Origin of the sequence: Paenibacillus sp. Aloe-11 (assembly GCF_000245715.1) — a bacterium.
In the GTDB taxonomy this organism is placed as follows: Bacteria; Bacillota; Bacilli; order Paenibacillales; family Paenibacillaceae; genus Paenibacillus; species Paenibacillus kribbensis.
In genome coordinates this window covers 6812-48708 of sequence record NZ_JH601044.1, presented here as the reverse complement: position 1 = coordinate 48708, position 41897 = coordinate 6812, and the positions used below count along the sequence as shown (strand labels likewise).

General features: G+C 46.6%; 39 protein-coding genes and 1 pseudogene. 9 read left to right on the top strand and 31 right to left on the bottom strand.

The genetic code is table 11. The features are described from left to right. Together WG8_RS27785 and WG8_RS02845 are read right to left on the bottom strand one after the other, a co-directional pair. Positions 1 to 506 (bottom strand): annotated as a pseudogene (locus WG8_RS27785) (ATP-dependent helicase); the annotation flags it as partial. 143 nt (positions 507 to 649) lie between these two features. After that, positions 650 to 1594 (bottom strand): helix-turn-helix transcriptional regulator, encoded by a 945-nt coding sequence (locus WG8_RS02845; RefSeq protein ID WP_007428567.1) that lies wholly within the window; start codon positions 1592 to 1594, stop codon positions 650 to 652. Between the two features lie 108 nt (positions 1595 to 1702). Between WG8_RS02845 and WG8_RS02840 the strand changes: the two genes are divergently transcribed. Continuing rightward, positions 1703 to 2242: a dihydrofolate reductase family protein gene (locus WG8_RS02840; protein WP_007428566.1), complete on the top strand. Its 540-nt coding sequence runs from the start codon at positions 1703 to 1705 to the stop codon at positions 2240 to 2242. A gap of 939 nt (positions 2243 to 3181) precedes the next feature. Here WG8_RS02840 and csaA read toward each other — a convergent pair. Together csaA and WG8_RS02830 are read right to left on the bottom strand one after the other, a co-directional pair. Next, entirely contained in the window at positions 3182 to 3514 is a 333-nt protein-coding gene (gene csaA / locus WG8_RS02835; RefSeq protein ID WP_007428565.1) for a chaperone CsaA, read from the bottom strand. A gap of 12 nt (positions 3515 to 3526) precedes the next feature. Next, positions 3527 to 4444 carry a DMT family transporter gene (locus WG8_RS02830; protein WP_052310847.1) on the bottom strand — a complete coding sequence of 306 codons (918 nt, stop codon included), beginning with the start codon at positions 4442 to 4444 and terminating at the stop codon, positions 3527 to 3529. A gap of 156 nt (positions 4445 to 4600) precedes the next feature. Between WG8_RS02830 and WG8_RS02825 the strand changes: the two genes are divergently transcribed. Continuing rightward, the gene (locus WG8_RS02825) at positions 4601 to 5494 is read left to right on the top strand and encodes an AraC family transcriptional regulator (protein ID WP_043890717.1); all 894 of its coding nucleotides are present in this window, start codon (positions 4601 to 4603) and stop codon (positions 5492 to 5494) included. 76 nt (positions 5495 to 5570) lie between these two features. Here the strand turns inward: WG8_RS02825 and WG8_RS02820 are convergent, their stop codons facing one another. Genes WG8_RS02820 through WG8_RS02810 form a run of 3 tightly spaced genes read right to left on the bottom strand, consistent with a single transcriptional unit; the run spans position 5571 to position 8630 of the window. Further along, a complete protein-coding gene (locus WG8_RS02820; RefSeq protein ID WP_043890716.1) occupies positions 5571 to 6869 on the bottom strand; it encodes an ABC transporter substrate-binding protein in 1299 nt (432 codons plus the stop codon). Between the two features lie 42 nt (positions 6870 to 6911). Further along, the gene (locus tag WG8_RS02815; RefSeq protein ID WP_007428562.1) at positions 6912 to 7748 is read right to left on the bottom strand and encodes a carbohydrate ABC transporter permease; all 837 of its coding nucleotides are present in this window, start codon (positions 7746 to 7748) and stop codon (positions 6912 to 6914) included. Further along, entirely contained in the window at positions 7749 to 8630 is an 882-nt protein-coding gene (locus tag WG8_RS02810; protein WP_007428561.1) for a carbohydrate ABC transporter permease, read from the bottom strand. It lies immediately after the preceding gene. A 207-nt stretch (positions 8631 to 8837) separates the two neighbouring features. On the opposite strand from WG8_RS02810, the gene WG8_RS02805 reads away from it, so the two are divergent. Both WG8_RS02805 and WG8_RS02800 read left to right on the top strand, forming a co-directional pair. Further along, a complete protein-coding gene (locus WG8_RS02805) occupies positions 8838 to 10652 on the top strand; it encodes a sensor histidine kinase (RefSeq protein ID WP_007428560.1) in 1815 nt (604 codons plus the stop codon). 6 nt (positions 10653 to 10658) lie between these two features. Next, a complete protein-coding gene (locus tag WG8_RS02800; protein ID WP_007428559.1) occupies positions 10659 to 12284 on the top strand; it encodes a response regulator transcription factor in 1626 nt (541 codons plus the stop codon). Here the strand turns inward: WG8_RS02800 and WG8_RS02795 are convergent. From WG8_RS02795 to WG8_RS02785, 3 genes are all read right to left on the bottom strand, one after another. Further along, the gene (locus tag WG8_RS02795; RefSeq protein ID WP_007428558.1) at positions 12250 to 12837 is read right to left on the bottom strand and encodes a GNAT family N-acetyltransferase; all 588 of its coding nucleotides are present in this window, start codon (positions 12835 to 12837) and stop codon (positions 12250 to 12252) included. The genes WG8_RS02800 and WG8_RS02795 overlap by 35 nt on opposite strands. 114 nt (positions 12838 to 12951) lie before the next feature. Continuing rightward, the gene (locus WG8_RS02790) at positions 12952 to 14076 is read right to left on the bottom strand and encodes an NADH-dependent flavin oxidoreductase (RefSeq protein WP_007428557.1); all 1125 of its coding nucleotides are present in this window, start codon (positions 14074 to 14076) and stop codon (positions 12952 to 12954) included. Between the two features lie 188 nt (positions 14077 to 14264). After that, a complete protein-coding gene (locus tag WG8_RS02785) occupies positions 14265 to 15215 on the bottom strand; it encodes a bile acid:sodium symporter family protein (protein WP_007428556.1) in 951 nt (316 codons plus the stop codon). Between the two features lie 247 nt (positions 15216 to 15462). Here WG8_RS02785 and WG8_RS02780 point away from each other — a divergent pair, with 247 nt between their 5' ends. Next, a complete protein-coding gene (locus WG8_RS02780) occupies positions 15463 to 16218 on the top strand; it encodes a hypothetical protein (RefSeq protein WP_007428555.1) in 756 nt (251 codons plus the stop codon). 96 nt (positions 16219 to 16314) lie between these two features. Here the strand turns inward: WG8_RS02780 and WG8_RS02775 are convergent, their stop codons facing one another. The 7 genes from WG8_RS02775 to WG8_RS02750 form a co-directional block, all read right to left on the bottom strand. Beyond that, positions 16315 to 16695, bottom strand: coding sequence for a RidA family protein (locus WG8_RS02775; RefSeq protein ID WP_007428554.1), 381 nt, complete (start codon positions 16693 to 16695; stop codon positions 16315 to 16317). Between the two features lie 115 nt (positions 16696 to 16810). Next, the gene (locus WG8_RS02770) at positions 16811 to 17485 is read right to left on the bottom strand and encodes an NAD(P)H-binding protein (RefSeq protein WP_007428553.1); all 675 of its coding nucleotides are present in this window, start codon (positions 17483 to 17485) and stop codon (positions 16811 to 16813) included. A 43-nt stretch (positions 17486 to 17528) separates the two neighbouring features. Continuing rightward, positions 17529 to 18974, bottom strand: a complete 1446-nt coding sequence (locus WG8_RS02765) for an ATP-binding protein (RefSeq protein ID WP_007428552.1) — start codon at positions 18972 to 18974, stop codon at positions 17529 to 17531. A gap of 174 nt (positions 18975 to 19148) precedes the next feature. Then, positions 19149 to 20651: an HD-GYP domain-containing protein gene (locus tag WG8_RS02760; RefSeq protein ID WP_007428551.1), complete on the bottom strand. Its 1503-nt coding sequence runs from the start codon at positions 20649 to 20651 to the stop codon at positions 19149 to 19151. A 724-nt stretch (positions 20652 to 21375) separates the two neighbouring features. Then, on the bottom strand, positions 21376 to 21684 hold the full coding sequence (locus WG8_RS02755; protein ID WP_007428550.1) for a hypothetical protein: 309 nt from the start codon (positions 21682 to 21684) through the stop codon (positions 21376 to 21378). A 137-nt stretch (positions 21685 to 21821) separates the two neighbouring features. After that, a complete protein-coding gene (locus WG8_RS29285; RefSeq protein ID WP_007428549.1) occupies positions 21822 to 21944 on the bottom strand; it encodes a hypothetical protein in 123 nt (40 codons plus the stop codon). A gap of 172 nt (positions 21945 to 22116) precedes the next feature. After that, positions 22117 to 22446, bottom strand: a complete 330-nt coding sequence (locus WG8_RS02750) for a hypothetical protein (protein ID WP_043890715.1) — start codon at positions 22444 to 22446, stop codon at positions 22117 to 22119. Positions 22447 to 22589: 143 nt separating this feature from the next. Here WG8_RS02750 and WG8_RS02745 point away from each other — a divergent pair, with 143 nt between their 5' ends. Continuing rightward, complete coding sequence (locus WG8_RS02745; RefSeq protein ID WP_007428547.1) at positions 22590 to 22958, top strand: VOC family protein; 369 nt, start codon at positions 22590 to 22592, stop codon at positions 22956 to 22958. Here WG8_RS02745 and WG8_RS02740 read toward each other — a convergent pair. The 3 genes from WG8_RS02740 to WG8_RS02730 all read right to left on the bottom strand — a co-directional run bounded on the left by WG8_RS02740 (position 22943) and on the right by WG8_RS02730 (position 26838). Continuing rightward, positions 22943 to 24610, bottom strand: coding sequence for a CoA-disulfide reductase (locus tag WG8_RS02740; protein ID WP_007428546.1), 1668 nt, complete (start codon positions 24608 to 24610; stop codon positions 22943 to 22945). The two genes, WG8_RS02745 and WG8_RS02740, sit on opposite strands and share 16 nt — an antisense overlap. Before the next feature lie 160 nt (positions 24611 to 24770). Then, complete coding sequence (locus WG8_RS02735; protein ID WP_007428545.1) at positions 24771 to 26063, bottom strand: homocysteine synthase; 1293 nt, start codon at positions 26061 to 26063, stop codon at positions 24771 to 24773. Positions 26064 to 26217: 154 nt separating this feature from the next. Then, the gene (locus WG8_RS02730) at positions 26218 to 26838 is read right to left on the bottom strand and encodes a flavin reductase family protein (protein ID WP_007428544.1); all 621 of its coding nucleotides are present in this window, start codon (positions 26836 to 26838) and stop codon (positions 26218 to 26220) included. Positions 26839 to 26951: 113 nt separating this feature from the next. On the opposite strand from WG8_RS02730, the gene WG8_RS02725 reads away from it, so the two are divergent. Beyond that, complete coding sequence (locus WG8_RS02725; RefSeq protein WP_007428543.1) at positions 26952 to 27641, top strand: ArsR/SmtB family transcription factor; 690 nt, start codon at positions 26952 to 26954, stop codon at positions 27639 to 27641. Positions 27642 to 27667: 26 nt separating this feature from the next. Here the strand turns inward: WG8_RS02725 and WG8_RS02720 are convergent, their stop codons facing one another. From WG8_RS02720 to WG8_RS02670, 11 genes are all read right to left on the bottom strand, one after another. Next, positions 27668 to 28417 carry an SDR family NAD(P)-dependent oxidoreductase gene (locus WG8_RS02720; RefSeq protein WP_007428542.1) on the bottom strand — a complete coding sequence of 250 codons (750 nt, stop codon included), beginning with the start codon at positions 28415 to 28417 and terminating at the stop codon, positions 27668 to 27670. A 39-nt stretch (positions 28418 to 28456) separates the two neighbouring features. Then, a complete protein-coding gene (locus tag WG8_RS02715; protein ID WP_007428541.1) occupies positions 28457 to 28915 on the bottom strand; it encodes a YhcH/YjgK/YiaL family protein in 459 nt (152 codons plus the stop codon). 27 nt (positions 28916 to 28942) lie between these two features. Further along, entirely contained in the window at positions 28943 to 30130 is a 1188-nt protein-coding gene (locus WG8_RS02710) for a sialidase family protein (RefSeq protein ID WP_007428540.1), read from the bottom strand. 18 nt (positions 30131 to 30148) lie between these two features. Next, positions 30149 to 31567: a sodium:solute symporter family protein gene (locus WG8_RS02705; RefSeq protein ID WP_007428539.1), complete on the bottom strand. Its 1419-nt coding sequence runs from the start codon at positions 31565 to 31567 to the stop codon at positions 30149 to 30151. Positions 31568 to 31686: 119 nt separating this feature from the next. Beyond that, a complete protein-coding gene (gene pdxA, locus WG8_RS02700) occupies positions 31687 to 32682 on the bottom strand; it encodes a 4-hydroxythreonine-4-phosphate dehydrogenase PdxA (RefSeq protein ID WP_007428538.1) in 996 nt (331 codons plus the stop codon). A gap of 2 nt (positions 32683 to 32684) precedes the next feature. After that, on the bottom strand, positions 32685 to 33962 hold the full coding sequence (locus tag WG8_RS02695; protein WP_007428537.1) for a four-carbon acid sugar kinase family protein: 1278 nt from the start codon (positions 33960 to 33962) through the stop codon (positions 32685 to 32687). A gap of 197 nt (positions 33963 to 34159) precedes the next feature. Continuing rightward, on the bottom strand, positions 34160 to 35329 hold the full coding sequence (locus WG8_RS02690; RefSeq protein ID WP_007428536.1) for an iron-containing alcohol dehydrogenase: 1170 nt from the start codon (positions 35327 to 35329) through the stop codon (positions 34160 to 34162). Positions 35330 to 35339: 10 nt separating this feature from the next. Then, on the bottom strand, positions 35340 to 36227 hold the full coding sequence (dapA, locus tag WG8_RS02685) for a 4-hydroxy-tetrahydrodipicolinate synthase (RefSeq protein ID WP_007428535.1): 888 nt from the start codon (positions 36225 to 36227) through the stop codon (positions 35340 to 35342). A 237-nt stretch (positions 36228 to 36464) separates the two neighbouring features. Then, on the bottom strand, positions 36465 to 38204 hold the full coding sequence (locus WG8_RS02680) for a sigma-54-dependent transcriptional regulator (RefSeq protein ID WP_007428534.1): 1740 nt from the start codon (positions 38202 to 38204) through the stop codon (positions 36465 to 36467). Positions 38205 to 38321: 117 nt separating this feature from the next. Continuing rightward, positions 38322 to 38930 carry a dienelactone hydrolase family protein gene (locus WG8_RS02675; RefSeq protein WP_007428533.1) on the bottom strand — a complete coding sequence of 203 codons (609 nt, stop codon included), beginning with the start codon at positions 38928 to 38930 and terminating at the stop codon, positions 38322 to 38324. Between the two features lie 299 nt (positions 38931 to 39229). Next, positions 39230 to 39472 carry a hypothetical protein gene (locus tag WG8_RS02670; RefSeq protein WP_425270778.1) on the bottom strand — a complete coding sequence of 81 codons (243 nt, stop codon included), beginning with the start codon at positions 39470 to 39472 and terminating at the stop codon, positions 39230 to 39232. A 246-nt stretch (positions 39473 to 39718) separates the two neighbouring features. Here WG8_RS02670 and WG8_RS02665 point away from each other — a divergent pair, with 246 nt between their 5' ends. Together WG8_RS02665 and WG8_RS02660 are read left to right on the top strand one after the other, a co-directional pair. Beyond that, entirely contained in the window at positions 39719 to 40687 is a 969-nt protein-coding gene (locus tag WG8_RS02665) for an SPRY domain-containing protein (protein ID WP_007428531.1), read from the top strand. Positions 40688 to 41208: 521 nt separating this feature from the next. After that, positions 41209 to 41897: SPRY domain-containing protein (locus WG8_RS02660; protein WP_052310845.1), on the top strand; the 689-nt coding region annotated here is incomplete at its 3' end.

The following is a 41897-nucleotide window of genomic DNA, read 5'->3' as shown; positions in this document are numbered from 1 at the left end:
AAGCGGCGGATGTCCTCCTCCTGGCGCAGCCGAGGAATCCACACCCCGACCGCCGCCTCCGGGCCACGACGGCGTGGTCCAGAGGGACGCGCCTCTGTAAGCGAAGGCACGATTTCGCCCCGCTGCATCAGCTCCAACGCAAAATAGGCGGCCTTTTGCCAATATTGCATTTCCTCGCCCAGTGCAATGCCTGACGCGGCGCAGCCCTTCTCGTCCATGCGGGTCAGCAGAGCCATCGTCTCGCGCGGTTCCAGCGCCAAGCCCTCCAGCGTGCGCCCCAGCATGGAGCGTCTTTTGCCGCCTCTGCCTGCGGTCTCCACACGAGCAGTGTTCGGTATCCGTACCTCGGCAAGACGCAACGCAGCCTGCCGAAACGGCCGAAGGTCTCCCTTCAGCGTCAGCCTGCGGATTACACTGCTCCACGCATCTATACGCGGTTCTGAGGTCTCGCCAGAAAAGCAAAAAAACACATCTCCGAGCCATATTCCATAAAGCGGTTGATTCATATCTGTCTCCCGTCCAGCCTTTTGAATTATTACTCTTCATCATATACGAAAATCGACTCTTTTCAAAACTTTATCGCAAAAATAAATACGGGAGGCCATCCATTCATAACCTTAAATATTTATGTGATTAACGATTAATAGACTTATTTTTCATCATCCGTTTTTTCATCCTCCAGATAAGGATTCAGGCTGTCTTGCAGCAGTTGCTTGACCCGCAGCCGCAGCTCTTTCGGATATATGACCTCGGCCTCCGGTCCGTATTTTAACAGAAGTCTGGATACATATTTAAACTCTTCGGCTGGAATATGTCCTTGCCATTCCTGACCCCGCCACTCCTCACGAGAAACACTTTGGAAGAGGGGGTCTGATTCCGCCAGCCGAACACCTAATGGTGTGAATTTTATTCTTGACGGAATTCCCGTACGTGAATCCTCCGCAGCCAACCATTCCTTAAGAGTGGGAAGACCGGATAAGGTGCCTTCCAGTATGGTCATTGTTATCACTCTATCTGAGCGGTACAAAATAATCCGATCTCTGCTATGCGCAGGCATGTACCAATATCCATGATCAAAATAGAGCCCCACCGGATATACTTCAGTCCATTTGTCCCCGGAAGCGGAGCGGTAAAGCATGTTCACCCGGCGTTTATTCAGCGCAGCCTCCAAAATGAGCGAGGTATAGGGTGATTCTGCGTGAGTAGGCAGCATGCGAAAAGCGATATGATCCTTTAATTGATCAATGCTGTCCTGCACATCCTGGGGAAGCTCGGCATAATAGTGCTCGGACAGATGCTCCCGCACCGATCCGAATGGGATGTCCGGGATATTCTCCAGCAACTGCAGCATGAGAAAAAGACCAAATGCCTCATCGCGGGCAAGATGAAGGGGAGGAAGAAGTCGATTGGGAAGTGCCCGATAGCCGCCATGAGGTCCGGTTTCGGTATACAGGGGTAACCCGGTCTGCTGCAAATAGTCGAGATCTCTTTGAATCGTCCTGACGGAGACACCAAACCGCTCGGCCAGTTCACGTGCCGTGTATTTTTTCCGGGAATCCAGTATTCTCATAAGAGCAATTCTGCGTTCGTTCATAAAGTACTCCTTTGACCGATTAGAAGTTAAATTCAAACGATAGCTTAACTACGACAAAGTATGTCATAAATACATTGTAACATAGGTGATAGAAAGGAGTGATGAACCATGGATGCTATAAAATCCAACGAAGTCGTATTGTATATTGCCGTGAGTCTTGACGGGTATATTGCGCTGCCGGATGGCTCGGTGGACTGGCTGTTTGATGTCAAAGGGGATGGTGGCGACAATGGATATGCTGACTTTTACGACACTGTAGGCACGGTACTGATGGGCAGGCTGACGTATGAGGAGGTATTGAAGCTCTCCGATGATTTCCCCTACGCTGGCAAGCCTTGTTATATACTCACTCGGTCATTAAGGGAGCATCAGCAAGCACCGCATGTTACGTTTACGGACGAGGCTCTGACTGAGCTTGTTCCGCGTCTGCAAGAGCAAGCGGAAGGAGCAGTATGGCTGGTGGGTGGCGGCCAGTTAGTTCAAGCCTTCATCCAAGAGGGACTGCTGGAAAAGGCTATCATTGCGATTATTCCCAAAGTGCTAGGACAAGGAATACCGCTATTTCCGGAAGGCACACTGCCTAGTACGTTCAGGCTCGAAGAAATAGAGCGTCGCGGGGATCTGGTTATGCTGCATTATCAAATATAAGCCGAATTCAAAAATGAACATAAAAACGGATTAAATCCATGATAACTATCACCGTAATTTTTTTTGACTCATTTAAATGTTCCGTCTTCTGTCCACTCAAAATGTATTCATGTGACACCCTGGATTGGATAGAAAAATTTACAGATAATTCCCAAAAATGTGTACCGAAAGAATATGTATATGGTATTTTATATATCATAATTCTACTGCGGCCAGGGCCATGAGGATTGGTTACGACACGAATCTCATGACCGCGACCATCATTAAATATCATCGCACGATGACATTTCTCTGAACGGCACTGTGCCGTTCTACTTTTATTACATTTGACAGATGGATTTTTTACTTGTGGCGCTATACAGCACCTGATGTCACCGGTTCTTTTTGATCTAACGTATCAGTTAGCACCATCCACAATAATAGCAACAATTTATTAAACTACCTCCACTATTTACGCATCTTCTTATACAAGGATCATCTAAAGGGCTGTTAGGTCTAGGGTAAGTATATGGATTTCCATACATCATTCCAGGATAGGAAGATGACTGTGGACTGTAAGGCACTGCTTGACTCATGCCATAAGATCCTGTAAATGAATGCCCTTGTTTAGGAAACTGGTTACATGCCGGAATGCATTCATAGGAATACCCTCCCGCCGCTTCGCAATCCGCCATACATTGTTCATAGGTATAATATTGACGATTCAAAACAACCACTCCTTATTTTAATCTTATTTTTCTTGATATCGTATGTGGCTGTGTGCTTTCTAGGTAATTGTCCATGTTAATTGGGTAATTGCCTAGAGCGAGTCTTCAAACTACAACTTCATCCAAGAATATGGTAAACTTCTCCTATGTGAAGACGATACGAAATACGCGATGAGCAATGGGTCTGAGCAGTCTGTCAGTATAAAGCAACTCTGTTAGTTACTTTTTTAAGTCATCCAATCGGTGTTCCATCAGGCAGCTTAACATCCGGTTGTAAGAGAACCACGTCCCCTTTATCCGGCAATCCACCAAGAACTAATACCTCTGAATTAAATCCGGCTATACGTCGCGGAGGGAAATTGACCACCCCGATGACTTGTTTCCCTATTATTTCTTCAGCTACATATCGTTTAGTAATTTGTGCACTAGACGTTTTAATTCCGATCTCTTGTCCAAAATCAATCTCAAGTTTGATAGCTGGTATTTTTGCTTCTGCGAAAAACTCAGCCTTAACAATGGTTCCAACACGAATATCCAGTTTCAAAAAATCATCAATCGTTGCCATTTAGAATTCTCCTTAATTTTTAGCTACTGTATTTTTAGCAGTTGTATAGTTCATAGATTTTGTCCAAAAAAATCCTCCCATACCCAAGAGCGTCATAAACCCTCCAATGAATTGGAATATAGAGGTTGTTTCACCCAAAAATAAATAGGCAAGGATTATAGCGAGAACAGGTTCTCCAATAATACCTACAGAAACAGTGGTTGCGCCTAAAGACTTTAATAACTGATTAAAAATATATTGTCCAAAAATAGTTGGGATTACTGCAAGTAACAAGAAATATGTCCAATCAACAGAGTCATATTCTGTCACTGAATAATGGTTTAACAAACTATAGACCAACATGACGCTCCCGCCAATAAAGAAAACAATAACACTGTACAAATTGGTCCCTATTTTATGACTGACCTTTTGTCCTGCCAACATATATGCTGAAATGAAGATTGTTCCTAATAAAGATAATCCATCACCTATTAACGCTTCCCTTGAAATCCCTATGTCTCCCCAAGCTATGATGACTGAACCGAAAAGGGCAGCTATCAAACAAAGAATGGTTAATATATTTGATCGTTCATTGAACAGGAAGTATGAACCAATCATTACAAACAAAGGTTGTAATGCTAAAATGACCATCGAGCTTGCAACAGAGGTATACACTAATGATTCCATCCAACATAAGAAGTGTAACCCGAGAAACAGGCCAGCTAAAAAAATGATACCCCAATCTTTTTTACCTAATTGCAAGGATCGTACCTTTTTCCAGGGTACAAAAGGAAGCATGATGATTACTGCCATGTACAATCGGTACATGCCAGCCACTGAGGTGGGAGTATCCGAAGATTTGATCATGATGGAAGAGACAGAAACAGACAATATGCTGATAAAAAGTAAAATATACGGATGAAACGCTAACTTTGATTTCTTTATTTTCACCTTATTATGCCTCCAAGATGTTTTACCCCATTGTCTGTGCACAGGACAGTTTGATAAATGAAAGATCGGATATAATAATATCACCATCACTCCATTTTTTGTGCAATAATATCATTAAATTATATAGAAATATCATCATCGGAAAGGACTTCTATCATGTCTAAACCATTGCACGAGACTATTTTCTATCCCGATGTTTCATTTCCATACATCATGTACACCCATACTATTCATGAAAGTACTCCTAAAGGTAGAGGATTTAACGATTTACATTGGCATGAAGAACTACAGATCACTTTGGTTACGAAAGGAAAACTAGTTATACAAGTTAATGGGATTAATCATGAATTAGAAACAGGTCAGGCCATTTTAATTAATAAGGGGGTCCTGCATGTTACTACACACCTGACACATAACGGTCAATACGTGAGTTTTAATTTTCCTGAGAAGCTGTTGGCCTTTTATGCAGATAGTGCGATGGAAAAAAATTATGTGCTGCCTTTTACAAATTCTCTCTTATTGTCACTAGTAATCAAGGGGGATGTTGAATGGCAAAGTAAAGTACTGGAAATGCTTTGGGATATGAAAAAAAGATTTGATACGGAAAAAAACTGGGGATGGGAATATGAGGTTTCTATCAAAACTGTACAATTATGGTTCACCTTAATCTCCAACATTTCGCTGCCTTCTGAGGAAGCACCTAAATACTTAAAGCTGCAACAAGAAAGACTTCAATTAATGCTCAGCTTCATCCATCAGAACTATTCCAATAATATAACACTGCAAGAGATTGCTGATGCAGCGCATCTAAGTGTTTCGGAATGCACTCGCAGTTTTAAGAAAACCATTCATATGACACCTTACGACTACTTAATTAAGTACCGCATCAAGAAAGGCAGCGAATTATTAATTTCAGCAGATTATACAATAACCGAAATAGCCCACAGAGTTGGTTTCAATCATGTGAATCACTTCATTCAGTCTTTTAAGAAACATCATCATATAACCCCCAACAATTTCCGAAAATCAAGAAATAAAACCAATGATTAAAATAAATAAAGCCTGTCGAGTTAAACTTCGACAGGCAACGAAACATGGATTGCATGAGTCCCCGATTTCGTTCCAACTATTTGCTTTTCAAATTATCCCACGTGCTCTGGAAATCCTCCAGCAGCTTCGCGACATCCGATTTGCCTGCCACATAGGCTTGCATCTGACTTCCGAATTCCTGCTGCGCTCCTTCAGGATAGCGGTTAAAGAACCAGCCCAGCAGCTTGTTCTCCTGACTATATTTCACTACTTCGGCACCCAATTGGCCCATATCGGCCTCGGCCCCTTTGATGCTTTTGAACGCCGGAATGAATTTGAACTCCTTCGTGATATACTGTTTCCCCTGCTCGGATGTCACCATCCAGTTCAAGAATTCCTTGGCCTCTGCTTTAACAGCAGAATTTTTATTAACCACCCAGTTGTTGGCAACACCTACAAACAGCTTATCTCCAGCGGCGGCGTCCTCACCAATCGGCATAGGCAGAATGCCCAGATTCAGCTTCGGATTAATCCCGTCAATTTGGACCTGCGTCCAGTTCCCCTGTTGCATCATCGCTGCCTTGCCGGTGGCAAAATTCGTTACCTGCGTATTATAATCGGTCGTCAGCGGCTTTGCATTGCCATACTTGAGCGTCAGATCGAACAGCTTCATCCACTCGGCGAATACAGCATTGCCCGGAATTTTCGCGGTTCCATCATTCAATCCCTTAACGAAGGCTGCCGGGTCCGGCTGATTGGCAAATGCCACGTTCAGCAAGTGATTGCCCAGCACCCAAAACTCCTGATATCCATTCGAAAAAGGTGTAATCCCTGCGGCTTGCAGCTTTTGGGCCGCTCCCTCCAGCTCGGACAGCGTTTTAGGTGTTTCCGTAATCCCCGCCTTTTTGAACAAATCCTTGTTATAAATAAACCCGTACCCCTCCAGGTTCATCGGCTGACCGTACAGCTTGCCGTCTTTGGTCATCGGCTCTTTGGCGACATCGACCACATCACCGACCCAAGGCTGATCGGACAAATCCTCCAGATATTCCAGCCACGTATCCAGCTCACGGTAACCTCCGACGTTAAAAATATCCGGCTGTTCGCCAGCGGCGAACTTCGCCTTTAACGCAGCCCCATAGTCACTGCCCCCGCCTACCGTCTGAATGTCAAGCTTGATCCCTGGGTGAGTCGCTTCATATTCCGCCTTCATGCGATTTAGCGCTTCTGCAATCTCCACCTTGAATTGGAAAATATGAATCGTCTTTTCCTTCACTTCCTCCTTGCCTGCGTTTTGTTCGCTGCCACTGCTGTTACAACCTGCCAAAACGAGGGTAAAAGCGGCGAGAAGCAGAACCAACGCCCGAACTTTCCTTTTAAAAGAATGCCTTTTCATATTCATGTTCCTTTCAATATTAAATTTCAGTTCATCCCTCACTCAGCCTTTGACCGAACCAGCCATAATACCTTGAATAATATATTTTTGCATGGCCAGAAAGAATACGATGACTGGCAGAATGCCCAGAACCAGAGCAGGCAGTGCCAAATCCCACTGCTTCGTGTATTGTCCGAAAAAGGCATAGGTAGCAATCGGAATCGTGCGCAGCTCAGCCTTTTGCAGCACCAGGGACGGCAGGAGATAGTCATTCCAGATCCAGAGCGTATTTAAAATAATAACCGTCGCCATCATCGGCAGCATCAACGGATACACGATGCGGAAAAACACGCCGTAAGGCGTACAGCCGTCCACCGTAGCTGCCTCCTCCACCTCAACCGGCACGCCTTTGACAAACCCGTGAAAGAGAAAGATGGACATAGGCGCCCCGAAGCCCAGATAACAGATCACCAGCCCACCGATGCTGTTCATTAAATCCAGCGTACTTACGACCTTGACCAGAGGGATCATCACCGATTGAAAAGGAATGACCATCGCAGCCACGAACAGGCTGAATAATACCCGGTTATAACGCGTCGGATGCCGAACCATCCGGTAAGCAGCCATCGAGCTGATCAGCACGAGCAGCAGATTACTGACTACCGTTACCACAAGTGAATTCCATAAGGCTTCGGGAAAACGCGTAATGCTCCACGCCCTGGCATAGTTGCTCCATACAAAAGTTTGTGGCCAGGCCGCAGAATCGGTGAGCAGGTCACCAAAGCTTTTGACCGAATTCACGAACAAAAAGTAAAACGGAACGAGGAATAACAAGGCGACGAGGATCATGACCAGCTCAGTCGTCCATGTTCCGAACCGGTAGCGCTTGCTTGTTTCCATTTACGCCTCCACCTCCCGGCTTTTCGTCAGGCGCACCTGAAGGCTCGTAACAAGCGCAACTATAATAAAGAAAATGAGCGCTTTGGCCGTCCCCAATCCATAACGATTATTCACAAACGCTTCATTATAAATATTGAGTGCCACCGATTCCGTAGACCCGAAGGGCCCGCCCTTGGTCAATGACAAATTAAGATCGAACATTTTAAACGACCATGATATCGCGAGGAAAAGACATACTGTAACGGCAGGCATGATCAAGGGCAATATAATCGACCTTAATATTTGCATCCGGCTCGCTCCATCGATTTCGGCTGCTTCCAGCATATCCCGAGGCACATTGGTCAGGGAAGAAATATAAATGACCATCAAATACCCGGCAGTTTGCCAGATAAACACGATCACAATGCCCCAAAAGGCTGTAATCTCGTCTCCCAGCCAGGATAGATTAAAGAAAGACCAGTTCGTACTCTCTCCAATCGCTGCAAACCCCTTGACAAAAATAAACTGCCAGATAAAGCCGAGCAGCAGCCCCCCGATCACATTAGGCATGAAAAAAATAGTCCTTAGCACATTTTTCGTTTTTAGCGGCTTGGTTAGAAAATACGCCAGCAGAAAGCCCAAAACATTCGCAGCCACCACTCCAATCACCGTAAAACGGATCGTAAACCAGAACGCTGTCCTAAATTTGTCATCATCCCATAAAATGTGATAGAAATTATCTAACCCGACCCATTTCGCTTGATTGGCAACCCCATTCCACTCTGTAAAAGAATAGTACATTCCCAGGATGAAAGGGATTACAATAATGATAACGAAAAATAACGTCGACGGCCCTACAAAAATCCATTGCTGGAGCCATTGCGACGACTTGGCGCGGTTCAAACCGATCCCCCCCTTTTGTTATCTGTTGGTGTCTGGAACGCTCCTACGGCTTCCTCAGCAAGTAGCATGGACGTTTTGACCGTATGACTGGCGGTTCACATCTTCATTATGTCGAATAAGCGCTCTGGAGAACACGCAAGATCGTGAACCATTAGGGGGAAATTATTGACCTCTGGCTTGTCTTGAATCGTGAAAGGAGCCATCTGTATGAAATTTCATAGCATTCGTTCCCGTCTGATCTGGTTTCTGCTCATTGCAGTCACCCTGCCGCTACTGCTGTCGATGACCATGACCTTCCTTCTCACCAAGCAATCTCTGCGAGAGCAAGCCACACAAGAAAATGAACGGCTTATTTTTCAGGGAATCACGAATTTGGATAACTATTTGCAGGGATTGAATCGGGCATCGATCGGGGCCTATAATGACCCTCACTTTCTGCGCAATCTGGCCAAAATTCCCGATGATTACCGGGCTGTCGCCGAAATTTACACGACGCTGCAAACGATGCTGAATGCTTCGTCAGGCATCGATCAGGTGTATTTGCACTCTTTTCAGGCAGCGGAATCTACCCTGGTTACCAGTACGGTCCCTCTTCGGGAATCCCGGCTGGAAGCCTTCCCCGGCTCTGTTCATTACGGTTCCTCCGGATTATTCATACAGCCATCGCATAAAAAGCATTTGTACGGCTTTTCGGCGGTTTCCTATGCAGAACACGACACACAGCGGCAGGTATTTACACTCCATCGGGCGATTCGGAACATTCCTTCCTCAGAGACGCTTGGGGTACTGTCCATAGATGTTCGTCTGGAGCCGCTACGCAGCATTTGCCGTCAATTGTATAATGCAGATACAGAAGAGCTGTTCTTGGTCGATCGGCACGGAACGATCATATATAGCGGAAATGAAGCGGCAATTGGAACACACTGGAAGGAATCTGGCCTACTCAAGCGAATTTCTAATGAAGGCGGGCACGGAGTAATCGAGGATGATACGGCACTACACGTGTACGGCAAGCTGGATGCCAGCCTGTCAGGCTGGACGCTCGTTAAGAAAATCCCTAATCGAACGCTTTATTTACGGGCCACTCGCCTGACCCAGATCAATGTAGTTATTGCAAGCACAGCGTTGCTGCTAGTCATTGTCGCCACGCTATGGATTTCCATAAAAATTACGGAGCCCATCAAGCGACTGACTCGCTACATCAACCAGATCCAGTCGGGTCAGCTCGATGTAGACATTCAGGCCATGAGCAACGATGAGATCGGGGTGCTATCACGCAGCTTCAGACAGATGATGGATACCATCAACAACCTCATCTTGCGGGAATATAAGCTGGAGCTGGCAAACAAGACACATCAATTGAAAGCGCTTCAAGCACAGATTAATCCTCACTTTTTATATAATACGCTACAGTCTATCGGAACGCTGGCTCTGCAGCATGAGGTACCGCGAATCTATTCTCTGCTTTCCTCCCTCGCCAAAATGCTGCGCTATAACATGCGGGATCATACAGTCGTTGCACTCAAGGAGGAGGCCGAGCATGTAAGGCAATATCTTGATTTGCAAAAAGAACGCTTTGGAGAGCAATTAGAGGTGACTTACCATTGGGATGATGAGGTGCTGAATGACCGCGTGCCTAAAATGATTCTCCAGCCGTTAGTCGAAAACTACTTCAAACACGGTGCTGATCCCCGGCTGGGTCCCGGTAAAATTCACATGACAGGCTGCCGAATTCGCGAAGGAATTGTAAGAATTGCCGTAGAAAATAACGGAGCATCCATTCCGCAGGCCGAGTTGGAGCAGCTTCAGCATATGCTGAAACGTCCGCTGAAAGCCTACGAGGAGCCGAACACCAGCGAACAGGATTCCATCGGACTCCGCAATGTTCTATTGCGTATTCAGCTTCATTCGGAGGACGGTTCTAACACCCTGTCTGTAGACAATATTTTGCCCCATGGCGTTCGTTATACACTCGAAATTCGTACCGAAGCTCATACCGGAATTCATATTAAGGGAGAGTGATCTGTCATGAAAGTCCTGATTGTAGATGATGAAAAGCATGTGCGCCATGCCATTCGGATGCTCGTACATTGGGAGGCTTGCGGCGTGACCGAGGTGATCGAAGCCGAGTCGGGCGATCAGGCGATTGAGGTTATCACCGCCCTTTCCCCACCTGTTGTACTCACAGATATGCGGATGCCCGGCAAAGATGGAGTAGCTCTGATGGAGTGGATTCAGGTCCATTCCCCCGCGACCAGAGTCGTGGTGGTAAGCGGCCATGACGATTTTGATTTGGTTCGACAGGCTATCCGCCGGGGAGGCATGGACTACATTCTCAAGCCTGTAGACCCTGTAGAGATTAACGAGGCTCTATCCAAAGCCACCAAGGCCTGGCGAACAGCGGAGCAAGATCGGCGCAGGCAGACAATGCAGGCCATCGAAGTAAACCGGATGAGGCCGCACTATGCGGATAAGCTCTTGACTGAGCTGGTGTCCGGTACGACGAATACCGCTCTTTCCATCACGCCCTTGCGCGAGGAGCTAGGTCTTCCCGCGGTGATTCAAATGTGCAATGCAGCCGTGATGAGCATTGCTCAACTGGATGCCGATATGCTGGATAAATACAAAACGCGGCGTCCGCTGCTGAGCTTTTCCCTGATTAACATCTGCAATGAGTTTCTCATGGCCTCCCAAACCGGAATTGCATTCCGCCATCTGGAGCGTATGGACGAAATTATTTTGCTGTATTGGGGCGAGCCGTCCCGTTGGCCGCTGCTGCTGCAGGATATCCATGCAGGGATCAGAACAGCATTGCGCTGCTATATGCATATCGGGGTTGGCTCTTTCGGTGCCTTTCCCGTAGCGGCAGCTACAGCCTACCATGAGGCTAGGCAAGCATTGTGGAAGAGAGATGTGTTGCAGGCCACCGCTTGGCTGCACCATAACTCTCTTGCACGACAGTCCGTACGTCTTCCCCGACTGCCCGAGATAGAAGAGGAGCTGCGACTTAGCGCGCTTAGCTGCAATGCCAGTCGTGTAGCTGCAACGGTAGGCCGCTGGATAGCAGCTGTTGCCGAGTTGCCTTCGATTACGGTGGAGCAGCTTGCCGGCTGGAATCAGGAGCTGGATTGGATGCTGGCCCGTTGGCTGAATGACAGACCCGGAGATACCGAAGGCGAGGAACTGACCGATGGAGCTGGCTCCATTCCGGCCCTGCCCATCAACAATCGTGGACTGCTATCCCTGCCCTTATGGAGAAAGCAGATCGAAAACCGAATGCTGGCAGCCGGTCAGGCACTTACACCAAGCCATAGTCCCAATAACCCGACGATCCATAATATTGCCCGCTATCTGGTTGCCCACTACAACGAGGATATTTCTCTACAGGATATGGCTAGCCGTTTTTACCTCAGCCGGGAATATATCTCTCGCAAATTCAAGCAGGAATACGGCGTGAATCTGTCCGACTATCTGTGCCGGATCAGGATGGACAAGGCGAAGCTGCTGCTGCTGAATGACAAGCTGCGACTTCATCATATAGCTGGTATGGTCGGGTATCAGGATGAAAAATATTTTGGCAAGGTGTTCAAAAAACTGGAGGGGGTCACGCCTGGCGAATTCAGAAAACGCCATTCTGCAAATCCTCAGCCGTAATTGCATACAGCACATGATCTTCCCAGACACCATTAATCTTCAAATAGTGTAGTGCCAGCCCTTCCTGGCGGAATCCGGCCTTTTCCATCACGCGAATAGACGGCGTATTCCTCGGCATGACCCCGGCCTGAATACGATGCAATTCCAGCTCACTCAAGGCATAGCGTACAATGTCTTTCACAGCGGAGGTGGCATAGCCTTGTCCGTGATAGGCAGGGTCTACAAAGTAGCCCAGATTCGCGTTTTGAAAAGGGCCTCTAGCTATGCCCGACAGCTCCATTCTGCCGATCAGCTTATCATTTTCCGGCAAAAAAAGTCCAAACGTATATCCTTGTCCCGCTTGTGCAGCCTCAAGACCGACGGAAATCAGACGCGCCTGTTCTTCCAGCGTAAAGTATGCCTCAGCTCGTTCCGACTCAAACGGCTTGAAAAAATCAAAATTTGCACGTCTGATCTCTAATAATCGTTCTGCATCACTTACTTGTAAAAGCCGAATTTGCAGCCCGGGATGGGTGGACTTTATCGAAGTCGAGCCATTGGTTTCATGTAACATTTTCAGCCTCCTTCTTTCTCTGGTATTGATATGCTTTTGGTAATCACGGACACAAGACAGGAAAATACCCCGGGTGCATAGAAGCGACCCAGGGTATTTCGATCCATTCAAAATTTAATCCGTAACAGGCAACCAGCCGGGAACCGTCGTCAACGCCCCCCACAGGTAGTCCGGAATGACCAGCTCCTGTTGGGCTTGCTTGGACAATGTCGTACGAATGGTATCTTCTGTGCCGTTTTTCACTTTCTGAACCCATTGCGGCTCCATCAAAAGCGGACGTCCCAGCGAAACAAGCGGCACACCTGTCTCCAGTGCTGCAAGCGCCTCGTCCGGTGTATTCAACGACCCAACTCCTATAATCGGCACACGGTTTCCAACCTTCTCATGGATGAGAACGGTACGTGAACGTTCGTCGCTACGGTCACGGAACGAACCGCCGAAGAAATGGTTTACGGAAATGTGCAGGTAATCCAGTCCTTCGTCTGCCAAACGATCTACGAGTACCATCGTATCGTCCAGCGTAATGCCTGGCGTGTGTCCTTCTTCAGGAGACAACCGATAGCCGAAGATGAACGGTTGCTTGGTATGGGCAGCAATCACTTTTTTCACCTCATGGACAATCGCCAGCGGGAAGGCCATACGTTTTTCAAGACTGCCTCCCCATTCATCAGTACGGCGGTTGGAGTGAGGGGAGAAGAACTGCTGCACCAGATAACCGTTCGCGCCGTGAAGCTCTACACCGTCATAACCCGCTTCAATCGCGCGGCGAGTTGCTTCGCCATAGGCGCGGATGACGCGGTGGATATCGTCGGACGTCATTTCACGCGGCACAGGTGCGCCTTCTTTTTCCTCGGCTACTGCGCTGGCACTGATCGGTTGTCCGTCCGGAATTTGATCCGGTGGACAGAGACGGCCGCCATGGTAAATTTGCAGGATCGCTTTGGCACCCTCCTGATGAATCGTGTCAGCCAGACGACGCAGGCTCGGAATCATTTCGTCCTTGTCCGCACCAAACTCATTCACGAAGCCCTTGCCGTCTGGAGTTACATACACGCAAGCCGTAATAACTGCGCCCACGCCGCCAGAACGTTCACGATAGTACGCCAGCTCCTGGTCACTGACCTCGCCATTTTCATGGGAAGCAAAATTAGTCATAGGAGCCATCGTGATACGGTTTTTCAACGTAACGCCAGATGGCAGAGTAAAAGCATCAAATAGAGGGTTATATTTCGGGTTCATTCGTTCTCTCTCCTTCAGTTTAGGTCAAATCAGATATGAATTCGATATTACTTTACTTCCATGATAAAGCCTGTATACTACCGCTTACTTAAATACAGTGGTTATAATAACCACAGTATAATGATCCACCTCTATAAAGTCAAATCCAACCTTTCTGACCTTCCTTAAATGTCCGGAAAACCTGAACCTTAATTGCTCCCACCTGTGCTATTCTTCTCTTCCCGGCGGGAAAACCAGGTGGCGAGCAACGAACCGGAAATATTGTGCCACACACTGAAAATCGCGCTCGGTACAGCAGCAATCGGATTAAAATGAGCGGCTGCCAGCGCAGCGCCCAATCCGGAATTTTGCATCCCCGTTTCCAATGTAACGGCTTTACGTTTGGAAAGATTCATGCCGAACAGCTTGGCAAACCAATACCCGAGCAGGAACCCGATGCCATTATGCAAAATGACTACCGCAAAAATAATCGGACCAGTTTCCAAAATCTTGCCCTTGCTGCCTGCAACCACAATCGCCACGATCAGTACAATCGCCAGCGTCGATACAAGCGGCAGTGCCTTGACACTCGCATCCGCCTGTTTGCGGAATAGCGATTTGACGATAACGCCCAGCACAATCGGTACGATAACCACGATCAGAATATCCATAATCAGCGACTTGGCGTCAATATTCATCCAGCGCCCGGCAAGGAGGCTAATCATAGCCGGGGTCGCCAGCGGAGCAATCAGCGTCGACACTGAAGCAATCGACACGCCGAGCGCCACGTCACCCTTAGATAAAAGAGTCATTACGTTGGACGCGGTTCCGCTTGGGCAACAACCTACCAGAATAACTCCCACCGCAATATCCGGTGGCAGCTGTAGTACCAACGCCAATACATACGCGAGAAACGGCATAATCAGATAATGCCCGACCACACCAATAGCCACATCCACTGGACGCCGAAATACTTCACGGAAATCTGCCGAGGATAAGGTCAGTCCCATGCCGAACATGACGATGCCAAGAAATAGCTGTATGTATCCTTTCAACCCTATAAACGCCGCAGGAAAGAAAAATCCCAGACATGCAAATAAAAGTACCCAAATCGAAAAGGTTCCTCCTACAAATTTCCCTATTCTTTCCAAGCCATTCATTCTACTTATCTCCTCACTCCTATATAAGCTGAATTTCAGGAATTCTCAATCCAGCATATAGTGGTTCAAATTTTTATCATTGTACTACATATGACTGCATATACATACAACTTTTTATGAATTTATTTGGATTATGCGGCTTTCTCCTGTTCGGACATATTGGGTAGCAAAATGGGTATATTCATAATAAAAGTTTGTGACCAACTGGTCATTTTTGTTCATCACTCGACTGGGAGGAAATATCTCTATGTCACGAAGACATCCATATACATGGTGGAATATCCTTGCATTCATCGCTGTGATCGTCGTTAATATCTTGGCTTCTAAGCTTCCCATCGGCGGCAAGAACACAGCTGCTGTATCCAAAATGTATCCCACCTTGGCAACACCAGCAGGCTATGCCTTTTCCATCTGGTCGCTTATCTACCTGCTGCTCGCCTGCTTTGTCGTGTATCAAGCCACACCTGCAGGGCAAGCCAAGAGAAGTGTTCAATCCATCGGTATTTTCTTTATTCTAAGCTGTCTCTTCAACATCATCTGGATTTTCCTGTGGCAGTATATATATGTAGAGCTGTGCGTCATCGTCATGATTTTATACCTACTCTCCCTAAGCGTCGTATACGTACGTACCCGCACGCCACAACCAACTCGCGGGGAAATGTGGTTCGTCAAGCTGCCATTCAGCCTGAATCTCGGTTGGATATCCGTTGCTGCCATTATCAACATCGCGGTTGCCCTGAAAAAAAATGAATGGAGCAGTTGGGGACTCCATAAAACTACATGGGCAATCATCATCCTGCTTATCGGCACCGCGTTAGCCATGATGGTCAGCTCCCCTTATCGTGACAGCATTTATCCCCTCGTATTCGTCTGGGCCTACGTCGCCATCGCCATCGGGCATCCAGACCATGAGAAGATACGGCTGGCCGCATGGATCCTGGCGGCAATTATCCTGGTGTACGCGCTATGGCTATTCTTGGCCCGCAATCGTGATCGGGATTAAGGAATCAAGATCATTCACTAACAAGCGCAAACGGGTGCCCCTATTGCAGAGGCGCCCGTTTGGCGTGTCATTTTTATTCTAACGAGTCTATTGGACCTATTCGCCCTTCCATGCAATGACTTCAATCTCCACTAGCGCATCCTTAGGCAGGCGGGCTACCTCTACCGCACTGCGAGCCGGATACGGCTGCTCGAAGAAAGAGCTGTACACTTCATTGACGCTGACAAAATCGTTCATATCCTTCAGGAATACAGTCGCTTTCACAACCTGATTCATGCTGCTGCCTGCCGCTTCCAGAATGGCTTGTACGTTGCTCAGGGACAGGCGTGCCTGCTCCTGTACGTCTTTACCGAACTCACCTGTCGCCGGATTCAGTCCAAGCTGTCCTGAGGTGTAAATAAACCCACCCGCCTCTACCGCTTGACTGTAAGGACCAATAGCGCCGGGTGCTTTTTCAGTTGCAATTGTTTTCTTCATATCTGTTGGATTCTCCTTCCTGATACTGGTTTACCGTATTATAGCACGGGAAGCTTGATGCCACTATTCCGCACTCATGCCTGCACTTATGGATTACCGCATCCCGAACGTGGTCTTACACATGGTCATCCGCACCGATAACTCGAATGATATCATTCGGATAAATATGTACGCCGCTTGCCTGCGCGAGGGCAATTCGCACCATGGCTCGTGCGATGACCGAAGCCGGGATGGCACGGTATAGAGCGAGCTTGCCCGTCATCATGCCATCCAGCGCCTTCATGACAACAGCGGCAACGGCTTCGCCAAGACGTCGTTCTGGCCTCGCACCCAAAATGAGCGACGGACGGAACAAATGGAGCGCCGGCAATCCAATAGCGGCAAGCGCCTCTTCCGCCTCTCCTTTGGTACGATTATAAAACACACGTGAATCCGGGTCGGCACCCATTGCAGAAATAGCGAGCATTTGCATTGCACCAGCTTCTTTGCCCAAGCGAGCAGTCTGAACCGGGTAATCCAGATCCACCCTGCGAAACTGCTCCCTGGAGCCAGCCTTTTTCATCGTCGTCCCAAGACAGCAAAAAACATCATCAGCCCCTTCAAAGGCAAACGCCGCCTTCTGCGGCTGCTCCCAGTCGATAAGTGCCTGCTCAAGCTTGGGATGCCTGATTTCCAGCGGACGTCTGCCCATAACCATGACGCGGTTATACTCCTTTTGCACCAGCAGCTCCCGCACAACATATCCCCCGACAAGCCCCGTTGCCCCTACAACGACCGCTTTACGTTCCATGATAAACCTCCTTTCTCCACCCTAATGCTCCTGCCATGATGCATCAGGTTAATTTAAACTCCTGTTCGTCTGCCTCCTTGCTTTCGGACGGACACATAGGCAGGTATAGGGAAAAGGTGCTTCCCTTGCCTTCTTCACTCTCCAGACGAATAAAACCGCCCAGCAAGCGCGAAAAATCGCGGCTAATGGACAGCCCTAACCCGGTTCCTCCATATTTGCGATTAATGGAACCGTTCGCTTGCTGAAATGCTTCAAAAATAATATGCTGCTGAAGCTCTGAAATACCGATACCCGTATCTTTTACCGCAATGACAACCCAATCCCCCTCCTGTCCCTTTCGATCCAGATGCTGTGTGCTGATTTCCAGCAATACACGTCCTTCATGAGTGAACTTAAAGGCGTTGGACAATAGATTACGCAAAATTTGCTGTACACGTTTGGGATCGGACTGAATTTCATCCGGTATATTTTCATGTACCTTCAGGCTGAATTCAAGATTCTTTTCCTTGGCAGTGACTTCAAAATGCATCATCATTACCTGCGCAATCTCGTGTACATTGACCGGTTCATTTACAATTTCCATGCGCCCGGCCTCGACCTTGGACAGATCCAGAATGTCATTGATCAATTGGAGCAAATCATGCCCTGAGGCATAGATCAGTTCGCTATACTGGTATAGCTCGTCCTCATCCAGTTCCTTCCCCTGCTCGTTGATAATCTGCGCCAGATTAATAATGCTGTTCAGAGGTGTACGCAGCTCATGCGACATCGTTGCCATAAAATCCGATTTATATTGAGAGGCCATCATGAGCTGCTTCGCACGTTCCTCCAAAACAACCTTCGCCTTCTGCAACTCATTGCGCTGCTTCGATAGTAGCTGGTTTGCCTTTTTAATCTGATAATTACGCAATTGCTCCATCTGAAAATCACGCAAAATCAGAGCAAACAAGAAGCTGAGTACCACGCCGATAGGCAGTGTAAGAGGAACAACTTCCGCTACATAATAGCGCCAGGGAATGACGCCGAGGATGGCAATATTTATCGTATTGACGATATTAACCGCTAAAATGGTCACCGACGCCTTAATAATCAGACGCCAGGTGGACCGACGCATCCAATAGTTCAATCCAGCGCACAGCACGCCCAGAATACTCATATTCAGGAAGCCGGCCCACGCCGCCATATTCAAACCGAAGGTAAATCTCGTAAGTCCAATCGCTACCCCAATGATAATAAGCGTATAGGAACGCGAATACACCAACGCCGCAATAATCAACGGAACGAAGCGCAGATCAAAGATCACTGTCTCACTAAAATTAAAACCAAAGCAAGAGCTGATCCATCCGCCAAATACCATCAGCAGTAATGAGCTGATATATTTGAACCGCGAAGAGGTACGGCTTAAGCCATATTTATAAATCACGTTTGCCACATAAGCAACAGCTATCAGCATCCCCAAATTGATTACAAACATTATTGAAAATTGCATGGACTCACACTCCCATAGCACAAAGAATTGGATGCCACGCCTATGCTAACCGCCCTTGCCTTTCTTGTAATCATAACATGAAGCCTCATCTTTCGACATGCCCCAAAGACACTCCATGGGTGCACAAAAAAAAGCGAACCGTAGCGGCTCGCCCTCGTGAAGCTATCTCTGATTTTAGCTTATAATGCCTTTATTCCGGTGCCATTCCTGGACAAATAATTCGGCAAAATAAGGGTCCCACTGAGTCCCTTTGCCTTCCTCCAATATCATAACCGCCTTTTCTTCCTTCATACCTTTTCGGTATGGGCGATCCGATGTCATCGCATCAAATGCATCTGCTACGGCAATAATCCGTCCAAAAAGCGGGATATCTTCCCCGGAAAGCTGGTCAGGGTATCCCTTGCCGTCATAGCGCTCGTGGTGCGAACGCACGCCGGGCAAATAAGGCGCCATCGCATAAGCAGGCTCGACCCGGCGGAGAATGCTTTCTCCCATGACTGGGTGCATTTTAATCTGGTCAAATTCCTCGTCCGTCAGCTTGCCATCCTTGAGCAATACAGCATCAGGCACGCCGATTTTACCGATATCATGCAGTAAGGCTGTTTTACGCAACAAATCGAGATCCGTCTCGTTCAAGCCACCCTTTCGCCCAATGAGTACAGAATACTCCGCCACACGCAAAGAATGTCCCGCGGTATACGCATCCCGCGCATCCAGTGCTGCCGCCAAGGTAACAAAATAACTTTCCAAGAGCTGGCCATTTTTTTCTTCCCGCTCCTTGAGGCCCTCGATCATCATGTTAAAGCCTTCGACCAGCTCCGCAAATTCGTCGGAATACAAGTCGCTGGCATTACTGTTAAATCGGCCTTCCTTTACTTCGTTCATTTTCTCCAGCAGGTGATGAATCGGCTGCTCGATCTCACGTGTCAGCAGCCTGCCTCCCAAATAGGCAAAAGCCACGCCAAAAATTAAAATCGTTCCCGCCCATAGCCAATAGGAGCTGGAATGCGTCGCATTCGATCGCTCCAACCGAATCTGCGTAGCCAGACAAAATAAAAACAACGGAAAAGCACCGATTAACGTGGCGCTCAACTGAAATTTATGCCGCAGTGATAGCAGCACACGTCCCCGGAGTGACAGGTTCAGTCCATAATGCTGATGGGTTTGTTCTCGAAGCTCCTCCAGCAGCGGCCGGATCGCTCTCATCGTCAGGAAAAATTCAACCAGTGCGTGCATAGAAGCAACCAAACAAGCCCCGATACAAGCGATTACTACGTAATAAAAAGGAAAGGTAAGCTGTCCGGTATGTATCATCCATAGGGCTAAGCCTGCTGCCGGAATGGAAAACCCCAACAAATGCGGCCCAATAATACGTAAAACCGACAAATTAGGCAGATGGTGAATTCGTACATACACCGCTTCTGCATCCTTGAATGTTGTTGATTTACCGTAAAAAAAACGACGAACCGGTCTCAAATGCATCTGGAACGCCATGACTTCACAGCCAATCATAATGGCACTGGAAATTACAATAATTTTCACAAGTCCGAGTAATTCATACTGGGCTACATTTAGCTTGGAAAATACAAAAATCGCACCTACCAATAATACAGCGGTAAACGAACCTATAACATAGTTCAGGATAACATGCTGAATAAAGCGCTTATAGATCGGCAAATTGCTACCCCTCTTTTCATCCGTACGCTCATATAATATCTTGTTTATTCAATATCGGAGTCCAACCATCAAAAGTTAACCTTCTTCGCCAACAAAACAACCACATATCCGATGATACGCGGTTGTCGTGATTACCAATAAGACCCCTTGTGTTTTAGAATCATTCTTGCTATACTGTAAAAGTATGTATTAACCCCATAGGATTCCGCGCAACAGGCTACACTCCTAATCACCGCATGGAGCTTCTCCAAATTTTATGTATAACCCTAATGTAGAATTTTGAGCTTTTGCCAAAAGATTTTCACATTCACACTGGCGCGGTCATCGGAGCCGCAAGGACGAAAGAGAGGTAGGGCTTTTGTCGTTTGGAAAATGAACAGTGGAATCAGACTGCCCCTTATGAACATGCTGACCATATTATGCAAGGCAGCAGGGGTTGAATATATATTATGCCGTCAAACGATGAAGTTTGAACAGGCCATGCAGTATACGTAGACTGCACCCAATCCTCCGGATGATCCCCGGGGGATTTTTTATATTGATGAGCCTGTGTATGAACAAAAAAGTGGCCCTGCCGATACATCGGCAGGGCCTATAGCTTGATCAAAAAGGGGTTAATACGGTCATTATAGTCTCTCTTTCTTAAAATTAAATGATATGCACCTTAAAAACTCATTAATTTTCCAGTTTAAAATATCTGAGAATTTTGTTAACTCTTCACCTTCTAATAATTCGTCCAATATTCTGTATTGTCCGGCGGTGTCGTTGGTGTATTGGAACGCCCTGTCTCCATTGGAGTACGCCTATGGACCGAAGGCCGCTCCCATCCTTCCAGTAAAATTACATGTTGGGTGCCTGTGCTATTTTCCCATGTGATATACCGCTCTTGTTCCATATGTCGCAAGGCGGCTGTAATTTCAGTGTCTCGCTTGCCCGTTTTGACGGTTAATTCCGTCATCGTTGGCATATGGCGATGCTGGGCAAAATAGTTATACAAAATACGTAGCAGCTTTCGTTCCAAATCAGGCAGCATCATCTTTCCTCCCTTTCAGTTCCCGGCCAACCATTGACCGGGATGATTATCACAAAGAACATATGTTCCCATTATAGCATATAAAAATGCATCCTCCTACTGGAAGATGCATTTGGGCTTGTATGCCCATGCCAAATTCAATTTTTTTCCTTCTCCTCGCGGCTGACCGATCGCAGCCACCAGCCGACTCCACCAACACTTCCCAATGCCAAAACCGTCAGGGAAATAATGTAGAACAAATGAAATGCACGCTCACTCATGGCAATCGCCTCCTTATTTTATGTATACACTTTCCAGCTAGGACTGTAAACCTCTTTTTGGCCTTCCACTCTATTTTTACCAAATTCGCGACATTAAATATCTGCCTGCAAAACAAAAAGGCTTTCGGCATATCACCGAAAGCCTTTATTCATCTGAAGTTCTGAGACTGGATTACGCCTTATTCCTCTTGCTGTATCTAATAAAAGCAATCACAAGCGCTACGGCAAACAATATTCCGCTGACCACCCATGTTGTCAGAAATGCCATACCCAAACCGACATTCGCCCCCATCGTCGGGTGCTTCATTACATTTAACATCGAGCCCTGCATCATAAATATGGTACAAAATAAAACAACGGGCGCCAAAATAATCGTGCTTGCCGTCTTTCGGCTACCCGATACTGCGATCACACACAGTGCGGCGATCACTAGGATTATCCAATATATAGCCGCTTCCCAAATCATTGAAGTGCCCACCTGTTCAACCTCTTTTCTATCCATTCATAAATGTCTCTTCTATTGTAACAGACGTCACACAGTGAACCAAGCCATTTTTGATAAGAGAAGGGGTAATTCCCACGGACAACGTAAATAATGTATAGTAGTAGAAGTCCTCTATCAAAGACATGAAAGGAAATGATCCCATGAGAAGTGCAAGCCCTTATATCATTGTAAACGATGTACAGCAGACGGTTGATTATTATCAATCTGTTTTTGGTGGAGAAATCAAAGTGCTGAACAAGCATGAAGGCAAGCTTTTACACGCAGAGCTTCACTTGGGCAACAGTCTTATCCATTTTTCCGATTCCTACGGTAAGCCGCTGAAAGCACAGCATGTACAAATCATTCTCGACTGTGAGAGTGAGGAGGAGCTTAAGCACGCTTACCACGCATTGGCCGAAAAAGGGACGATCACCGTGGAACTGCAGGATACCTTCTTTGGTGCGCTGCACGGCCAAGTAACGGATCACCTGAATCAGATTGAATGGGTAATGAACTATTTCAAGAGATGAGCACGTTCAGCAGCCATGACCGAATACGTCTTGTAGCCGCCATCAACATTTCTCACCGAATAACCATGCTGAGTCAAAATTCTGGCTGCCAGATAGCCGCGCAAGCCGACCTGGCAAGATACCGCGATTTCCCGATCACGAGGAATTTTCGACATTCGATCTCTAAGCTCAGCCAAAGGAATATGAATAGAACCTGGAATGGCTCCAGCCTGTAGCTCCACCTTATCCCTGACATCTATAATGACACCGCCATTGCGGTGAAAATCGTCAACTTCATGCCACTGTAACGTTTGGACCAGCCCATCCATGATATTGGAAGCCACGTAACCAGCCATATTCACAGGATCTTTTGCCGAAGAATAAGGAGGCGCATAAGCAAGCTCAAGGTCAGCCAGATCACGGACATTCATATTGCCGCGAATAGCTGTCGCAATGACATCAATCCTTTTGTCTGCTCCATCGGCTCCAACCGTCTGGGCTCCGTATATCACGCCAGTCTCTGGATTAAAAAGCAGCTTGATCGCAATAGGCGATGCCCCGGGATAATAACCTGCATGCGAACCGGGATGAATATGAATCGCTTTATAGGGAACGTCCAGCCGTGACAATGTTTTTTCGTTATTTCCTGTAGAGGCTGCGGTCAATGCAAAGACCTTAATGACGGATGTTCCGAGCGCACCATCATAGGAAATCGCCTGACCATTAATGTGATCTGCCGCCAAACGCCCCTGGCGATTGGCACCCCAAGCCAGCGGCACCATGGTTGCAAACCCGTGATTGCGGTCTTTGACCTGGATGGCGTCCCCTACCGCATAAATGGCCGGGTCGCTGGTTTGCAGCTGGGCGTTAACCTGAATAGCCCCACGAAAACCAAGCTCCAATCCGCTTTGCTTGGCCAGCTCATTTTCAGGAACCACACCAATTGCCAGAATAACCATGTCTGTCTGAAGCATATCACCGGAGGTCAAACGGAGCCGTGTACCCTGGCCTTCAAAAGCCGCAACTCCTTCCTCCAAGCGTATCTCCACCCCGTTCAGCTTCATATGCTGCTCTACCAGCTTGGCCATTTCAGGATCTAGTGGATTAAGGACTTGCTGTCCCATGTCAACAAGAGTCACCGCAAGGCCGCGTTCCCGCAAATTGTCGGCCATCTCCAGCCCGATAAATCCGGCACCGATCACCGTGGCATGTTTGGGCTGGCTTTCATCTACATACGTCTTAATGACATCCGTATCATGAATATTTCTTAGCGTAAATACATTCGCAGCTCCATGCAATCCGGGAATGTCCGGTATCATCGGCTTGGCTCCCGGCGACAATACCACAATGTCATACGGCTGCTCCCCCATCTCACCTGTCGTCATGTCGCAGAAACGGACGAGCTTATGCTCACGGTCGATTTGCACCACCTCGTTCAGTACCCGCACATCTATATTAAAGCGTTCTCTAATCCCTTGGGGTGTCTGGACAAACAGCTTCTCACGCGCCTGAATCGTCCCGCCAATATAGTAAGGAAGACCGCAGTTCGCAAAAGAAACATGCTCTCCGCGTTCGAACAAAATAATCTCGTCTTCCTCATTCCATCTGCGCAATCTCGCCGCAGCAGAAGCCCCACCTGCTACCCCGCCAATAACAACTATTTTTCTGCCCATTTCTTCGCCTCCTTGTATACCCTATAGGGTATACTATATACCTGTAGGGGTATGTTGTCAACGCAAAAAAAAGGTGGAGGATATCCCCCACCTGATCAACCACTGAATCCTGCACGAATGCTACATCACAATCGTCTATCCAGCCCATAACGATCACTGTCTACTGCTGACTGGCCGCGATCGCTTGCTCCAAATCGTACAAAATATCTTCAATCGCTTCTGTCCCAACGGATAGACGCAACAGCTCCGGTTTGACTCCGGCAGCAACCTGTTCCTCCGCACTAAGCTGCTGGTGCGTAGTGCTTGCCGGATGAATGATCAAAGACTTGGAATCGCCCACATTAGCCAGATGAGAAAATAGCTTCACATTCGCAATCAGCTTGCTTCCTGCCTGACTCCCGCCTTTGATGCCAAAGGTCAGGATCGCCCCTTGCCCTTTAGGCAAGTATTTTTGAGCTAACTCGTAGGATGGATGGCTTGGCAATCCGGAGTAGCTGACCCACTCCACATCCTTGTGGCTTTCGAGATATTGCGCTACCTTCAGTGCGTTCTGACTATGTCTCTCCAGCCGCAGATGGAGTGTCTCCAAGCCTTGCAGCAGCAGCCACGAGTTGAACGGTGAAATAGCCGCTCCCAGATCGCGCAGCAATTGCACTCGCGCTTTGATAATATACGCGATGGGTCCCACCGCCTCGGTATACACAATCCCGTGGTAACTTGGGTCCGGCTCGGTCAGTCCCGGGAAACGACCGCTCGCTTTCCAGTCAAACTTGCCGCTGTCCACGATCACACCACCAATGGATGTGCCGTGTCCACCGATAAATTTCGTTGCCGAATGCACAACAATGTCCGCTCCATATTCGATAGGCCGCAACAAATATGGGCTTGGAAACGTGTTATCCACAATCAGCGGAATGCCATATTCGTGTGCAATCGCCGCCACCGCTTCCACATCCAGCACATTGCCCTGCGGGTTGCCAATCGTTTCAGCAAATATGGCCTTCGTTTTATCTGTAATGGCTTTGCGGAAGTTTTCCGGGTCATCCGAATCGACAAAATGCACCTTAATGCCCAATTTCGGCAGTGTGGTAGAAAATAGATTATATGTACCGCCATACAGGCTGGAGGCCGATACAATTTCATCTCCTGCTCCCGCAATGTTCAGGATGGAAAAGGAAATCGCTGCTGCTCCCGAAGCCGTCGCGAGCGCGCCAGCTCCTCCTTCCAGAGCTGCAATCCGTTGCTCGAACACATCCGTGGTCGGATTCATCAGACGCGTATAGATGTTGCCGAACTCTTTGAGCGAGAACAAATCAGCCGCATGCCCGGCATCCCGAAATCCATACGAAGTCGTTTGATATAACGGAACGGCACGAGCAAAAGTAGTAGGATCAATTTGTTGTCCGGCATGGACAGCGAGAGTTTCAAATGACAGCTTGCGTTCTTCTGACATGGTTATTTCCTCCCTTGTTATACGTGCTGTATGAATCGTCTCTTCCTGTATGCGTAGTCATAGATGATTTTTCAATCATTCTCGCACAAAAAGAACCTTTTGGGAAGATAATTCTCATTATTCGGGTAGGAAATATTATTATTTTGTTTAGTAATCAGGTTTCAGCTCGGAAGGTTTTGCCCAAATGGTCACCCAGACCGAAATAATGGCGGAAATTATAGATGAGAGGACTCCACTTGGTCGGATCAATATGATTCTCTCCGAGGATCATATCCTGGTGAACATGTACCTGCACAGCCTGGGTTTCGACGATCGCAAAATAAGGAGCATGTTCTGGTATGCGTATATCCCTCACCTCAGCTTCAATCTGAATAGGACATTCCCTGATTCGAGCGGGCTTGACCGACTTGGAGTCGACCGAAGTTAGTCCACTGATCGCATACTTATCCTTTTGATAGGTAAATCCATTTTGCTGCTTTTCCGCCGGTACAGAATGTTTGCCTGTGTATGGAGCCAACCGTTCTACATTCTCCCACATGGAAGGTCCCGGAACGTTGATTACGCATTCAGGATGCCGTTTCATATTTTCAAACGCTTTCCCGCCTATTCCAATGCCTAGTACCAGGCAGTCACCCAATGCCCATGAGGAGGATATGGGGCTAATATTCGTCGTTCCATCCTCATTCAGCGTATTGAGTAAAATCACAGGCGTGCCGTAATATAAAATACTTGGCTTAATCGTTTTCATGTCTTGATTATGATTCATTGGGTACATCGTCCCTTCTCCTTCTGTTCATATCTGCCTACTTATTGTAAAATGTAAACATTTCAACCTTCATCGAAGTATGGATTACAAAAGTATGAGTTACAAAGGGGGATACCTGTGCCATGAGCACCAAATCAAATGTAGCCATGATTGCTTCTCTCGTAAGCGAGCCTTCCCGCGCTGCGATACTTACCGTTTTATTGGACGGCAGGTTCCATACGGCAAGCGAACTGGCCCATATGGCTGGTATTAAACCGCAAACTGCCAGCTTTCATTTATCTAAAATGACTGATGCACAGGTCGTTACTGTAGACAAACAAGGGCGGCACCGCTATTTTGGCATACAAAATCCTGAAGTTGCCCGGGTGATGGAGTCACTTTTGTCCATAGCTCCGCCTGTTCAAATTAAATCGTTCAAGCAAGCCTCTGAAAACGAGGCCATACGGCTGGCAAGAACCTGCTACGATCATCTTGCGGGTCATTTAGGCGTGCAAATTATGGATTCCTTGATTAATAAGGGGATGCTTTCCGAGGATCAGGACGGACTCTATATCACGGAGAGAGGAGAGACTTTCTTTGCAGACTTTCAGGTTAACCTTACACAAATAAAACAAAGGCGCCGCTCCTTCTCCCATAAATGCCTGGATTGGAGTGAACGGCGCCACCATTTAGCCGGGGCCCTGGGGAGCGCCCTTTTGGACAGATTATTGACATTACACTGGATTGAACGTCTGCCCACCACCCGGGCGATCCGCATTACAACAGATGGTAAAAGGGGTTTTAAAGAGGTGTTTTCGATAGATATCGGTTAGAGTTAGATAAGCTCTATGGAGAGCTATCAATTCATATAAGTGCCACCATTCATATTTATCGATTCCCCGGTTATAAAATCTGACATCTTCGAAGCTAAAAATAACACCGTATCAGCTACGTTTTCGGGAGTCCCCAGCTTCCCAAGCGGTATCCGGGCAATGGCTTGCTGACGATATTCCTGTGTCCATTGCTTGCTCATATCGGTATCAATCGGACCCGGGCACACGGCATTTACGTAAATATTGTGCCTGGCCATCTCCAGCGCCAAATGCTGGGTTAAATAATTCACTCCCGCTTTAGATGCTCCGTACGACGGTGCCGCATTCCGATGGGGAGTTTTGGCGGTCGTAGAAGTCACATTTACAATTTTCCCATAATTTTTTTTAATCATATGGGGTAATACAGCCATGCACAAATATAACGTACCGTTCAGATTCACATCCAGCACTTTTTGCCAATCCTTAGTATCCATTTCCAGGGTTGAGGTACGCATGTTGATCCCGGCATTATTCACCAGGATATCTATACAACCAAAATGTTCAATAGCGGTATGGGCCACTTTATGGGCAGTCTCTTGATTCGAGACATCTCCTGTACAGATGACGCATGTCTGGCCCAGCGCATTCACTTCCGCCATCAGATCAAGCAGCAGGTCTTCGCGGGTCCCGTTAATAACCAGGGAGGCCCCCTGTTCGGCTAGTGTGAGTGCTATAGACCTGCCGATCCCTCTGCTGGCTCCGGTCACAACTGCTATACGCCCCTCCAAGAGCATCATGGGCCACTCCTCCCTTTCCATTTCTATATTTTAACAAGGTTAAATTTTCACCTTAATAACCATTTTTTTGACGTGCTCGGTCTGGCCGGAACGAATACATGCCTGATGGCCATCTTCGGGGAAAAACACAGCAAACTGACCTGCACCTAGCTGCAATGAACTGCCCGGACTCACTAGGGATTCGTAGTTGATCTTATCCTTATCCGCTGCATAATCAGAACCCCCCGTGAGCTGATCGAGCGGTGCATAATTAATTTGCTCCCTGCCTGACACTATATATTGGATGTCGATATATTCACGGTGACTTTCCCAGCGACATTCTGCCTCGGGCTTAGTATCATACTCTTGCACCAGCACATAAACCTGCTGACCGTTTATCTCATATTTCCCTTCTGCAAGCTCTGCCAGCGGCGTGTGCTGCAGAAACAAGAAAGCCTGCTCAAACTGCGGATGGATACGACGGTATCGCTCCTCCTGTTCCAATGTAGCCACGATCATGGGAACAACCTCCTTTGCTGCACGTGATTATCTGCTCTCTACAAATGGCTCGGTAATAACAACGTACTTGATGGCCTGTCGGAAGTAGGTAAATGCGATATGGATCTTCCCGTCTTTGGATTGCTTGATGGAAGGGTAGGAATATTCCCGATTCAGCTTTTCCCTGGAGTTATTCGTCATGGCATAGCCATCCCCTACCTCAATATTTTTGACTTCCGACCAGGTGAGCCCGTTATCTTGGGAAATGGCAACGGTCATTGGCGCTCTCGGTGCTCCCCAGAAGGCCTGACGCTCCTCTGCTGCCGGTGCAGTGACAGGCTCAACAACTGCTTCTTCCTCCTCATCTTCAATTTCATCATACAACGAAGCTCTGCGCTCCATGGATTCATTCGCACTGATGTTATTAAAAACTAGTGCCAGATGGCCGTTGTCCAGTTTCGTAAATTGAATTGACGAATTGTTGTTGGGCAGTGAGGTCGGCTGCGGACTGCTCCATGTTCTCCCGTGATCCACGGACTCACTTTGGTAGATATAATCAGCCCAGCGGCTGCGGAAAAGTGCAATCAGCCTGCCGTCATCCAATTTTTCGATATTCATATGGACACAACCCAAGCTGTCCGGCACACTGACCTCTGTCCAGGTGCGACCTTGATCGGAGGAAATTTTCACCGCGCTTACATCTTTATTTCCCGTCCACTTCTCGCCGGGATTGGTGTAGCAATACCAGATAGGCAATAGCCAGTCTCCATTGTCCAGCACCGTGATCGGCTGTCTAATAAAAGTACCGGGCGTATCGAACAACGTACCGATATCTCCCCAAGTGTAACCTTCGTCCTCGGAGATCCGGTAACGGATAATTGCCGTGTCCTGGTTGCCGGATTTTTGCGCTGTATATAACAGCCACAGCTTGCCGTCAGGGGCGGAAAAGAGCACCGGATTCTGTTCCGAACGCGTCGGATCGTCGGATAGCTTAACAGGCTCCGTCCACTCCTCTGCTCCTTTATTTAATCTGGAAAGATAGATAGAAATATCAGGTATTCCTTCCTGGGTCCCGGCAAACCATACACATAACAAGTCGCCGTTATCTAGAGGCAGCAGATTGGCCGCATGATTTTGTACAGCATCCGAAGGAATAAAAGCGTCTTTACGATATGTTTCGCCAGCCGCCTGCGTAACTTTATAATGAAAGGTAGCTGTTTCCTGCTCGTTATTCATTTTGAATCCTCCCTGTTTCTAATTCTCGTTTATAATTTCCGTCTTAGGAGTCTTTTCGCTTGGCTTGGGTTTACCGATGAACCGATCAATCAGCATCACAATCAGCGGTGTCACAACAGCAATGTACATATTATCGATTCCGTAAGGATCACCCAGCAAGTACCATATGGTTGTGCCTAAAGCGGACATGGAAAGCCCAATGGTTGCCCCACGATTGGAGCTGTACATTGGCAGGAAGAAGCCCATCCCTGCAACAACGGCGATCGATGCACGCAACGCACGGGTGAAAAAGGAAAGCGACAGCAATTCCGGGGCAAAAGCCACGCCCAGCAACGGAATGATTCCTACCACAATACAGATGATTCGCGTCATTTTCAATTGCTTTTCCGGAGTAACCTCTTTCATTCTCGGGAGTACAAAATCGTCCATTAACAACGTTGTCGTTGAAAGAGCTACTGTAGACACGCCTACAAAAATGGAAGCTACCAGTGAAGTGGCGACAATCGCACTGAGTATCGGATTCATATGCTGCAAGAACACAGGAAACGCGTAAATCGGATCAATATCCGGGTACAAATAGCGCGCACATACACCGATGATGGCTACAGCCAAACCAAGCGGAAGAAACAGCAGGCCAGCATAGATGGTAGCACGCTTGGCCGCTTTGGCATTTTTGGCAGACGTAACGGCCTGAATAATAAATTGGGTTGAAAAGATCGCCCCCATCGTACCGATAATCCATGCGACAATTTTGCTCGTTCCAATGGTGCCGTCCCATGTAAAATAGTGTTCAGGCAGCGCGAGTTGCATCGGCTTCAAACCGCCTGTCAAATACAGTGCAATAAAGGCAGTAAGCAAAATGCCCGCATATTTGAAGGCCGAGTGAATCATGGTGATCCATGCCACGCCCTTCATCCCGCCAAACGTAAAGTAGATGGTGCTGATAATCATCGTAATGATGGCGCAAGCCATAATCGGAATTCCCAAAATAGTAGAAATAGCCGCTGCCCCGCTCAGATAATTGCCCAAATTAACGACCAGCAGGGACACAATCATAATAATGGATACGACTGTTTTGGTGGATGTGCCAAACTTCTCACGCACGATCCCGGAAATGGTGTAATGGCCTGTATTATAAAACCTGCTGACCAGAAAGAAAGCGAATAGGAAAAAGCCGATAGATCCCGCCAAAAGTGACCATGAAGAAGCTAAACCATGTGTAAATGCGGATTCTGCAGTGCCTATCGTCGATTTGGTTCCGATAAACTCGGACATCATCAAGACACCAACGACAATAGCGGGTAAAGATTTGGCTGCATTATTAAACTCAGAACTGGATTTACTACGCATTTTAAAAGTCAATATGGTTGTAAGAACGATATAGACAGCAATTACGATCAATATAAAAAGTATCGTACCTGCGCTTAAATTTTCCATCTGCAAGCTCCCTTCATGCTCCAAAATACTTAAAAATTAAATTATAAGCGCTTACAATTCCTGAAATGAACCGGCAGCAGCCGGATCATCAGGTCCTATTCGCATCTCTCGTACTCATATTATTTGGGAGATAGCTCTACAGCTGACGCTATGGCAGCCAGCATACTTCTTTCGTCAGCAACATTTTTGCCGGCAATATCAAATGCCGTACCATGATCCACCGAAGTGCGGATAAAACCGCCTTTTAGTCCGACTGTGATATTGACGCCTTCTTCCAGCCCCAGCACCTTGATCGGGACGTGCCCCTGGTCATGATAACAAGCGATAACGATATCGAAATCTCCACGTACAGCACGGAAGAACAGTGTATCTGCCGGATGTGGGCCGCTAGCATTGATCCCTTCCTGTATCGCTCTTTCAATGCCAGGAATCAGCTTCTCTTCTTCTTCCCCTTCACCGAACAGACCGTTTTCCCCGGCATGTGGATTAATACCGCACACAGCAATCCGAGGGTTTTCATAGCCGGCCCGTACCAGCGTATCATGCGCCAGGCGAATAACATTGTAGGTTCGCTCCGGTGTGATGGTATCAATCGCCTTTTTCAAGCCTACATGAGTGGTCAAATGAATAACCTTGAGCTTGGGAGACGACAGCATCATGGAGTAATTTTGGGTATCCGTCAGTTCGGCAAAAATTTCAGTGTGTCCCGGATACAAATGGCCTCCTTTATGCAAGGCTTCTTTATTTAACGGAGCCGTACACACGGCCTGCAATTGATTGGATAGGGCCAGTTCAACCGCTTTCTGAATAAATTGAAAAGCCGCATCTCCCGCTTCTGCCGAAACCTCCCCTTGCTTCAGATGATCCGGCAGCAAATCCAGATCATAACAATCGATAACACCGCGTGTAAATTGACATTCCTCTATACTGTTCACCTTGTTGAGCACAAGTGCCGCACCTGTCTGATCGATGGCCCGAAGCATGCTTTTGGCATCTCCGATGACAACCGGGCTACACTGCTCATAGACCTGTTCATGCAGCAGTGCTTTGACGATAATCTCCGGTCCCACACCTGCTGCATCCCCCATGGTAATACCGATAATTGGCTTGCCCACGCTTACACACCTCCTTGAAGTTTGTCGATGACATTTTCCAAAGTTTTATCTGAGCCAAAATTCCCCGCTTTTGTGACCACATACATTGGGTTGGCAATGGATTGGCCCAACAGCACACCCGGTTCCAGTTCCTCCACCAATTCAATTTCCTGGATATCCAAATGCTCCAATACCTGATATGCCGTATCACCACCTGTAAGAAATAATTTCTTGATTTCAAGCTCTTCTACCAATTTCTTTGTTAATCTGCCCAGAACACTGGAAATCGCGTCACTGATCTGGATAGGAGTCATACCTAGTTGTGCTCCCGTCGCTCTGGTTTCTTTCATGTTATCGGACGCTACAATGACGACATTTTTACCGCTGGACAGGCTGATGGATGCTTCTCTGTGTACACGTTCCATCTCTTGTTGTCTTTCATGACCTTCTGACAGTACCTTTTCCGAGTGAACCTCCACTCGGCTTGCACGACCGCTATCCATCAAGTGTTGGAGTTGAGCACGTCCCATTTTACTAACGCTTCCTATAACTAACAGAACAGGCTGTGCTGTAAGCTGAATAGGTTTGGTCACAGACTTCTCCTGAACCTGATAAGCTTTGGGCAAATGGTTCATCATACCAGCCGAGCCGACCCAGACAATTTTGTACGGCAGGGCTGTAATCGTCTTCACCAGCATCTCCAAATCCTGTTCAATTACAGAATCGGAAACAATATACGTAAGCCCCTTCTCTTTGAACGTGTGCAATTTCTGAGAAATATAAGCCTCGCCCTGATCCAGATCTGCTTTGGACAAATGGCCGACACGGTGGCCTGTTTGCTCTGCAATCAGGTCCACAACATCGGACTTCAATACAGGGGTTTTGGGGTCCCGGCTTACTTCGGTATGGTGCAGCTTCCGGCCATTCAAGTGGTGTATTCGTTCAATAATTTGACGGCCATTTTTAGGATAACCGGGAGCGATCATAACAAAATCGGGTCGTATGACCTCATACATGGCGTTCAGTTCAGTACCGATATTGCCACGCATCGTGCTATCAATTTTTTTATAGATAATGTCAAAATGTTGAGCGTTCACGTACGTACTGATCTCTTTTACAATGGCTGATGCCTGATCTGCGGGAAGAGAGCGACTGACCGTGTTAAACACGACGGCATCATAATCCGTTTCTTCGGAAAAGACCGGATTAATCTGGACGGAAACGTTCATTCCGTAACGAACCAACTGTCCCCCGCAATCATTTGCACCTGTAAGATCGTCGGCGACAATGGCAATTCTCACATAAATCCTCCCTTTAAGTGCGTGTTCAAAAAGTCGGCTTTTCAGCACCGAGAAGGTTGGATGAAGCTAGGGACTGAGTAGCGGAGCGTAGGTAAGCCTACGTGAGCAACGGAAGGCCCGACTGAATTCAAGATTCGACGTCGAGACCACTTCCTGTCCTGCTTCGTGATCAAAAGACGACTTTTTGAACTACCTCTTTAAACGTCAATCAGTTTGCGATAAATCTGTTCTATATCCTCAAGACTCAGTACCTTGGGATTGTTGTTTAGCAGCCTCGTAACCTCGGAAGCTGACTGTGCCAAGGCTTTCAGATCCTTCTCCTGCACGCCGTACTCTTTTAAATCCTGTGGAATGTTCAGTTTTGCGGTCCATTCCCGGATTCGTTCGATAACGCGCAGAGCTGCGTCTTCCGGTGATAGACCTGCTGTCTCAATGCCCATCGGCTCGGCAACGAGTGTGAGTCTTTCCACACAATGGTCCATATTAAATTCCATCACATGTGGCAGCAGCATCGAATTGGCTACCCCGTGAGGAATCCCATACTTGCCACCCAGCGGGTAAGCCAGAGCATGAACAGCCGCCGTGCCTGCGGCAGTAAGCGCCATTCCCCCATAGGTTGACCCCAGCAGCATTTTTTCACGGGCCGAGATAGAAGCACCATTCTCATAGGCTTCAATGATGCTGGAGGAAATCAGCCGAATGGATTCCAAAGCGAACATATCGCTGAAATAGTTGGCTTTATTCGATATAAATGACTCAATCGAATGGGTAAAGGCATCCATCCCGGTCGCAGCGGTGATCGGTTTGGGCAGCCCCAGTGTCAGCACCGGGTCGAGAATCACCAGTTGCGGAAGCAGATAGGAGCTGACAATGCCGATTTTCAATTCCTGATCCGGGATGGTAACAATCGCATTGGGTGTCACCTCGGACCCTGTACCCGATGTGGTTGGAATCAGGACCGTCGGGATGCCGGGATGCTCGACCAGATTCGTGCCCAGCATATCCTTAATCCTTTGATCATTGGTCATAAGCACGGATAAAATTTTGGTCGCATCCAGCACACTGCCGCCACCCAAGCCGATGAGCAGTTCATATTTGTGCTCCGAAAAAGCCGCAAACGTTTCTTCAATATTCTGCTCCGTAGGCTCCGGTAAAATGGAGGTGCATACATCGAACAAAATGCCCTTGTCCGTCAATTGCTGCTCTATACTGCTGGTGTAGCCCATTTCCTGGAGTGCAGGCTGCGTCAGAATGAGGACTCTTTGAATATGAGGATGAATCGCTGCCAGATGATCCGTCAGTTGTAATAATGTATTTTCACCAGCCAGAATACGGGCCGCCGTCTGAAATTGGTAAGTTGTTAGCATAGAGAGCCTCCTATTTGGATTGATAATATCTCACAGCCGCTTCTATTTGTTTAAGCGCCTCTCCTTTGGCCTCCTGAATAGGTGCCTTGGGTGGACCTACCGGAATGCCGGATAATTCGACCGCCTTCTTCAATGAAGCGGGTATACTCGTCAGCCCGAATGTGTCACGCAAGGGTTGCAGTTCCTGCTGTGCGACCTGTGCCTTGTCGTTATCTTCGGCCTTCCAGTGTTCGTAGATCGCCACGACCGTCTCCGGCAGCAGGTTGGCAGTAGCCGCCACGGCACCCGTGCCGCCTGCTTGAAGCGTTTGCAGAATAAGGGAATCCGTCCCTGCAATGACTGCAAAATTTTCATCACGTGTATGATCAATGTATTGCTTGATATTGTTAAAATCGCCGCTGCTGTCCTTGATGCCAATAATGTTCGGAACCTTGGCCAAACGAGCTACCGTTTCCGGAGTAAAGGAAAAACCCGTCTTGGAAGGGATGTTATATAGCAGTACCGGAATGGAGACCGAAGCCGCTACTTTGGTGTAGTGTTCCTCAACTTCCTCCTGCGTCGGAGGTATGAAGTAAGGTGTAATGACCGACAGGGCATCAACACCCAACTGCTCCATGGCCTGCGAAAGCTCAATCACTTCCCCGGTACTATTGCCCCCGCTTCCCACCATGACAGGAACTCTACCGGCTGCTTCCTTCACTACAATTTCAGCTACTTTCAGCTTTTGTTCGGTCGTAAGCACATGAAACTCTCCGTTGGTGCCCAAGGCAAAAATTCCATGTACGTTCGCATCAATCAAACGATGAATGAGTTGTCTCAACACAGGCTCGTTCACTGCTTCTTCTTTCGTAAAAGGAGTCAATAAAGCGGGGTATATCCCCTCAAAGTTAAGTAGCATGTATATCCCCCTGACGAATGTTTGTTAAGCGTTTACAATGAAATTGTAATTCAAAGTGTTCTATTTAGCAACATAAATTTATTTGAATTTCAAAAATAAATCTATTATGTTTCATATTGCAACAATCCCATTGCGTTGTTAAACCCTTTTCGAATAAAATACCCCCTAAAGCCGTATTGGATGAATTTCCAACGAATTCGTTCCGGCTTTAGGGGGCTGCAAGTATAGCCTGGTATACTATTTTAATTTACGCCATAAGGTGGTCCGGTTAATGCCTAGTCTTTTGGCGGTATTCGTCTGATTTTCGTTTTCCTCTATAAAAACCTTTCGGATGATGTCCTGTTCAATTTCCTCCAGCGTTCCTTGTAAATTTATTCCTGTTTCATACGTAGTGTCGGCTGCATATATTTCAGTCTCCAGATCATGTGCTTCCACATATGCTGTATTCGTCTGCATGACACACTGGTACATGGTTCTGCGTAATTGATCCACATTGCCCGGCCACATGGATGCTCTGAGCAATTGTTCTGCCTCTGGCCGCAGCCCAACAATCTGCTTTCCGAATTTTTCATTGCATTCATGGATTAAAAGATTGGCAAGACGAATCATGTCCTCGCCCCTCTCCTTCAAGTCCGGAATACGGATATGAAGCCGACCACAGAGCTCATATAATGGATAAAGAACGCTGTCTTCCTGAATATCGATCTCGGGGGTCTTTGCCCAGGACGTAATCAGCCTGGCTTTCGGTGCAGAGTCGAGTAACCACTGCAGTAGCATCTTCTGCTGTTCCGAAGTAGTGCAATCTATATTTTTAATATATAGAGTTCCATCCGGTGGTATAGTATTTTCTTCAAATAAACAGCTCCATTGCTGGTCTGAAATTTGCAAAGCATCCACGATCAGCAACGGCGATTGGTGACGTCGGCTTTTAAAATGGATATATTCAGCCATCAATTCCTTTTCCGTGCCTACTCGCCCTTGAATCTCAAAATGTTCATCCATTTCCGATAGCTTCAGAGACTCGTCGATTAATTTCTTCATGGGCTCTGACTTCACCATATCCATATGATTCATATAGGTCATATTTTTTTCAAATGGAAGGATCATCGTAACGCCTTCTATTTCCCGAAACTTCACGTCACTGCTGCTTTTGATCTGGAAGCTGTACAGCATGCGGTCCGATTGGTCCAGCCGCTCTCCCTCTACTTGCCAGCTCTGCTGGTCTGTTCTGAATGTCCCTTGGAAAAAGCCCTTTTCCTTTAGTACAGAAAAAGCATTCCTTTCCTGGACCATCTGTTCGAAGACTGCTGGATTCGGAGCAGAATGATTGGCAAATACAGATTTCCCGTTCTCGTCAAATACCACAAACCCGGTAGACGACTCCTTGACAATACGATGCGGAACTATAAATTCGTCCTTCAATCTCTCCATCAATTCATGTATCTTCTTCGCATTCTGAAAAGCCTTTAGCACACTTTCTCTTCCTGATGTCAGGAGCACACCACTTAGTCCGAGCTGCTCAGCCTTGCCGACAGTCACTACATCACCGATAATCATTCTGTATCCCTCAGCTTTAAGGCGGACCAGTAATCCCTCAACGCTATCTTTATCCGTGACGTAAGTGGATATATCCATATCCATGACATCGCATACCGCAGCTGCACCGTGCGCAATTGGCGGAAAACCGACAATCGCAGTTTTTTCATTATAATTTTTAGTCAGTGTCAGCACCCGTAAAATATCGTAGCCCGAGATTTCAATCTCTACTACCGGCACCAATACTTCCTTTTGTATCATCTCAGCCGTACCGCCTCTGCTGATGATCACATTTACACCGTCTGCAACAGCCTGTTTGGCCAGCCTCAGTCCGGCCTGCAAATCCCCAACCTCTATTTCCAGATCAAATTGCTCTTTTTCCGCCAGTTCGATCATCAGTTCTTTTAATCCTTCATACGGTGCAATTGCCAATACTTTCATTTGGTTCACCCCAGTACTCTCTCTTCTTCGTTTAACAGATTATATTTGCTATTGTAAGTTATACCTCAATGAGGTTCAAACAGGACATTTCGTCCCTTTTCTTCGATACCTCATCACTCATGAAATCGTCACTTTCTTTCGAAAAAAATCCAGCATTTCGTTTAACGTTTTTTGTGCTGAATGGACATGATATCGTGAAGAGTATGGGTCACTGAATCCATGTTGTCCGTTATATTGGTATGCGCTGACATTATGGTGGTGATCTAAAGTTGAAATTAGCTCATCTACATCAAATGATGGCTCCTCCTGTGGGAAAAACAACAGTGTTGGACATTGTGGAGTCAATTCCAAATAATTTCGAATACGTGAACCATAAAATCCTACAATTCCATCGATACATTCTTCTTCACTACACAGCCAGGCAATCGTTGCCCCTATACTAAACCCGACGATACATATTTTTTTATAGCGATCTCGAATACTTAATAATAGGCTTTTAATTTGAGATGAAGCGTGGGCAAAGCCTACATTTTCCATGAAATTCAGATAGGCAGCTTCTTCTTGCGAATAGTCAAAGGGGGTTTCTCTTCCCAATAAATCTGGGCAAATAACGTCATAACCCTGATCCGATAATAATTTGCACATATGCTGCATATGCTGGTTAATCCCGTAAATCTCGTGCAGCACAACGATTACGGTGTCCGACTTTTTATCTATGCTTATCATGTTGCACCCCTAACCAGGTTTGAATGTGGGAAAACAAGTAGTGTGGATCGATTCCGCAAAAGATCTTTTCAAGCAGTAATGCTTATAATAGGAACATTATATCGATTTCGGTGATGGTGGTATATATAGAAACTACGTTGTATGACTTTTTCAAGGGGCATTCCCCCAACAATATGAGCACGAATAATGTAGCACGATATCCGGTTGCGATTAGCATCGAAATTTATCGATACAAGGGAGTGAAAGAGTATGTATGGAAAATAACTCCGTACTGGCTATAAACCAGCGGAGTTATTAGATCATCCAGCGTTTTTTCCTGCTCCTAGTTCTACACGAAATTCAAGCTGGTCTCGCCTGAAAATTTTACCCGCAATCCTGACCGATTCCGACGTAATCTTCTCTACTATTCCCCCATAATCCTCAAATGTCACGCGTAACTCCTCATCAACGGACACAACGTATACATGCAACTGAACCAAAGCAGCTCCAAACAATTCCATGTCTGTCTTCAATACCTTAAATGTGCGATTCAAAACGATCACCTCAAATATTCCATTCGGTAAACCCTATATGGATTCCTTCTACGCTAGCCATTTCTGTGTATGTTATCCCTTGTTCCACCCAATTTTAATACCGAGTACCTTTATAAATTATCGACGACCACGTTTCCTCGAAATTTAAATTCCATTATAAATCTTATTTTTCAAAATATAGGATATAATGTTTAGACAATCTCCGCAAGTAGGTTTTATAATCCACTTGTTACTACATATATTTAGGAGGAAGTCATGAAAAATATTATATTCAAAAAACTAGGAACAATGATGTTAGCTCTACTCATTGGAGCTTCAGTGTTCTCCTTGTTCCCTACAGTTACAAAAGCTGAGACTACAAACGTAACTTGGACAAATGGATCTACAACAACTACTATTGATCGTGAGAAGGGAGAAACAAGGGACAGAGCGACAGTAGGGAAAACAAATGGGAAATGGTATTGGGAAGTAAAGGTAAACAATGTTGCCTCATTCGTAGGAATAACAGGTGAATCGGACAAACAATATCAAGCATTTTATGGGGCTAGTGGTGAAATTTGGAATAACATCAAATCACCAGTAAAGCTAGCTTACAATTATGGTTTTGGAGTTGGTTACGTTATCGGCATTGCATTGGACTTAGATAACGATAAAATAGTTTGGTACGTTAATGGGGTTTCACGCGGAGCTAATTCCATTAAACCATCTGAACTAGATGGTACCCAGATTTTCCCTGTTGTTTTAAGCGGAACTGGTCAGAAAATAGGTTTTGAAGCTAACTTTGGAGCAAGCGATTTTAAATATCCTATTCCTGAAGGATTTTTACCTTATCAGGATTCGGGTACATCTACAACACCTGATTCATCTACAACGCCTGGTTCGTCTACAACGCCTGGGTCATCTACAACACCTGGTTCGTCTACAACACCTGGTTCGTCTACAACACCTGGGTCATCGGATACAGATGGGGCCTCGCAACCTACTGGTGACCGCGCTATTTTGACTGTTACAATGGACAATGGATTTGATAAGGAATTTGATCTGAGTAAAAAAGAATTGAATGCCTTTATCGCCTGGTATGACGCTAAAGATACTGGCAGAGGTGCTTCATTCTTTGCCATTGATAAGCACAATAATAACAAAGGTCCTTTCAGCAATCGTAAGGACTACGTCATCTTCAACAAAATACTCACGTTCGAAGTAAGCGAGTATTCAACGAAATAAACAACAAGAAGGACTCTATCCGGCTAAAAGCCAGTGGAGTCCTTTTTACATTACTAGACTAAGGTTTGTAAACTGCTTGCCTTCGCCGCTTTTGTGCTGAATAAAATAGATGTACAAAAGAATAGAAAAAGGGAACGGCTATCACCGCTCCCTACACAACTACCGCTATAAAAACTGTCGACTTGGATTTATGATCAGAAATAGACCGCTAACCTTTGTCCGAAGGGCGATCTATTTCCGTTTATGGAAAGAAATTATTAGAATCACCAATGTTGCAAACTCACTCCAAAAAACATTTTAAGCACAACGAAAATCCCCGTCACCCAAATTGAGGTTAACGGGGATTTGGACTTTATTTGGAGTAAAGCTCTTTTGTATCTACAACATTAAAGCTCTATTACTCTCCAGATTTTTAATTCCATCATAACCCTTTTATTTGAATATATAGACATAAATGTTTAGACATTCCTGTAAACAAGTTTTATAATTCACTTGTTATTACATATATTTAGGAGGAAGTCATGAAAAATATTATATTCAAAAAACTAGGAACTATGATGTTAGCTCTACTCATTGGAGCTTCAGTGTTCTCATTGTTCCCTACCGTTACAAAAGCTGAGACTACAAATGTGACTTGGACGAATGGATCTACAACAACTACTCTTGGGGCCGCAGGACAAAGCGACAAAGCGACAGTGGGAAAAACAAAAGGAAAATGGTATTGGGAAGTAAAGGTTAGCTACAGTATTTTATTAGTAGGAATAACAGGTGAATCTGGTCCGAAATATCAAGGATACTACGGTATATATGGTGACATTATAAATAATATTACATCAGACGTGAGAAAAACTTACGGTCCTACGTTTGGACTTAATGATGTTATCGGTGTTGCACTGGACTTAGATAACGATAAAATTGTTTGGTATAAGAATGGTGTTTCCCTGGGAGCCAACACCGTTAAACCATCTGAACTAGAAGGATCACAGGTTTTCCCGATGGTCATGAATGGAACATCCGGAACAATGACTTACGAAGCTAATTTTGGAGCAAGTGCTTTTAAATATCCAGTCCCTGAAGGATTTTTACCTTATCAAGATTCGGGTACATCTACAACACCTGGTTCGTCTACAACGCCTGGTTCATCTACAACGCCTGATCCATCTACAACACCTGGTTCGTCTACTACACCTGGTTCATCTACAACACCTGA

What these genes read in the sequence shown, in the direction of transcription:
- WG8_RS02715 (WP_007428541.1), bottom strand. Translation starts at nt 28,915, where the DNA reads ATGATCGTGGCTACATTGGAACAGGAGGAGCGATACCGTCGTATCCAT.
- WG8_RS02825 (WP_043890717.1), top strand. Translation starts at nt 4,601, where the DNA reads ATGTCTAAACCATTGCACGAGACTATTTTCTATCCCGATGTTTCATTT.
- WG8_RS02710 (WP_007428540.1), bottom strand. Translation starts at nt 30,130, where the DNA reads ATGAATAACGAGCAGGAAACAGCTACCTTTCATTATAAAGTTACGCAG.
- WG8_RS02725 (WP_007428543.1), top strand. Translation starts at nt 26,952, where the DNA reads ATGAGCACCAAATCAAATGTAGCCATGATTGCTTCTCTCGTAAGCGAG.
- dapA (WP_007428535.1), bottom strand. Translation starts at nt 36,227, where the DNA reads ATGCTACTTAACTTTGAGGGGATATACCCCGCTTTATTGACTCCTTTT.
- WG8_RS02800 (WP_007428559.1), top strand. Translation starts at nt 10,659, where the DNA reads ATGAAAGTCCTGATTGTAGATGATGAAAAGCATGTGCGCCATGCCATT.
- WG8_RS02740 (WP_007428546.1), bottom strand. Translation starts at nt 24,610, where the DNA reads ATGGGCAGAAAAATAGTTGTTATTGGCGGGGTAGCAGGTGGGGCTTCT.
- WG8_RS02845 (WP_007428567.1), bottom strand. Translation starts at nt 1,594, where the DNA reads ATGAACGAACGCAGAATTGCTCTTATGAGAATACTGGATTCCCGGAAA.
- WG8_RS29285 (WP_007428549.1), bottom strand. Translation starts at nt 21,944, where the DNA reads ATGAGTGAGCGTGCATTTCATTTGTTCTACATTATTTCCCTGACGGTT.
- WG8_RS02750 (WP_043890715.1), bottom strand. Translation starts at nt 22,446, where the DNA reads ATGGATAGAAAAGAGGTTGAACAGGTGGGCACTTCAATGATTTGGGAA.
- WG8_RS02785 (WP_007428556.1), bottom strand. Translation starts at nt 15,215, where the DNA reads ATGAATGGCTTGGAAAGAATAGGGAAATTTGTAGGAGGAACCTTTTCG.
- WG8_RS02690 (WP_007428536.1), bottom strand. Translation starts at nt 35,329, where the DNA reads ATGCTAACAACTTACCAATTTCAGACGGCGGCCCGTATTCTGGCTGGT.
- WG8_RS02705 (WP_007428539.1), bottom strand. Translation starts at nt 31,567, where the DNA reads ATGGAAAATTTAAGCGCAGGTACGATACTTTTTATATTGATCGTAATT.
- WG8_RS02735 (WP_007428545.1), bottom strand. Translation starts at nt 26,063, where the DNA reads ATGTCAGAAGAACGCAAGCTGTCATTTGAAACTCTCGCTGTCCATGCC.
- WG8_RS02730 (WP_007428544.1), bottom strand. Translation starts at nt 26,838, where the DNA reads ATGTACCCAATGAATCATAATCAAGACATGAAAACGATTAAGCCAAGT.
- WG8_RS02745 (WP_007428547.1), top strand. Translation starts at nt 22,590, where the DNA reads ATGAGAAGTGCAAGCCCTTATATCATTGTAAACGATGTACAGCAGACG.
- WG8_RS02795 (WP_007428558.1), bottom strand. Translation starts at nt 12,837, where the DNA reads ATGTTACATGAAACCAATGGCTCGACTTCGATAAAGTCCACCCATCCC.
- WG8_RS02755 (WP_007428550.1), bottom strand. Translation starts at nt 21,684, where the DNA reads ATGCTGCCTGATTTGGAACGAAAGCTGCTACGTATTTTGTATAACTAT.
- WG8_RS02790 (WP_007428557.1), bottom strand. Translation starts at nt 14,076, where the DNA reads ATGAACCCGAAATATAACCCTCTATTTGATGCTTTTACTCTGCCATCT.
- WG8_RS02665 (WP_007428531.1), top strand. Translation starts at nt 39,719, where the DNA reads ATGAAAAATATTATATTCAAAAAACTAGGAACAATGATGTTAGCTCTA.
- WG8_RS02675 (WP_007428533.1), bottom strand. Translation starts at nt 38,930, where the DNA reads ATGATAAGCATAGATAAAAAGTCGGACACCGTAATCGTTGTGCTGCAC.
- csaA (WP_007428565.1), bottom strand. Translation starts at nt 3,514, where the DNA reads ATGGCAACGATTGATGATTTTTTGAAACTGGATATTCGTGTTGGAACC.
- WG8_RS02770 (WP_007428553.1), bottom strand. Translation starts at nt 17,485, where the DNA reads ATGGAACGTAAAGCGGTCGTTGTAGGGGCAACGGGGCTTGTCGGGGGA.
- WG8_RS02805 (WP_007428560.1), top strand. Translation starts at nt 8,838, where the DNA reads ATGAAATTTCATAGCATTCGTTCCCGTCTGATCTGGTTTCTGCTCATT.
- WG8_RS02815 (WP_007428562.1), bottom strand. Translation starts at nt 7,748, where the DNA reads ATGGAAACAAGCAAGCGCTACCGGTTCGGAACATGGACGACTGAGCTG.
- WG8_RS02765 (WP_007428552.1), bottom strand. Translation starts at nt 18,974, where the DNA reads ATGCAATTTTCAATAATGTTTGTAATCAATTTGGGGATGCTGATAGCT.
- WG8_RS02775 (WP_007428554.1), bottom strand. Translation starts at nt 16,695, where the DNA reads ATGAAGAAAACAATTGCAACTGAAAAAGCACCCGGCGCTATTGGTCCT.
- WG8_RS02720 (WP_007428542.1), bottom strand. Translation starts at nt 28,417, where the DNA reads ATGATGCTCTTGGAGGGGCGTATAGCAGTTGTGACCGGAGCCAGCAGA.
- WG8_RS02680 (WP_007428534.1), bottom strand. Translation starts at nt 38,204, where the DNA reads ATGAAAGTATTGGCAATTGCACCGTATGAAGGATTAAAAGAACTGATG.
- WG8_RS02840 (WP_007428566.1), top strand. Translation starts at nt 1,703, where the DNA reads ATGGATGCTATAAAATCCAACGAAGTCGTATTGTATATTGCCGTGAGT.
- WG8_RS02780 (WP_007428555.1), top strand. Translation starts at nt 15,463, where the DNA reads ATGTCACGAAGACATCCATATACATGGTGGAATATCCTTGCATTCATC.
- WG8_RS02820 (WP_043890716.1), bottom strand. Translation starts at nt 6,869, where the DNA reads ATGAAAAGGCATTCTTTTAAAAGGAAAGTTCGGGCGTTGGTTCTGCTT.